Source organism: Actinomadura geliboluensis (assembly GCF_005889745.1).
Lineage (GTDB): Bacteria > Actinomycetota > Actinomycetes > Streptosporangiales > Streptosporangiaceae > Spirillospora > Spirillospora geliboluensis.
Genome location: NZ_VCKZ01000019.1, coordinates 1 through 42,450, shown reverse-complemented (window position 1 = coordinate 42,450; position 42,450 = coordinate 1). Strand labels below are relative to the sequence as shown.

Genomic DNA, 42,450 nt, shown 5'->3' with positions numbered 1-42,450 from the left:
TCTTCGGGCAGGGCGCCAACTGCGCGTTCGAGGACTGCATCGAGCCCGGCTTGACCGGTGCGTCGCCGCCTGCTCCGCCTGCGGCTGCGAACGCCTGGGAGGACTGGCCGAGCGGCGAGGGCGCCCCTCCCACCGCCCCGATCCCGGCGGTCCCGCCGCAGGCCGGCGAGGGGGCGTCCGCGCCGGCCGACCTCGGGGCGGCGCCGGTGTGGCGGGTGCGCGGCGGCAGCCTGGCGGAACCCGACGCCGACGCACCCGAGGCCGCCGAGACGCCGGTCACGGACGCCGCGGACCCCGGAGACAGCGCGGACGCCGAGGAGCGGCCCGCGCCGCCCGAGGGCTGGTACGAGCCGTACGTCCCGGAGGAGGAGGGCCCGGCCGACGGTCCGCAGCCCGTCCCGCGCAGCGACGCCTGGTAGGAGGCACCGTGAGCAGAATCGTGATCTTCGCGGCCGGGTCGCGCGGGGACATCCAGCCGTGCGTCGCGCTCGGCCGGGCGCTGCGGGCGCGCGGCGACGAGGTGCGGCTCGTGGCGAGCGCCCGGTACGCGCCGATGGCCGTCGCGGCGGGCCTGGAACTCGCACCGCTGACCGCCGATCCGACCGAGATCCTGGAATCGGACGCCGGGCAGGAACTGCTCGCGGGCGGCCGGAATCCGGTGAAGTTCCTCGGCGGGTTCCGGCGCATCCTCGGCCCGATGGCGGAACGGCTCCTCGCCGAGTGTTCGGACGCCTGTAAGGGCGCGGACCTCATCCTCGGGCCCACACTCGGATTCCTTCCCCGCCATATCGGCGAGCATCTCGGCGTGCCATGGGCGCTGATTCATTTCCAGCCGAGCGAACCGACCGGCGCGTTCCCGCATCCGTTCGTCCCGCAGGCGCGAATGCTCGGGCCGTGGGGGCGGCGCGCGAGTTTCCGGGCGGTCGACGAGATCGCCTGGCAGCTGTCGCGGCCGTTCATCAACCCGTGGCGGGACGCCTCGCTCGGGCTGCCGAGGCTGCCGCTGCGGGGCCGGCGCCCGGACGGCCCGGTGCTGGCGTGCTTCAGCCCGGTGGTCGTGCCGCGGCCCGCCGACTGGGGCGCCGGCGTGCACCTCACCGGGTACTGGTTCCTCGACGAGCCCGAGTGGGAGCCTCCGGCGGAGCTGTCGGAGTTCCTCGCGGCCGGTCCCGCGCCCGTCTACGTCGGGTTCGGGAGCATGGTGCCGAAGGACTCCGCGATGACCGACCTCACCGTGCGGACGGCTTTGAAGCTCGCCGGGGTGCGCGGCATCGTGCAGGGCGATCCGGCGACGTCGGACGAGCACGTCCTCGCCGTGCGGGACGTCCCGCACGCGTGGCTGTTCCCGCGCATGGCGGCGGTCGTGCACCACGGCGGCGCCGGCACGACCGCGGCGGGGCTGCGGGCCGGCGTGCCGACCGTGGTGTGCCCGTTCTTCGGCGACCAGCCCTACTGGGGCGAGCGCGTCGCCGCGCTCGGCGCCGGGCCGCGGCCGCTGCCGTTCCGGGCGATGACGGTGCCCCGGCTCGCGGCCGAGGTCCGGCGCGCCGTCCAGGACCCCGACGTCGCGGACCGCGCCGACGACCTCGGCCGGCGCATCCGCGCCGAGGACGGCGTCGGCCGCGCCCGCGAGGTCATCGACACGCTGCTGCGCTGAGCCCCAGACGGCGTCGCGGCACGCGCGTCAGCGGTCGTCGGCGGTGTCGCTCCAGCGCCAGCCCGACCCGTCCGGGGCGGGGACGATCGCCCGCCTCGCACGCGGGCGCTGGGGCGCCCTCGGCTGCGGCGGGCCGTCCGCCCAGGGCCGCCACGGCGCCCCGCCGGACGCGGCCTCGGCGGACGCGGCCCCGGCGCCGTTGGCCGACCGGAACACCAGCTGCGGCGGCTCCGGCTCGGCGGGCGGCTGCGGAGCGGGCCGGAAGGCGTCGTGCGCGTCCACCGGCTGCGGTTCAACCGCCGGTGCGGCCTTCACCTCCGCCCAGTTCAGGGCGTAGGGGAAGGGCTGCTCGTCCGGCATGCGCGGCGGCGCGGCGGTCGCGCCCGCCGGAACGGCGGCGGTGTGCTCGCGCAGGTCCATGCGGGCGTGCAGCCCGGCGAGGAAGGGCGGCAGCCACCAGTTCGCCGCGCCCATGAACCGCATCGTCGCCGGGACGAGCAGCGACCGGACGAGCGCCGCGTCCACCACGACCGCGACGAACATGCCGACGCCGATCAGCTTCACGACCGTGATGCCCGCCATGCTGAACGCGGCGACCACCACGAGGAACAGCAGCGCCGCGCTGGTGATGATGCCGCCGGTGTGCTGCATGCCGGACGCGACCGCGACGCGGTTGTCGTGCGTGAGGTCCCATTCCTCGCGGATGCGGCTGAGCAGGAAGACCTCGTAGTCCATCGACAGGCCGAACACGACCGCGAGGATGAGGATCATGCTGGTGGCCTCGACGCCGCCCGTCGGGGTGAAGTCCAGGACGCCGGCGAGATGCCCGTACTGGAAGCCCCACACGATCGCGCCGAACGAGGCCCCGATCGACAGGACGTTCATCACGATCGCCTTCAGCGGCAGCACGATCGACCCGAAGAACATGAAGAGCAGGATGAACGTGGCGACCCCGACGAACAGCGCCATCTTCGGCAGCGTGCGCATCAGGCTCGACATCAGGTCCATCTGCGAGGCCGTGCTGCCGCCGACGTCGACGTGCATCGGATAGCCGTCCTTGGACAGGCTCATCGCGCGGATGTCCTTGACGAGGTCCTGGGCGTGCTGGTCCATCGGCTCGTACTTGTGCGTGACGGAGATGCGCACACCGCCGTACGCGCCCGAGTAGCCGGTGAACTGCGCCTCGGTGACGCCGGGGAGCTTCGCCAGGTTCTGCCGGAACTCCTCCAGGTAGGGCGGAATGGGGTCGCCCTTCTTGGCGGGCTTCCAGTCGCGCGGGATGAGGTCGCCGGAGACGACCACGTCGATCGGCTCGGCGGACCCGTTCGGGAACTCCTTCTTGACCGTCTCGACGACGGCGCGGGTGGGGCTGTCCTTCGGCAGGACGCGCGCGTCCACGCTGCCGAACTGGACGTTCAGGAACGGCACGAACATCACGCCGAGGATGACGAGCACGACCGCGAAGTACGGCAGCGGATGCTTCATCACGCTGTGGCCCAGCCGGTACCAGAAGCCGCTCTCCGGGTCGCGCTGCGCGCGCCTGGCCGTGGGCCGCCGCCACGGCATCCGCCCGAACTCGACGCCCCTGCCGAGGATCGCCAGCAGCGTCGGCAGCAGGACGATGGCGCCGAACACGGCGACCATGACCGTGGCGATGCCGGCGAGCCCGATCGTCCGGAGGAACATCTGCGGGAAGAGCAGCAGGCCCGCGAGAGCCGCCGACACGGTGATGCCGCTGACCATGATGGTGCGGCCCGCGGTCGCCATGGTCGCGGCCAAGGCCGACTCCCGGATCGGCTCCAGGGCCTCCTTGTACGCCTTCTTCGCGGCCTTGCGCGCGGCCTTGTCCCGCTCCCGCTTCCAAGGTTTGCCCGGTGGCAGACCTTGCGCGGACATGCCTCTCTCCAGTTCCTCACGGAACCGGCTGATGATGAACAGCGAGTAGTCGATCGACAGGCCGACGCCCATCATCGTGACGACTTCGAGGGCGAACGACGTCACGTCCGCCGCGTACGTCACCACATGGAGCACGGCCAGGCCGCCGACGGTCGCGAAGATCGCCACGGCCATCGGCAGCTGCGCCGCCGTCCACGCCCCGAACAGGATCATCAGCAGGATGAACAGCGGCAGCGCCGTGATCAGCTCCGCGCGGACGATGTCCTTGACGACCTGTTGGCCGAACTCCTCACCGAGCGGGATGCTGCCGCCGAGCTGCACGCGCAGCCCCGGCGCCGCCGACAGCCGGTCCTCGACCGCGTGGTAGTTCTCGGCCTTCTCGGCACCGGTCTTGCCGCGGATCTTCACCGCGACGAACGTCGAGCGCCGGTCGTGGGACGCGAACGACTTCGCCGCGTCGCCGTCGAACGACCAGTAGGAGATGATCTCCTCGACGTTCGCCGTCGGCAGCCGCGCCACCGTGCCGATGACGCTCGCCTCGTAGCGCGGGTCGTCCACCGTCATCGTGTCGCTCGTGTAGAGGACGAGGACGTCGGGGTTCGTGCTGCCGAAGTAGGTCGCGCCGAGCTTGGCGACGAGCGTCGAGGACGCGTCCGGGTCCTCGAAGCCGCCCTCCTTGAACTTGGCGAACACGCCGAGGCCCCAGCCGCCCGCGACCACGGTCGTCAGCAGGATCAGCACGAGGCTGGTCCAGCGTCGCCGGTGGATGAGACGCCCCAGCCCCGAAAGCATGATCCTCCTGTGTCACCGCGGGCGGCGGGCCGCCCGTGTCGAAGCTACTTGCGGGACGCCAGCCGCGCCGCCGTCGTCGGCAGCGCGCCGTCCAGATACCGCTGCCGCGTCGCCGCACGTGCGATCTTTCCGCTCGACGTGCGCGACACGCCACCCGGTTCGACCAACACGAAGTCGTGCACGCCCATCTCGTGCTCGATGTTGACGGCGCCGCGCACCGCCGCCTCGACCTCGTCCAGGTCGAGCCGGCCGAGCGGGACGCGGCGGTTGCGCTCGGCGACGACGACGAGCCGCTCGGTCTCCTCGCCGGTGAGCGCGAACGCGGCGACGTGGTCGGGGCGGACCGCGGCGTGCGCCTCCTGCGTCGTGACCTCGATGTCCTGCGGGTAGTGGTTGCGGCCGTCCACGATGATGAGGTCCTTGATGCGGCCGGTGACGTACAGCTCGCCCTCGTGGACGACGCCGTAGTCGCCGGTCTTCATCCACGGCCCGGCCGGAAGGTCGCCGGGCTCGCTCAGCTCGCCGCCGAACGTGTCCTGGCTGCGCTCCGAGTTGCGCCAGTAGCCGGGGGCCGTGTTGGGGCCGTGCACCCAGATCTCGCCGACCCGGCCGTCCGGCTGCTCGACCCGCGTCTCCGGGTCGACGATCGCGACGAGCTGCCCGCAGGGGCCGCCGCACGACACCAGCTCGGACCCGCCCTCGCGCAGCCGCAGCTCGCCCTGTGTGAGCGCCTCCCGGTCCACCGAAATGACCTTCGGCGGAACGTCCTCGGCCGCCGCGGTGACGAACACCGTCGCCTCGGCGAGCCCGTAGCCGGGGGCCTGCGCGCCCGGCCGCAGCCCGGCCGGCGCCAGCGCGTCCGCGAACACCGACAGCGTCGACGGGCGGATCGGCTCGGCGCCGTTCAGGCAGGTCGTCAGCCCGGACAGGTCCAGGCCGGCGATCTTCTCCGGCGTCGCCGCCGTCGCGACGTACTCGAACGCGAAGTTCGGCCCCGCCGTGTAGACGTTCCTGCCCGGCCGCGACGCGATCAGCTGCAGCCAGCGCATCGGGTTCATGATGAACGACACCGGGTCGGTGTAGATGGCGTGGTCGCCGTTCACCAGCGGCAGCGCCATCGTCGCGATCATGCCCATGTCGTGGAACAGCGGCAGCCAGCTCACCAGCTCCGGGTTCGGCTTCTCGGGCGCCCACCCGGACCACAGCTGCGCCGCGTTCGCCGTCACGTTCCCGTGCGTGATCTCGACCCCGGCCGGGCGGCGCGTCGACCCCGACGTGTACTGCAGGTACGCGAGGTCGTCGAAGCCGATGGGCTCGTCCTCCCACCGGTCGGCCAGCGCGAGGTCGACCTCCTCGGCGAACACGATCTCCTTGGGCCGGGGGACGTCGTGGTCGGCGAGGAACTTCTCCACGTGCGGCAGCGCGTTCCGCGTCGTGACGATGACCGCGGGCTCCGCGTCGGTGTAGGCGCCGATCAGCCGGTCGGCGTGCCCGGGCAGGTCGGGCGAGAACAGCGGCACCGCGATGACGTGCGCGTGCATCGCGCCGAGCATCGTCATCATGTACTCGAGTGTCTGCGGCAGCAGCAGCGCGGCCCGCTCGCCCGGCCCGGTGACCTGCCGCAGCGTCGCCGCCATCGCGCGCGCCCGGCGGTCCGTCTCGGCCCAGCTCGCCGTGACGTGCGCGCCCGCCGGGTCGGCCGAGTAGTCGACGAAGGTGTAGGCCGGCGCGTCCGGCTTCTCCCTCGCCCACCTCGCGACCCGTTCGATCAGCGGGGTGCGGCCGGAGCCGCCGGGCAGCAGTTCGGGAAGCAGCGAGCCCAGAGCCATTGAACATTCTCCCGAGGGGACGGGCCGGACGGGGCCCTCGTGCGGACGGGCGGGCGCCATCGGCGGAGCCGGGGCGCGCCCCCCGGCGACCGGCGATGATCGTCAAGCTACCGGATGGTAGTCAGCACGCGATATTAGCTCCCGGCCACATTCGCCGAAGCCGGGTTTGTCACCCCCGTGACAAGCGGAAAATCCCTTTCACGCCTGGGCGTTCGCCCGGTCACCGACCGTGCCCGCGCTCACGCCTCGCCGGAAAAGATCCGCTCCACGATGCCCCGGCGGTGCCGCCCCTGGTACGTCGTCTCGGGGTTGACCTCGTCCGGAAGCTCCGCGAGATAACGGCTCTCGGCGTCGATCAACTGCTCCAGTTCGCCGCGGTCGAGGAACACGCCCTTGCATCCCGGGCATTCCTCGATCACCACGCCGTGGCGTTCGTGGGTGTCGAGCTTCGACTCGCACTTCGGACACTGCAGCGTCGTCTCTGACATACCGGATCCCCTGTCCGTAACGACGGCTTTACTGTCAGGCGGACAGCCTACTGACATGGCGGCCGTTTCGGTATGGTCCGCCATTCGATCCGTCTGTCCGAAGGCCGGGCACCCCCGTTCGCGTCGCCTTCCCCCAGTCCGGGCGCGTCACCCGGCGGCGGCGTCATCCGCCTCCAGCGACCGCCGCAGCGCCAGCCGCCGCCTGTAGAGGCCGATGCAGGCGGCCCCCCAGAGCAGCCCGATCTCCGCGATGAGCGCGACACCGATGACGACCGCCCAGTCCAGCTCGTCGCCCTGCTCCAGCCCGACCGGCGCCATCAGCGTCATCCGGTTCGCGCCGGACGCGGCCCGCGGCCCTTGAGCCGCGCTGACGGGCGGCAGCACGACCTCCTTCGGCGGCGCGACGCTGGGCGGCGGCGGTCCGCCGGCCCCCGACCCCGGAAGCACACCCCCGTCCGGACCGTCGCCACTCCCCGGAGGCCCCACCGCGACGCAGGGCTCGTCCTCGCCGCACTGACCGTCATCAGGCGCATCAGTGGCCTGACCGCTGAAACTGGGCAGCTCCGCAGGCTTCTTAGTGGGGTGAGCGCTCGTACTGGGCTCGGGCACAGACGCCTCTGGCTCAGCCACCTCCGGCACAGGCACCTTCGGCACGGACGTCTTCGGCACGGACGTCTTCGGCACGGACGTCTTCGGCACTGACTGCTTCGGCACTGACTGCTTCGGCACTGACTGCTTTGGGCTGGATGCCTTGGGGCTGGACGTCTTCGGGCTGGACGTTTTCGGCGCGTGGCTGCCGCCCGTACTCAGTTTCGGCGTGGACGGGCTAGGAGTCGCCTCAGGGCTTTCCGAGGCGAGACAGGGCTTCGAACCCTTGCGCGGCTTGCCGGTGCCACACGGCGTACTTGTCGGCAAGTGACTGCCACTTGGGCTCGGCCTCGGATGACCGGCCGTGGGTGCGGGTCCGGAGTGCCCGCTTGAGGTCGGCTTCGGGTCGGACGTCTCCGGCGTAGGACATGGGCTCCGTCCCGGACTCGCGTCGCCCATGGTGCAGGGATCGGCCGCAGGCGAGGTGTCTGCCCCTGGCTTATCCGAATCGGCCGGTGAGTGAGCGTTCTGCTCAGGACCGGACGGTTCGGCGGACGCGCAGGCGCTGCCGTCGCTGCTCAACTCGCCGGACGGGCAGGGACTGGGGACGGGCTTCGGACGGGACGGTTCCGTGGGGCACGGTGCGCCGTCACAGGACGGCGCGGACGTAGGCGCAGACGAAGGCGTGGACGTAGGCGTGGGCGAGGTCGAGGTGGTGTCGGAGAAGCCGAACACGGCGTCCAACGAACGGCCGGCGGCGTTCGAGGCGTCCGCCATCGCGCGGATGTTCAGAGGCTTCGCCGACGGTCCCGGCACCCTTGACGCGGGGAGCCGCAGCGTGGCCGTCCGTACGCGTGGCTTCTCGCCGACGTCACCCAGCGCGCAGTCGAGGCGCCCCGGACCGGCCTCGGTGCAGTCTGCTGGGCGACTCGTCCAGGCAAGAGGGCGCTCTGCGGTGAGGCGCAGGGTCGCGCCGCGCGCGATGCCGCCTTCCGCATGGACACGGACCGTGTACACCACGGCGTACTCGGGTCCGGACGTGGTGACGCCGGCGAGCTCCTGGTTCATGAGTAAACGGACATTCGCCGGGCGTCCGTCCGGTACGGCCTCGGCGGCCGGGCTCATCAGCACGAGCGGTACGGCCAGCGTGCCGGTGGCAGTGATCGCACCCCAGCATGTCCTTCGGCGCACCGTTCCCCCTAGCGGTCTCCTTCATGGCTGCCAGGGGGCGGCGCCGCGGCGCCGGGCACAGACAGTTATTGCCAAAACGCCGGTGCTAGTAACGTGCATCACTCCGGTGGCGGACCCTCTTTCACATAGCGAAAACGGTTCTCCGTAGAATCGGGTTTGGCTGCGGCGAGGGAGAGGAGACCGGGGTGGCGGAGGCCGTTCGGTCGCTGGAGCGCGCGTTCGACCTGCTGGAGCATCTGGCGGACGCGGGCGGCGAGATGGCGCTGTCGGAGCTGACGGAGGTCTCCGGGCTGCCGATGCCCACGATCTACCGGCTGATGCGCACGCTCGTGAACAAGGGCTACGTCCGGCAGGAGCCGTCCAAGCGGTACGCCCTCGGGCCGCGGCTCATCAGGCTCGGCGAGGGCGCGAGCCGGCTGCTCGGCACGTGGGCGCGGCCCGTGCTGGCCCGCCTGGTGGACGAGATCGGGGAGACCGCCAACATGGCGGTGCTGGAGGGCGACGAGGCCGTCTACGTCGCGCAGGTGCCGTCCAAGCACTCGATGCGCATGTTCACCGAGGTGGGGCGGCGCGTCCAGCCGCATTGCACCGGCGTGGGCAAGGCGCTGCTGTCGCAGCTGTCCGACCAGCGGGTGCGGGAGATCCTGGCGCGCACGGGCATGGACGCGCACACCCCCAAGACCTTCACCGACCCGGACGCGCTGCTGGCCGAGCTGGACCGGATCCGCGAGCAGGGCTACGCGCTGGACGACGAGGAGCAGGAGATCGGCGTCCGCTGCGTCGCGGTGCCGCTGCCGGGGACGCCGACGCTGACGGCGATCTCGGTGTCCGGCCCGTCCGGGCGCATGACGAGCGAGGCCGTCCCGGGCGTCGTGCCCATCATGCGGGACGCCGCCGAACGCTTCGCGAAGGAACTGAGCCCCACGACGTCCTGACGCGCGCGGGCTGTCAACCTTCCACCGCCCCCGCCGCGTTAGAGCGCCGTGAAAGAGACAACGCACGACGACGCGTACAGCGCCTTCGTCGCGGCGGCATGGACCCGGCACTACGGGCTGGCCGTTCTCCTGACCGGCGACCCCCACCTCGCGGAGGAACTGCTCCAGGACTGCCTGGTGCGGCTCTACGTGCGGTGGCGCCGCGTCTCGGCCGGCGAACCCGACGCCTACCTGCGGCGCATGCTCGTCAACGGCAACGTCAGCCGGTGGCGGCGGCGCCGCAGGGAGACGCTCACGGCCGCCGGGCCCGACCGCGGTGTCGCGGCGCCGGCGGGACCGGACGACGAGCTCCGCCGCGCGCTGCTGGCCCTGCCGCAGCGCCAGCGCGCCATCGTCTTCCTGCGCCACTACGAGGACATGACGGAGAAGTCGGTCGCGGCGGCACTGGGGTGCTCCGTCGGGACCGTCAAGAAGCAGCATTCCCGGGCGATGGCGCGGCTGCGCGGCCTGCTCGGCGCGAAGGAGGAGGTCTCCCTGTGAACGTTCAGGAGCAGCGACTCACGGACGCGCTCGGCTCCCTGTCCGGCGGCACGCCGTCCCCCGCCCCGGTGGACGAGGTGCTGCGGCGCGGCAGGCGAGCGAAGCGGACCCGGCGGGCGGCGGTGCTCGGCGGATCCACCACCGCCGTCGCGGCCGGCGCGCTGGCGGTCGCGCTCGCGGCCGGGACGGCCTCCGGGACGGCTCCCGTGCAACCGCCCGGCAAGGCGGACGGACGGACGACGCTGGTCGCCGCCGTGGAGGCGACCTCCGCGACGAGCTTCACCGTCGAGATGACCAACACGATGCGGCAGGGGGACCGGCGCCCGCACGTCGAGCGGTACCGGGGGGCCTTCGACGCCGCGAAGCACCGCGGCTACCTGCGCGGGCCGCTGTCCGCGCGGACGGCACCGGAACTGCGGTTCGTCGACGACCGGACATACGTCTACCGCGGGACCTGGAAGGAGATCGAGGGCGGCTTCGGCATGCTGTCCCGGGGCACGCTGGCCCCGGCGTCGCTCGCGGCGGACCCGGCGTCCCTGCTGCGGCGCCTGCAGACGCTCGGCAAGGTGACGCCCGCCGGCGAGGGGACGTACACGTTCACGTACGCGCCCCTCAAGACCGGTGGCCCCCCAACGGGCGACCGCGTCGACGGGACGGTCACCGTGGCCGATCGGAAGGTGCGGCGGATCGAGCAGACGACCGTCATCAGGTCCGCGGACCCCGAGATCGCCGACCGCGACCCGGTGCGGTTCACGTCCGTGATCGAGTTCTCCGGCTACGGCACTCCGGTTCAGGTCGACGTGCCCTGACCGCCCCGCGGCGTCCCCGCCCTACGCGGGGGCGCCGCGCGCTCGTCAGTCGACGGGCTCGCCGACGATGACGGTCGGGCGGCCGCTGCGCTCCCAGGTGACGAAGTCGCCGGCGGAGCGGACGAGCACGGCCGCGAGCCACAGGGCCAGGCCGGTGTCGTCGGCGATGCCCACGACCGGGATCACGTCGGGGACGGCGTCGATCGGGGAGACGATGTACACGAGGCCGAGGGCGAGCAGGCCGAGCGTCCCGAAGGACATGCCCTTGTACTGCCCGCGCAGGACCGACTTGAGCATCCGCGGGACGGCCCGCACCCGCTCCCAGAACCCCGGCGCGTCGGGCTTCAGGGTCTCGCTGTAGATCTGCCAGGCCTGGCCGGCGGCGGCCGCGCTGCGCTTGCTGTTCACGAGCACTCCTCGTCCGAACGGGGTCGTGAGGGCGCGCCCCCGCGGCGCCCACGCTTACCTAGGACGCGACGCCCGCCGGAAATGTTCCCCTTGTCGGATCACCTGGCGCCGTTCCGCGCGAACCGAGGTGAGTTCTTCATCACTCCCGCGGCCGAGGTGCGGCGATTCGCGGCGTGTTGCCCGGCGTCCGCTGCCAGCATGTCCCTACGGGCGGCTCCCCCAGCACGACCGGCACGGCCCGTCGAGCATCGCAGGAGTGACGAACCGATATGAGCGGCGACCATACGAACCGTCCCGTCCATGGCACCGCGGCAGGCGACGCCTACGTCGCGCTGCCCCCGACCGCGGTCGACGCCGAAGCCTCCGGCCCGGTCCGGCTGATCGTGGCCTGGCCCGGGTTCGACCCGCCCCGCACGGCCGCGGCGCTCGCGGCGGCGGTCCCGATGACGGGCGTGCCGGTGTGGCGGGTCTTCCTCGACCTGCCGGGCCGCTCACCGGGCGGGCTCGGCTCGGGCGCGATCCTGGAGACCGAGGCCATCGAGGCGTACTGCGCCGCGGTCGAGGACGCCGTGGAGCGGCTGCCCACCGCCCTCGCCGAGATCCGCCGCGACCTCGCGCTCCCGGACGGCCCGGTCGCGCTGGCCGGGTTCAGCACGGGCGCCGCCGCCGCGCTGCTGGCCGTCCTGAGCGACACCGTGCCGGTGCGCACCGCCGCGCTCGTCGCGCCCGTGACCGCCCCGGCGCGGGCCGCGCGGGCGGTGGAGCAGCGGTCCGGCCGCGAGCGGGACTGGACGCCCCACGCCGCCGCCCGCGCCGACCGCCTCGACCTCGGCGCGCTCGCCCCCGGCCTCGCCGGACGCGACGTCCCGACGCTGCTCATCGGCGGCGCCAAGGACCGCGTCGTCCCGCCCCGCGAGATCACCGCCCTGCGCGACCTGCTGCGCCGGCACGGCACCGGGGCGGTCGAGTCGACCACGTTCCGGATGGGGCACGCGCTGGCCGCCGAGCCCGGCACCGAGCCGCGCCCGCCCATCACCGAGGCCGTCCAGGTGGACACCGCCCTCACCGACTGGTTCCGCGACCATCTGGCCGACACCGGGCCGGCCGAGGACGGCAGGCACGGCGCCTGGTCGGCGGACGGCGCGGCCGGCGCCGCCCCGGCCGCGCGGCCGGGAGCGGTCGCCGGCCACCCCTCGTGACCGGCGGGAGATGACGCGGCTCAGCCGCGCGACAGCACCTCGTAGCGGACGGGGATCACACCCGACCCGGTGCCGCCGACCTTCTTCATCGCCGCCCTGGACAGGTCCAGGCAGCGGCCGCCCGCGTACGGGCCGCGGTCGTTGATGCGGACGACGACCGAACGGTCGTTGTTCTTGTTCGTGACCCGGACCTTGGAGCCCATCGGCAGCGTCTTGTGCGCGGCCGTCAGTTCGTCGGGGTCGAAACGCTCACCGCTCGCGGTCATCTGGCCCTCCCAGTAGTAGGAGGCCTCGCACGATCCCGACGCGATGACCTTGTGCTTCTTCGCGGTCTTCTGCTTCGGCTTCGCCAGGTGCGCGGCGGCGGCGTCCGACTTCGGCGCCTTCTCCCGCTCCTTGGGCCGCTGCTGGTTCTCCGGGTCCTTCGACGCCGTCGGCGACGGCTCCGGTGCGCGCGTCCCGCCGCGGCTCACCCGCGGCGCGTCGGCGTCCGGGCGGTCGGCGAGCGGGTCGGCGGGCCGCTTCGCGGTCTGCGCCGCCTGCGCGGATCTCGCCGACCCGTCCCCGTTGACCAGGGCGAACGCCCCGGCGGCGAGGACGGCGACGGCGGCGCCGGAGACGATCAGGACGGTGCGCAGGCGCGCGCGAAGCAGGCGTCTAACAGGGCTGCTCACAGAGGAGTCCTTTGTTAGGGGACAGGGCCCCGGACGCCCGGCTTCATCTCACGGCGCGCTCAGGCGACCTCTCCGTCCCCCGAGTCCTCCGCCGCCGGCGGGCGCGCTCGCCCGTCCCGTCTCCGCGCCGCTCTCAGGCGCGTCCGCGTCATCGCGGTCCGGCGTCCGGCAGGTGCGGCGGGAAATGCTTCTTCACTTTTGATCACTAAAGCGCCGCACAAGTCCTTGACCGTACGTTGTGTCTCGTGTGAATCAAGACGTAGGGCCCTGGTTTGTGGGGTTTGTCACCCGACTCTTTGCGCTGCGGAGTCGATCAACTTCACGCGGTCACGCCCTATGTAGATCGTCTTTACTCTCCCTTGACCGGCGATCTCGGGCAGATAACAACCGTTCGCGGACAACGCGACGGGGCGTTCCCGAGGATGCCGATCGCATCCGCGGAACGCCCCGTCGCGGTGGACTAGAGGGTGCGCGTCACCCGAGTCCGGGCACGCCGAGCCCGGTCGTGCTCAGCATGGACAGCGGCCCCGCCAGCGGACCGTTCTCCAGCGGGCCGCCCTCCAGCGGACCGGCCGCCGGGCGCGGGCCGGGGCCGTCCGCCCGGCGCTCGGTCGCGCCCTTGGCCTTCAGCACGTCCACGACGTTGCCGAGCCCCTCCTGGGTCTGGTCGAGCTTCACGCCGGCGTCGTTCACGGCGCCGTTGGTCTGGCCGAGGACGTCGTCGGCCGGCACCGGCGTGGCGCGGCGCTCGCGCGGCGGGAAGAGCATCGTGCCGACCGGCACCCCGACGGCCTTCGCGGCGGCGAGCGTGGCCGGCACGTTCGCGACGTTCGCGGGCAGCACCTCCTGCAGCCCGTCGGCCGGCATGCTCACCGGCGCGCCGGTGCGGCGCGCGCCCGGCGCGGCGGCCCGCGCGCCCGGCAGGTCGCCGAGGGCGCCCTGGCCGACCGTGTCGCCGAGCTTCTTCAGGAGCTCCCCGCCGTCCGCCACGCCGGAGTCCGGCGGGGCGGGCACCGCGGCCGTCCGCCGGGCGGAGACGGGCGCGATGCCGGTGGCGCCCGGAGCGCCGCGGAGCGCGTCGTCGACGGCGCCCGTCGCGCGCTCGGCGGTCTGGCCGCCGGTCCGCAGGACGGGGTCCGGGACCGCCCCGCTGATCGGGTGGGCGGCGGCGGCCGTGTCGTAGAGCAGTTCGGTGGACGGGCCCGGCACGTCCCCCGCCGGCGTGTGCGCGGCGTTCGCGGGCGCGGACGCGACCGCGAGCACGGCGGCGAACGGAGCGACGACGGCGGCGCCCAGCAGACCTCTGGCAGATCGGTTCATGTTTCCCCCCGGTTTTTCCGGCTTGACCCTGCACGTGTGATGTGCGCCCGCCGGACCGGCGAATTCGGCGCACCGTCGAGCGGGGACGTTAGTACAACCGGAAGGCGCGTACGGCCGATTAGGGAATCAATTGCCGAACCGCGGAAAGATCTCCCTGGAATTGATACTCGGCCGCGCCCGAGTCGCCAAAGGATGACAATTTCCGACATAAGAGAAGGCGGGGGCGCCGCGCCCGGCGCCCCCGCCTCCGTCCGGCCCCGGTTACTCGGCCGCGCCGAGCGAGATGGCCTCGTCGACCTCGTCCTTGCGCGCCGCGACCTCCGCCGCGTAGCGCTCCTCGTCGACCTTCTCGGCGATCTCCTCGTCCTGCTTCATCAGCGCCTCCAGGTCGGCCTTGGCGTTGTCGAGAACGCCCATGTCCTGGTAGGCCGCCTGCACCTTGTCGCCCCAGAGGCCGACGTCCCGGACGCACGGCACGATCCGGCTGAACAGCAGGGACTGATAGAGGGTGTACATATCGGAGTTGTCGACGAACTCCATGCACTTCTCGACGGGCATGTCGAGCGTCTCGAAGATCTCGCGCCCCTTGAAGCGGTCGCGCATCAGGTAGCAGCCCTCGACGACGAACTCCTCGCGCTCGGCCCGCTCCTTCTCGGTGAGCTCGGCGTAGTAGTCCTTGAGCGCGAGCCGCCCGAACGCGACGTGCCGCGCCTCGTCCTGCATGACGTACGCCAGCAGCTGCTTGACCAGCGGGTTCGTCGACATGTCGCGGTACAGCCCGAACGCGGCGAGCGCGAGGCCCTCGATGAGGACCTGCATGCCGAGGTAGGGCAGGTCCCAGCGGCTGTCCTCCAGCGACTCGGCGAGCAGCTTCGCCAGGTCCTGGTTGATCGGGTAGTACATCCCGATCTTCTCGTGCAGGAACTTCGTGTACAGCTCGACGTGCCGCGCCTCGTCCATCGTCTGGGTCGCCGCGTAGAACTTCGAGTCCAGGTCGGGGACGGACTGGACGATCCGCGCCGACACGTTCAGCGCCCCCTGCTCGCCGTGCAGGAACTGGCTGAACAGCCACGATCCCTGGTGCCGGCCGAACTCGTCCCGCTCCTTCTGCGACATCTTCTCCCAGATGTCGGACCCGAAGAGGGGGTTGAAGTTCTCCGGCAGCCCGGCGACGTTGAGGGGGTCCACCTCAAGGTCCCAGTCGATGCGCTTCTGCGCGTCCCACTGCTTGTCCTTGCCCTTCTGGTACAGGTTCAGCAGCCGGTCGCGTCCGTCGTCGTACTCCCAGGTGAAGCGGGTCTCTCCCGCCATGGGGACGTTCCACGTCTCGGTCGGGACCGGGGTGGAGTAGAGGTCAAAGGAACTCACGGGGGGATCCTCCTCCAGGCGTTGCGCCGCGCCCTCGCGACGCCGGTCTGCACCGCCCACGGCTTTACATACCTTCGTAACATGTAAAGCCCGGGGAAACCAGGGCCCTCGCGGGAACGTCCCAAAGCCGTCGCCCGCACCTCCCCGGGGGGAGACGCGGGCGAGGGGACGAGCGGGCCGGTGCGCGGACGGGCGCCGGGTCAGCGGGACTGGAGGGCGTCCAGGCCGACGGCCTGCGCGATGACGAGCCGGCGGTCGAGGCGCGGGTCCTTGATGTCGACGGTGTAGCGGTCGCGGAACCCGAACTTCTTCTCCACCGAGAAGACGACCTGGTCGCCCGCGTAGAAGTCGAAGTGGTACGGCCAGGCGAACGGCAGGCTGTCCACGTACGGGATGATCTGCCAGACGCGCCGCAGCACGGCCACGAACTTGTTGCGCTCGCTGCCCGTGGTCACGCCGAGGCCCGGCTGCTCCATGTGCCAGGTGGAGGCCAGCAGCGACTTCTTGAAGTCCTTGCGGAAGACGCCGATCGGCTGCCCGTGCGCGTCGGTGATGTCGTAGGCGGACGCGAGGTCGATCCGCTTGCGCGCCTTGAAGCCGAGGATCGGACGCGTCTTGGTGTCGTCCGAGTACAGGGTGACCTGCTCCTTGAACGCCAACCGCTTCTGCTGCGCGAAGGCGAGCAGCTCGCCCTCCCCGCCGCCGGGGGCCTCGGCGTGCACCTCGTACTGGTTCACCATCAGGCGCACCCGCTGCCGGATCAGCAGCCTGTTCTGCGCCTGCAGTCTCTCTTCGTCCAGCGGACTCACCCGTTCTGTCGCATTGTGCGGTGGGAGTCTGCCACAGCGCGTCCCCGACATCCCGGTTTTTCCGGGAGTGGGGGACCCCGACGCCTTTGGGCGATGGGGGGAGGGCGCTGATCAGGAGTGCTGGATGTGGGAGGCGAGGTAGGCGTGGATCATGCGCTCGGCCTCGGCGACGATCTCGGGGTCGCCCTCGGGGCTGCGGCGGAAGGCCATCTTCAGCACGGCGTCGCCGGCCTCGACCGCGATGGCGAGGGCGGTGGCGAGGCCGGGGGTGTCCTGGACGTCGAACGTGCCCACGATCATGCGGCGCAGCCGGTCGGCGACGACGGCGTTGTTGTCGGCGTCGGAGTCGAGCAGGTTGACGTCGGCGACGTCGCCGAAGCGCAGCACGCGGAAGCCGGGGACGGTGCGGTGCATCTCGACGAAGATCTCGATGATGGCGCCGACCGTGTCGGACCAGTCGCCGAACCCGCCCGCGGCCAGCCGCGCGGAGATGCGGTCGCCGAACTCCTCCAGGTTGCGCAGGGCGAGGGCCTGCGCGACGGCGCGCTTGTCGGGGAAGAACTGGTACACCGAGCCGATCGCCACTTCGGCGCGCTGGGCGATGCGCGTCGTGGTGAGGCCGTCGTAGCCGTCCTCGTCGAGGATGTCCGCGCAGGCGTCGAGCATCCGCTGGACGCGTTCGGCGCTGCGGCGCTGGGCGGGACGGCGGCGGAGCGGGGTCCGGATCTCGGTCACCAGGTCATTGTCCCCGACCGCGGGGGTGCCCCGCATGGACCGCCTAGCCGTTACCCACCCCGGGGCCACCGGAGTCTTCCGCCCGCACCACCCCGCCACTAATATCCGAAGGCTATTCGCATTTTCGGGAGGGGATCGCGATGGGGCTTCCGGAAGGCTTCCGCTGGGGCGTCGCCACCGCCGCCTACCAGATCGAGGGCGCGGTGGACGAGGACGGGAGGGGCCCGTCCACCTGGGACACCTTCGCGCGCACGCCGGGACGCGTCCGGGACGGCCACACCGGCGACGTCGCCTGCGACCACTACCACCGGTGGCCGGAGGACGTCGCGCTGATGGGGGGCCTCGGCGTCGACGCCTACCGGTTCTCGATCGCGTGGCCGCGCGTCCAGCCGTCGGGGAGCGGGCCCGTCAACGCCAAGGGCCTCGACTTCTACGACCGGCTCGTGGACGGCCTGCTCGCCGCCGGCATCTCCCCCGCCGCCACCCTCTACCACTGGGACCTCCCGCAGCCGCTCGAAGACGCCGGCGGGTGGCTGGAACGTGACACCGCCTACCGGTTCGCCGAATTCTCCTACCTGGCGGCCGAGCGGCTCGCGGACCGCGTGGACATGTGGATAACCCTGAACGAGCCCGTGGTCGTCATGGCCTACGGCTACGCGTTCGGCGTCTACGCGCCCGGCCGGGCGCTGATGCTGGACGCGCTCCCCACCGCGCACCACCAGCTCCTCGCGCACGGCCTCGCCGTCACCGCGCTGCGCAGCCGCAACGCCCGCGCCGTCGGGCTGACGAACCACTACTCGCCGGCGTGGGCCGCGTCCCCCGCCGACCAGCCCGCCGCCGACGCGTTCGACACGTTCATGAACCGGCTGTTCACCGACCCCGTGCTGCTCGGCCGCTACCCCGACCTGATGGGGGACGCGCCCTACATCCGGTCGGCGGACATGTCGGTCATCGCCTCGCCCATCGACTTCCTCGGCGTGAACTACTACCAGCCGACGCGGCTGACGACGCCGGCCGAAGGGCCGCTGCCGTTCGAGATCACGGAGATCACCGAGTACCCCACGACCGGCATGGGCTGGCCGATCGTCCCGGACGCCTTCCTGTCACTGCTCCGCACGCTCGACACCCGCTACGACCTGCCGCCCCTCTATATAACGGAGAACGGGTGCTCGTTCCCCGACGAGATCGGCGCGGACGGCACGGTGGACGACTCGTCCCGCATCGCGTTCATGGACGCCCACATCAAGGCCATGCGCACCGCCGTCGACGAGGGCATCGACGTCCGCGGCTACTTCGCGTGGTCGCTGCTGGACAACTTCGAATGGTCCGAGGGCTACCACCCGCGCTTCGGCCTCGTCCACGTCGACTACACGACGCAGAAGCGCACCCCAAAGAAGTCCTACGGCTGGTACAGGGATCTCATAGCGTCGCCGTAACCGGTTTTACGCTGGGAGTATGCCCGTCGAAGGACAAGTCCTCGGTAGAGCCCTCAGGCAGGCCCAGTACCGGCACCACCGGGCCCTTGACGGCAGGCTCGCCGGCGTCGGCACCACGCTGGCGCAGTGGGACGCGCTCCGGGCGATCAGCCGCTCCCCGGGCGCGTCCGCCCGGGCGCTCGCCGCCGAGACGTTCCAGAGCGAGCAGGCGTTCGGGACGCTCGCCGGGCGCCTCACCGCGCAGGGGCTCATCGACCGGCGCCCGGGCGCGGGCCGGAGCATCGAGCACCACCTCACGCCCGCCGGCGAGAAGACCCTGGCGGCCGGGCACGCCGTCGCCGACGAGGCCCTCGCCGAACTCTTCGCCCCGCTGGCGGAGGACCAGCGGGCCGCCCTCCTCGACCTGCTCCTGCGCATCGGCCGGACGGACTGACCCGCGCGCCGCGGCGGACCTCCCGGATAGTCTGCTCTCTCCGATTTCGCCGGGGAGGTAGTGGATGCCGGAAAGTCGTCCGTTGCGCAGCAACGATCCGCGCGAGGTGGGCGGATTCCGGCTGACGGCCCGGATCGGCGAGGGCGCCCAGGGCACCGTCTACCTGGGCGAGTCGGACGAGACCGGGCAGCGCGTCGCCGTGAAGCTGCTGCACGCCGACTTCGGCCGGGACCCGCGGGCCCGCACCGCGTTCGAGCGGGAGCTCGCCGCGGCCCGGCGCGTCGCCCCGTTCTGCACCGCCCGCGTCCTCGCCGCCACCGCCGACGACGACCTCCCGCACATCATCACCGAGTACGTCGACGGCCCGTCGCTGAAGGACCTGATCGCCGAGCGCGGCACCGCGTCCCCCGACGAGCAGGTCCGGCTGGCGATCGGCACCGCGACCGCGCTGGCCGCGATCCACGAGGCGGGCGTCGTCCACCGCGACTTCAAGCCGGCCAACGTGCTGCTCGGCCCGGACGGCCCGAAGGTCATCGACTTCGGCATCGCGCGGCCGCTCGACGCCACGTCCGCCACCATGACCGGCGCCGTCGGCACGCCCGCCTACATGGCGCCCGAGCAGGTGTCGGGCTCGTCCGGCGGCGCGCCCGTGGACATGTTCGCGTGGGCCTGCACGATGGCGTTCGCCGCCAACGGGGTGCCGCCGTTCGGCGGCGACTCGGTCCCGGCGATCATGCAGCGCATCCTGTACGGGGAGCCGGACCTCGGCGCGCTCACCGACCGGCTCCGCGATCTCGCGGCGTCCTGCCTGGCCAAGGACCCGGCGGACCGGCTCACCGCCACGCAGGTGCTCCAGCGGCTCCTCGGCATCGGGCCGGACGCCAACCTCCTCGCCGAGGGCACCTCCGCCGCCACCCGTCCCGCCGGTACCGCGCATGCCGCGCCGATCGCACCCCCGCCTCCGGCCGGCCCGTGGACGCCGCCGGCCGCCGCCCCCGCTCCGCCCAACGCCGGGCCTTCGTTCGGCGGGGGCACCGCTCCCGGCGCCAGCCCGGTCGGGCTGCCGCCGGGTTTCCCCGCCGCCGCGAGCACGCGCCCGGCGAAGGGGCGGAGCAAGCGTCCGCTGCTCGTCGCCGGTGCGGCGGCGGCCGGTGTGCTGCTGGTGGTGGGCGGGCTCACCACCGCGATCCTGCTGAACGGCGGCGACGAGCCCGGCACGAAGAAGACGGACGATCCGAACAGCGGCAAGCCGGTCGCGCAGACGACGCACGCCGGAGCCAAATGCACCTACCCGCCCTCGTCCAGCAATCAGGTGAAGTTCGTCGGGACGCCGCCGGTCAGCCCGCCCCAACTGCCCACCAAGGCCACCATCAAGACCAACGTCGGCGTCCTGGAACTGAAACTGGACCCGGCGGCGCCATGCACGGTGAACTCGCTCGCATTCCTCGTCAAGAAGAACTTCTATAACGGCACGTCATGCCACCGCCTGACCACGAACCCGAGCCTGAAGGTCCTCCAATGCGGTGACCCGACCGGAACCGGAGCCGGAGGCGCGTCCTACGTGTTCGCCAACGAGAACACGTCCGCGCCCTACAACAGGGGCACCGTGGCCATGGCCAACGCGGGCCCCGGCACCAACAGCAGCCAGTTCTTCATCCTCTACGGGGACGCACCGGCCATCGACCACTCCTATTCGGTCTTCGGGCAGGTCACCTCCGGCCTGAACGTCATCGACCGGGTCGCCGGGAAGGGCACGGAGAGCGGCGACGACGGCCGGCCCAAGCAGAAGGTCACGATCACCGAGTTCACCACCTCGGCGGCATAGCGCCCGATTGCCATCCCTTCCCGTATTCGCCGCTTCTGCGTCTCCTGACCTACACCCCGCCGTACCGGTCCGCTTTAATGGCGGTCGACTCGCCCCGGCGAGCGGAAACCTGAACATCGGAGCACGGGGAGCCGCGGTGGAGGACCTGCGACCTGGAGACCCTCGCGCGGTCGGCCGATATGCGCTCTCGGCCCGGCTGGGCGCGGGCGGAATGGGGCAGGTATTCCTCGGCTCGTCCCCGGGCGGGCGCCCGGTGGCGGTCAAACTCGTCCATCCGGGGCTGGCCTCCGACGCCGAGTTCCGGCGGCGTTTCAAACGCGAGGTCGAAGCGGCGCGCCAGGTCGGCGGCTTCCACACCGCCCCGGTCGTGGACGCGGATCTCGACGCCCCCGTCCCGTGGCTGGTCACGGCCTACGTCCCCGGGCCGTCGCTCGCCGCCGCCGTCGCCGAGCACGGCCCGTTCCCGCTCGAGTCGGCCCTCGTGCTGGGCGCCGGGTTAGCGGAGGCCCTGGAGGCCATCCACCTCGCCGGCGTCGTGCACCGCGACCTCAAGCCCTCGAACGTGCTGCTCGCGGCGGACGGCCCGCGCGTCATCGATTTCGGCATCGCCCGCGCCGTGGACGCGTCCGGTGTCACCGCGCACGCCGGGACGCCCGGATTCATGGCGCCCGAACTGCTGTCCGAGGGGACCGTCACGCCCGCCTGCGACGTCTTCGCCCTCGGCGCCGTCCTCGCGCATGTCATGGGGATGCGGCCCTTCGGCGAAGGGCCGTCGGAGGCCCTGGTCTACCGGGTCGTCCACAAGGAACCCAACCTGGACGCCCTGCCCGTCCCCATCCGTGACATCGTCGCGAGCTGCCTCGCCAAGGACCCGGCGGCGCGACCGAAGCCGCCGGAACTGCTGGACGCGCTGCGCCCGGCCGGCGGCAGCGGGGCGTGGCTTCCGCAGCCCGTCCAGGAAATGCTGACCCGCTATCCCGCCCCCGGCACCGATCCCGCCTTCGGGACCGGCCCCCAGGTTGGAGCCGGGCAAGGAGCCGGAGCCGGGCAAGGAGCCGCGGGCGAGGCCACCGGGTGGACGCTCGTCGCCCCGGAAACCCATGCGGCCACGCAGCTTCCGCCCGTGCTCTTCAAAGGCAACAGACTTCCCGTCGCGCTGGCGCTCGTCGGGCATTCGCTCCGCTTTCTGCTCGGCCTCGTCCTCGGCCTCTTCACCTTGAAGAGCGTGGTCGGCATGGCGGATTCCGGGGGCGAGCCCTTGCTCGTGCTGATCCTCGCGGTGCTCTTCGTGATGGCCATCGCGCTCGTCCGCGTTCCCGTGGCCTGGCTCGTCCCGCTCATCAGGGAACTGCTGAGCCCGTGCGACCTGGAAATCAGCCACAACGGCATCCAGGTCCGGTTCGGCGGCCGGCTCGTCCGCTACCCGTGGCAGGGGATCGGCCGCGTGGTGGTCCGCCGCGCGGACTCACCCGCCGGATGGTCGCTGTGCGTATCCCCTGCCGCCGGCACCGGTCATCCACCGACGAGAGGGCCGCGCACCCCGCTGTGCTACCTGGAGAGGAAGACGGGCTGGATCGTCGTCATGCCCGTCCACCGGATCAAGGGTTCCCGGCAGGAGCTCGAAGGCGTCCTCATGCGCTACAGCGGCCCGCGCTGGGGCGGCAACGGCTGACTCCGGGCGAGCTGGAATGATCGCCCCATGGATTCGCTGGACGAGGTGCGGGCCCGGATCGACGGCATCGACGGCGAGCTCGTCCGCCTGCTGGCGGAGCGGCAGGGCCTGGTGCGCGCCGCCGCCGCCTTCAAGACCGACGAGCAGGCGGTCCGCGCCCCGGACCGGGTGGAGCGGGTCGTCGCGCTGGCGCGGCGGCGGGCGGCGGACGCGGGCCTCGCGCCCGAGGTCGCGGAGGCCGTCTGGCGGGCGATGATCGCCGCGTTCATCGACCTGGAGCTGGCGGAGCACGCCGCTCAGCGCCCGAGCTGACCCGAGAGCCGCCCCGCGGCCGGCACCGTCCGGCGGCGGTAGTAGTGGACGGTCAGCACCGCCAGCAGCGGCCCCCAGGCGAGGAACGGCGCGTAGGCGGCCGTCATCACGGCCCCGGCGAAGCCGTGCGGGCTGTCGCTGTCGGCCATCGCGTCCGTCCAGCCGGAAGCGCCCACCAGGCCCAGGGCCGTGACGGCCGCCGCCCCCAGCGTCGCCGCGCCGACGGCGAACGGCACGGGCACGCGGCGCCCGCCGACGAGCGGGAACCAGCGCGGGAACACCTCGCCCCACGGCCGGACCAGCCCGAACGCGAGCAGCGCGAAGAGCTCGCAGACGACGCTCAGCGCGAAGACGTACGGGGTGCCGATCGGATGCGGGAAGTCGGCCATCTCGCCGCCCTCCGCGAACCCCATCGGCACGCCGAGGCCGAGGGCGATCCGCCACAGGCCGGACGGCAGGACGGTCAGCGGGACGAGGTGGGCGACGCGGTCGGCCCACACGGGCACCGGACGGGCGATGGTGGTCATGGACTTCATGCTCATCGGCGCGGCCCCTCCGCCACGTCACCCGCGAGAGCCGTGACCATCCCCCGCCGGAGGGAAACGGGCCGTCCGGCCCTAGGCGTTCGCGCGCTCGGCGCCGAGGACGCCCAGCGGGTCGGCCAGCAGCGCGGCGAAGCCCAGCTCGGCGGCGCCCGCCAGCGTCGCGTCGTAGCCGAGGGCGGCGGTGCGGAGCGCGACCCGCTCCCGCGACACCGGCAGGCCGCTCGTCCGGACGCGGGCCCGGACCTGCGGCGCCGCGCCCCGGTAGATCTCGCTCAGCATGCCGCCGAAGACGACGACGCCGGGATTGAACAGGTTGATCAGGTTGACGACGCCGATGCCGAGCCAGCCGCCGACCCGGTCCAGGGCGTCCCGGGCCGCCGGGTCGCCCCGCTCGGCCGCCGCGACGACCGCGCGCACACCGTCCCGGCCGACCGGCCCGCCGGCGCGTCCGGCGGCCTCCAGCAGCGCCGGTTCGCCGACCTCCGCCTCCAGGCAGCCGCGCGAACCGCAGTTGCAGGGCCGCCCGTCGTACGGGTTCACGATCATGTGGCCGAGTTCGGCGGCGTAGCCCTCGTCGCCGTCCAGCAGCCGGCCGCCGACGATGATGCCGCCGCCCACCCCGACGTCCCCGTGCAGGTAGACGAGGTTGCGGCTGCCGACGCCCGCGCCGCGCACGTACTCGGCCAGCGCGCCCAGGTGGGCCTCGTTGCCGACCGCCACCGGCAGCCCGAGCCCCAGCCGCCGGCCGAGTTCCGGGCCGACGTCGAGGTCCGTCCAGCCCATGGTGGGCGCCAGCCGCACCTTGCCGTCGACGGCCCTGATCATGCCGCAGTACGACACCCCGACGCCGACGCACTCCGCTCCGTCGGGCGCGGCGGCCACGAGCGCGCCGCCGAACCCGGCGAGGGCGCCGACCACCTCGTCGAGGTCGTCCTCGCCGCGGCGGCGCGGCGCCTCCCGGCGCTCCAGCACCGTCCCGCCGAGGCCGACCCTGGCGGCGACGAGCCGGTCCACGGCGACGTCGAAGGCCAGCACGTACGCCCGCGCGCTCTCCGCGCGGACGACCAGCGACGGCCGGCCCGCGCGGCCCGTCGCGGCGGCCGGCTCCTCCCGCACCAGCCCGGTGGCGGCCAGCTTCGCGATCAGCGTGAGGATCGTGCTCCGGTTGACGCCCATCCGCTCGGCCAGTTCGGTGCGCGACACCGCCCCGTCCCGGTGCACCTCCCGCAGCACGGCACCGGCGTTGCGCCGCCGCGTCGGCTGCGGCACCCGCCGCGCGGGGCCGGTGACACCCGACAGGAGAGAGGAGGACATGCCGTCCAAGCTACCCAAGGAGCGGCCCCCGGCCCCATCGCGGACGGATTAGAACAGGGTTGCCCGAGCGTTGGAAAGAAGAGCGAGCATCGCTCCCTGACCAGGAAGGACATTGACCGATGGCCCTGAAGCGACCGTCCTTCCTGCCGTCGCTGGACGACCTCGAACGGCAGGCCGAGGCGCGTTCGGAGCACCGCGGCCGCCCCGGCTCCCAGTTCGACCACCCGACGGCGAAGAACGTCTTCGTCGCCGTCCTGATCATCACCGTGGTCGCCCACCTCGTCGGCGGCATCGTCTTCCTGCTCCTCGGCCACTGACGCGCCGCGAAAACGGGATGCGGCCGGGCGCGCCGACCCGGCATCGTGAGGGAATGCTGGTCGACCACTTCCCCGTGCTGGGGCTCCGGCTGAGAACACCGCGCCTCGAACTGCGGCTGCCGTCCCCGGAAGAACTCGGCGCGCTGGCGGACGTCGCGGCCGAGGGCGTCCACGCGCCGGACACGATGCCGTTCATGGTCCCGTGGACGGACCGGCCGCCCGCCGAGATCGCCCGGGGCGTCGTCCAGCACCACTGGGAGACGCTCGGACGCTGGACGCCCGAGAACTGGCAGCTCAACCTCAGCGTCTTCCACGCCGGCGAGATCGTCGGCCAGCAGGACCTCAGGGCCCGCGACCTCGCCGTCCTGCGCCAGGTGCACAGCGGCTCGTGGCTCGGCATGCGCCACCACGGGCAGGGGATCGGCACCGAGATGAGAGCCGCCGTCCTGCACCTGGCCTTCGCCGGGCTCGGCGCCGACGAGGCCCTGTCCAGCGCCTTCGCCGACAGCCACGCGTCCCGCGCGGTGTCGCGCAAGCTCGGCTACACCGACAACGGCATCGGACGCCAGGTCATCCGCGGCGCGGCGACCACCGAGCACCACGTGCGCCTCACCCGCGCGGACTGGGAGAAGCACGCCGCCGTTCCCGTCACCGTCGAGGGCCTCGCCCCGTGCCTCCCCATGTTCGGAGTCTCCGACCGATGAACCCGCCGATCGACCGCACCTTCGAGGAACTGCTGGACGAGGCCGAATCGGCGCCCGTCGAAGGCTGGGACTTCTCCTGGTTCGACGGCCGCGCCACCGAGCAGCGCCCCTCCTGGGGCTACCAGCGGCTCATGAGCGACCGCCTGGCCCGCGCCACCGCGGCGCTCGACATCGAGACGGGCGGCGGGGAGGTCCTGGCCGGTGCCGGGACCTTCCCGCCGACCATGGCCGCCACCGAGTCCTGGCCGCCGAACCTCGCCAAGGCCACCCGCCTCCTGCACCCCCGGGGCGTGGTCGTGGTCGCCGACACCGGCGTCCTGCCGTTCGCCGACGAGGCGTTCGACCTCGTCGTGAGCCGCCATCCCGCCACCGTCCGGTGGGCGGAGATCGCCCGCGTCCTCGCCCCCGGCGGGACGTACTTCGCGCAGCACGTGGGCCCCGCGAGCGTCTTCGAGCTCACGGAGTACTTCCTCGGCCCGCAGCCGGAGGCGCGCGGCGCCCGCCATCCCGACGTCGAGAGCGCCGACGCCCGCGCCGCCGGGCTCGACATCGCCGACCTGCGCCACGAGCGCCTCCGCATGGAGTTCTCCGACATCGGCGCGGTCGTCCACTTCCTGCGCAAGGTCATCTGGATCGTCCCCGGCTTCACCGTCGCCGAGCACCGCGACCGCCTCCGCGCCCTGCACGACCGGATCCGCCGCGAGGGGCCCTTCATCGCCCACTCGTCCCGCGTCCTCATCGAGGCGCGCAAGCCCGGCTGACCCGCCCGGCGGTCTGTCGGAGGGCCGTGCGATTCTCTAATCCCGCTGGTCACGCCGAGCATGGGGGCCGCTCATGATGCACTTCCAGGACGCCGCCGCATGGGAGGCGTGGCTGGCCGCGCACCACGACTCCGAGGACGGCGTCTGGCTGAAGATCGCGAAGAAGGGCGCGCCCGTCGACTCGCTCAGGATCGGCGACGCGCTGGACGTCGCGCTGTGCCACGGCTGGATCGACAGCCAGCGCAAGGGCCTCGACGAGCACTTCTACCTGCAGCGCTACTCGCGGCGCCGCAAGGGCAGCCCGTGGTCGCGGGTCAACGTGGAGCGGGCGGAGGCCCTGATCGCGGCCGGGCGGATGCGCCCGGCGGGCCATGCGGAGATCGACGCCGCCCGCGCGGACGGCCGCTGGACGGCGGCCTACGTCCGGCAGCGCGACGCCGCCGTCCCGCCCGACCTGGCCGCCGCGCTCGCCGCCCGTCCGGAGGCCGCCGCCCGCTTCGAGAAGCTGGGCAAGACCGACCGCTACCTGCTCATCCTCCCGCTCCTCAAGGCCCGCACCCCGGCCGGCCGCACGGCCCGCCTGAACAAGGCGATCGAGTCCCTGCCGGCCGGCTGAAACCTGCCGGCCGGCTGAAAGGGTCAGGCCGACAGGCGGTACGTCGTGCCGCTGCTGCTCTGCACCCAGGCGTCGGGCAGCGCGGCGGCCAGGGCGTGCTGGGCGCGCCAGCCCGTGCAGTGCCCCGGGACGAGGAGGCTCGGCGCGAGGTCGGTCAGCGCGGCGACGGTCGGCGGGATGACCGGTTCGAAGGCCGGGCCGCCGAGATGCAGGCCGCCGACGAGCGCGTGCAGCCGGTCCACGCCGGTGAGCCGGCGCGCGTGCCGGACGATGTTGACCGCGCCCGCGTGCCCGCAGCCCGTCAGCACGACCAGGCCCCGGTCGCGGACGTGCACGACGAGCGCCTGGTCGTCGGCCACCAGCGGGTCGTGCACCCAGCCGGAGCCGGTCCACGCCTGGTGCGGCGGCGGCATGCCGCGCTCGAACTCGGTGGTGCGGTCGACCTCGCCGGTGATCAGCACGCTGCCGTCCAGCAGCAGCGACGGCTCGCGGCGCTCGATGACCTCGAAGCCCTCCCCGGCCAGGGCGCGGGGGCTCAGGGTCGGCAGTTCCTCCGGCTCGCGGCCGGGCACCGCGAGGCGCCGCCGCGTCCAGGCGAGCGGGTGCACCACCATCGGCAGCGACCGGACGCCGCGCCTGCCCGCCAGCCCGGCGAGCCCGCCCGCGTGGTCGAAATGGCCGTGGCTGAGCACGACGGCCTGGACGCCGCCGAGGTCGAGGCCGAGCCGGTCGGCGTTGGTGACCATCGCGTCCGGGGACAGGCCGGTGTCGAACAGCAGGGTGGTGGAGCGGTCGCCCCGGCGCACCGTGACCAGCGCGGAGAAGCCGTGCTCGGCGACCATGCCGGCGAAGGTCCGGCCCTCCTCGAACTGCGGCGCCGTCACCGCGCCCTTGCCGGCACCGGCGCGCCGGGTGCGTTCGCCGTCGGTGAGCAGGGCGTCGTAGACGTTGTCCACCAGGGTGACGATCTCGACCTCGTCGACCGGCTCCAGCGCGATCGGATCGACCGCCGCGCCCGTCGCCGGACGCGGCATGGACGCCGGCGCCTCCGCTTGCCCGCCGCCTGTCTCGCACATGATCGCAAGCCTAACCGCGGCACTCCGCCGCGCTCTCCGCGGCCGCGAAGCGCCGCCGGTAGGCGGACGGGCTGAGGCCGGTACGGCGGCGCAGCTGGGCGCGCAGGTTGGCGGGGGTGCCGAGGCCGCTGGCGCGCGCCACCGCGTCCAGCCGGGCCTCGCCGCGCTCGATGATCCGGCAGGCCAGCTCGACGCGCTCGGCGGTGAGCCAGGCGAGCGGGGTGGTGCCGAGTTCGGCCTGGAAGCGGCGGTGCAGCGTGGCCGGGCTGACGGCCGCGCGGGCCGCCAGGGCGGGCACGGTCAGCGGCTCGTCCAGCCGCTCCCGCGCCCAGTCGAGCAGGGCCGCGAGCGAGCCGTCCGGGATGTCCGGCATCGGGCGCTCGATGAACTGCCGCTGGCCGCCGTCGCGGTGCACGGCGAACACCAGCCGGCGGCTCACCGCGTTCGCGATCTCCGCGCCGTGGTCGCGGCGGACGAGGTGCAGCCCGAGGTCGAGTGCGGCGGCGCTCCCGGCGGAGGTCAGGACGTCGCCGTCGTCGACGAACAGCACGTCCGGTTCGAGGTGGACGCGGGGGAAGCGCGCCCGGAACGCCTCCGCCCAGCGCCAGTGCATGGTCGCGCGGCGCCCGTCGAGGACGCCCGCCGCCGCCAGCGTGAACGCGCCGGTGCACAGGCCGACCAGCCGGGCACCGCGCGAGGCGGCGGCCCGAACGGCGGCCAGGACCTCGGGCGCGGGGTCCTCGTCCGGGTCCGGACGGTTCGGCACGATCACCGTGTCCGCGCGTTCGGCGGCGGACAGGTCCGCGATGCCCGACATGGTGAACAGCCCCGCGTGCATGACGGCCTCGCCGCCCGCGGCGCACAGCGCGAAGTCGTACCAGGGGCGGCCCAGCTCGGGGCGGCGCAGGCCGAACAGCTCGGTGGCGACGCCCATCTCGAACGGGTTGGAGCCGGTGTCGACGATCATCACCACGCGGTGCGAGGATCCTTGCGGCATACGCGATTTCTAGCACTCACGGCGGGGTGCGGCGTCCCGGCAGGGTGGTGGGGTGAACAGCGAACCCATCGAACTCGCGGCGGCGCTGGCCTCCTTCAGCGACCTGTGGAGCCCGCGCATCGTCGCCAGCGTGAACGACTACGACGTCCGTGTCGCCAAGGTCGAGGGCGACCATGTCTGGCACGCCCATGACGACACCGACGAGTTCTTCCTCGTCCTCGACGGCGAACTCGCCATCGCCCTGCGCGACGCGCCCGGCGGCGGCGAACGGACGGTCACCCTTCCCAAGGGAGCGGTGTTCGTCGTCCCGCGAGGCGTGGAGCACAAGCCGTCCGCGCCCGGCGGCGCAGAGATCCTGCTGTTCGAGCCGACCGGCACCCTGAGCGTGGGCGACCGCCATGAGGCCGTGCCCTCCTCGGTGGACGCCACCACGGGCCACCCGCTGAATTGATCCGGGGCTAGAGCCTCACCGTGGCCGCGATGCCGAAGTGGTCGGAGAGGGGGGCGGTGGTGCCGTCGGGGAGGCGGATCTCGTCGGTGAACACCAGCCGGGGCTCCGCCTCCAGACCCGGCCTGTAGAGGAACTGGTCGATCGCCCCGATATCGGCGTACTCGGGGCGGAAGGTGGGCTCCGTGCGGCCGGCGAGGGCGTCCCGAAGGCCGGCGGCGGCCGCGAAATCCGCGAAATAGCGCGAGTCGCGGGGCACGTTGAAGTCGCCCATGGCGATCAGCGGTTCCGCCGGGTCGATCCTTTTGATCGCGCTAGCGAGCTGCCCCAGTTCGGACTGCTCCACCTTGGTATAGGCATTGGACGGGGACCAGTCCATGTCCATGTTCGCGGAAAGGTGCGTGTTCACCACCGTCAGGCAGCCGCCCGGCAGCCGTATGCGGGTGAACAGCGCGCCTTTGTTCAGCAGCCATTCCGGCCGGACGGGGCGGGCGAGCGCGTACGGCTGGAAGTGGGTTCTGGCGATCGGCCACCGGGAGAGCGTGACCAGGCCGCCGCGGACGATCGGAAATCCCCCGGCCCGCGCCATGAACGGGAAGGACGCCGTCGCCCGGCGGAACCGTGCGAGGACCGGCGGCGATACCACTTCCTGCAGGCAGACGATGTCGTAGTCCGATTCGTCGACGAGCCGGGCCAGTGCGTCCATGCGGGCCCGGACGCGGCCCCGGAACAGCGTGTTGAAGGTGAGAACGCCGATTCGCCGCGCGTCGTCCCGCATCGCCATGCCGCCACCCTACGTCGCCGGCCCCCCGGCCGCCCGCGCTCTGGCCGTGGGGCGCTTTGTTCGGGGAAATGCGCCTTTTGCGTTATTTGTCGTTAGCCGGATGCCGCGCTGGACTATCCCATTCGCGTTGAAGCCCGGCACCCGGTGGTCCATGATGGAGGCTGCCGAACATCTGCCACCCGACCCCGCGACATCGAAAGTGCCCCTTGATGCACAGCGATCCCCTCCATGGCGAACAATCCTGCTCGATGCCGCGTTGTGGTCGCCCGTCGTGCTTCCATGTGCGGCTGGAGGCGGCCGCCCGGACGGAGACCGGACGCGATTCCTGCGGCGCCCATCTCGCCGAAGTCGTGCAGGAATTGGCGCTGCGCGCCCGCGAGCGGCGCAAACGGCCGGCGCGCGTCGTCGTGTACGCCACGGGAGAGCGCCGGCGGACGAAAGGGCCCGGTCCATTCGACCGGCTCGCGCTCGGCACCATCCCGGTGTGAGCACCCGGCCGCCGCCGGCCGTTGCCGATCGTCCCCCGGCTTCCGATACTGGGCGGGCAATGCCGAACGCCGCCGGACGGAAAGAGGTCGGCATGGGATTCCAGCTTGGCTTGTTCTCCCCCAACACCGAATCGGGACTGGCGATCACGAAGGCCCCGGAAAGGTGGCACGCGACCTGGGAGAACAATCTCCGGCTCGCCAGGATCGCGGACGAGAGCGGCATCGACTTCCTGCTGCCCGTCGCCCGCTGGACCGACTGGGGCCCCGACACCGACTTCCACCGCAGCGCCCTCGACCCGCTCGTCTGGGCGTCCGGGCTCCTCGCCAGCACCAAGCGGCTGCGGGTGTTCAGCACCGTCCACACCGCGTTCCACCACCCCGTCGTCGCCGCCAAGCAGCTCGCGACCGCCGACCACCTCAGCCAGGGGCGGGTCGGGCTGAACATCGTCGCGGGCTGGCACGCGCCCGAGTACGAGATGTTCGGCCTCACGCTGCCCGACGACCACGACACCCGGTACTCGCTCGCGCAGGAGTGGTGGGACGTCGTCAAGCGCATCTGGTCGACCGACGAGCCGTTCGACCACGACGGGCGGTTCTTCAAGCTCCAGCACGTCGTGGGGCGCCCCAAGCCGTTCAACGGGCACAGCCTGCCGGTCATCAACGCGGGGTCGTCCAGGCAGGGGCGCTCGTTCGCCGCGCGCAACGCCGACCGGGCCTTCACCGTCGTCGCCGGTCCCGAGGACGGCGCGGAGATCGTGAAGGCCATCCGCGCGGAGGCCGCGTCCCACGGCCGGACGGTCGGCGTCTTCACGCTCGGGCACGTCGTGTGCCGGCCGACCAGGAGCGAGGCGGAGGACTTCCTGCGCTACTACGCCGACGAGCAGGCCGACTGGCCCGCCGTCGACGAGGTGATGCGGCTGCAGGGGCTGCACGCGCAGTCGTTCACGCCGGAGATGCTCCAGATCTACCGGGACAGGTTCGCCGCCGGCCACGGCAGCTGCCCGCTGGTCGGCGACCCCGACGACGTGGCGGACGGCATCGCGGAGTTCGCGCGTGCGGGCTTTGACGGTATCGCTCTGTCGTTCCTCAATTACGCTGATGAACTGGGCCACTTCGCCGCCGAGGTCATGCCTCGGCTGCGGGCCCGGGGTGTCCTGTCCATCGACCGTCCCGAACCGGCTCCGTCCGCCCGACCATGACTCCCACCCGACCATGATTTTCATCCGGCCATGACTCTCACCGATGCCTCGCCGCCGCTGTCGGCGTACCAGCGGGTCGTCAGCGCGGACATCGACGTCCTGCACGACTCGGTCGAACCCTTCGCCGTGGGCCACGACCTCCAGGCCCGCGACCCCGGCGCCCCTCTCGACGGTGCCGTCAACGCCCTCGCCCTGGGCGCGGTCAACCTGGTCTGGGTGCGGTACGGGGGCGGCGGGGTCGTCGTCGACACGCCTCCGACGGAGGGGCACTTCGCCATGTGCGCGCCCATGGCGCCCATGGGCGTCGAGTACCGGTCCACGCACAACAACGACGTCGCGGGCGGCAGTCTGGTGCTGTCGCACGACGAGGCGATGCGGATGACGCCGCATCCGACGCTGGGCTGCCTGGTCATCGCCACGAGCACCGGGCGGCTCGCCGACCACCTCGCCTGCCACCTCGGGCGCGACTACACCGCGCCGCTGCGCTTCCACCGGGCCGGCAGGCCCGCGATCGCGCCCGCCTCGATCGTGGAGCGCACCTGGCGGCACGTGTGCGACGTCCTCGACCACGCGACGGGCCGGGGCGGGCTGCACCCGCTGGCGGCGCGCACGCTGGAGGAGTCGCTGCTCACCGCCCTCCTGCTCGGCCTGCCGCACACGGCCACCGAATGCCTCGCCGAGCCGCCCGCGCGGTCACCGCACCATCTCGCCGGCACCATCCGCGAGTGGGTGGAGCACCACCACCACCGCCCCATCGGCGTCACCGACATCGCGGCGGCGGTGGGCATCAGCGTCCGCCAACTCCAGGCGATCTGCCAGGACGAGTGGGGCCTCACCCCCACGCAGCTGTTGCGCGGGGTCAGGCTCGACCACGCGCGCGCGGCGCTCAGCGTGGCGCAGCGCGGCCCCGGCACCGTCACGGACGTCGCCAAGGCCGCCGGGTACTTCCACATGAGCCGGTTCGCCGCCCACTACAGGCAGCGCTTCGGCGAGACCCCGACGCACACCCTCAAGCGCATCGGCTGAGCCGCCCTCAGGACGTTCAGGGGCGTTTCAGGACGCCGGACGTCAGGACTCCGGACTGGCCGAGAGCCCCGTGCAGCCGCGCAGCCCGTTCCACCGCTTGAGCTCCGCCTTCGCCGCGGCGCCCTTCATCGGGATGGGGACGCCGCCGCTGATGAGGGCCGGGCTCCACTTGTCCTTGGTGACCTTGCCGTCCTGCACCTTCAGGAACAGCACACCGGACTTCGCCGTCTGGCCGTTGGCGGAGTAGAACACGAAGTTGCCCATGCCGTAGTGGACGTACGCGTTGTCCATGTACCCGCCGCCCAGCGGAATGTGCGCGTGGCCCCCCACGATGATGTCGGCACCGGCCTCGACGAGCTGCTGGGCGAGTTCCTTCTGGCGCGGCAGCGGGCACGGCTGGAGTTCGGCCCCCCAATGCAGGTGGACGATGACGACGTCCGACCCCTTGCGCGCCTCCTTCACCGCCTGCACCATCCTGGGGACGTTCTTGGCCGAGGCAAGACCGCCCTTGGTGTCGGTGGCCGTCCACGCCTGGATCAGGTTGTCGTCCAGCACCTGCGTAGCGCCGACGACGGCGAGCTTGTTGCCCTTCACCGTGACGCGGTACGGCTTGAAGGCGTCGTCCTCGTCCTTGCCGATGCCGACGACCGGGAACCCCGTCCGCTTGATGGCGGCCAGGGAGTCGCGCAGGCCGCCGTCCATGAAGTCCATGCCGTGGTTGTTGGCCATGGAGACGACGTCGACCCCGGCGGCCTTCAGCGCCTTGAACGCGGTCGCCGGGGCCCGGAAGGCGTACTGCTTGCCGGGCGCGGGCGTACCGCCGGTCGTGATGGCCGTCTCCAGGTTCAGCATGGTGAAGTCGGCGGCGCGCAGCTGCCGGGCCACCGGGCCGAGCGCCGTGGACGGGTTGCCGAGCCGGGCGCGGAGCTGCCCCTCGAAGTGGGTGTCGCCGCCGAACGCGATGATGATCGGCTCCTTCGCGGGCGCCGGGGGCTTCGTGGCCCCGCCGCCCCCCGCGGCGCCGGACGTCGCGGACGGCGGTCCCGCGCCCTCCGCCTCGGAGTCGCCCGAGCCGCCGCACGCCGCCGCCGTCATGGCCGTCCCGACCAGGACCGCCGCCACGGCCGCCTTCCCCCGCCTGCTCATCGCTTCGCCTCCGTCCGGCCCAGTGGACCTGCTGGGTCGGCCAAGCATGCCACGAGCGGGCGACCAGGCCCACTAAAGGCAAACCGATCATTATCTTGAACTGGTCGTGTCTATGACGTTAGATTGAGCCGACCGCGACGCGGTCCCGCAGCCCACCTCCAGAGGGACGGCACGGCCTCGAGCCGCCTCTCACCCCCTGAAGCGGCCGGGTGGCCTCCCCCGCCCGGCCGCTTCGCCACGTCTGCCCCGAACGTCAGTCGCGCTCTTCGGGTGCCCCCTTGGCCTCGTCCAGAGCACCGTTGAAGGCCCGGCTGACCGCCTGTAGCGCGGACGTCACCTCGCTGGGGATGACCCAGAAGGTGCTGCCCTGGCCCTCGGCCAGCTTCGGGAGGGTCTGGAGGTACTGGTAGGCGAGGAGCTTCGGGTCAGGGTCGGCGTTGTGGATCGAGTTGAAGACCTGCTCGATCGCCGCCGACTGGCCCTCGGCCTCCAGGATCGCGGCCTGCCGGGCGCCCTCCGCCTTCAGGATCGTCGACTGCCGCTCGCCCTCCGCGGTGAGGATCGCGGACGCGCGGGCGCCCTCGGCGGTGAGGATCGCGGCGCGCTTCTCCCGCTCGGCGCGCATCTGCTTCTCCATCGCGTCCTTGATGGACGGCGGCGGCTCGATCGCCTTGATCTCCACGCGGGTCACCCGGATGCCCCACTTGCCGGACGCGTCGTCCAGCACGCCGCGCAGCGCCGTGTTGATCCGGTCGCGGGACGTCAGCGTGGCCTCCAGGTCGAGGGTGCCGATGACGTTGCGGAGGGTCGTCGCGGTGAGCTGCTCGATCGCCTTGATGTAGTTCACGATCTCGTAGTCGGCGGCGCGCGGGTCGGTGACCTGGAAGAACAGCACCGTGTCGATGTGGACGACGACGTTGTCCTCGGTGATGACGGGCTGCGCCTTGAACGAGACCACCTGCTCGCGCAGGTCGAGGAGGGGCTTCACCCGGTCGACGAACGGGACGACGAAGCTGATGCCGGGTTCGAGGGTGCGGTGGTAGCGGCCGAGGCGCTCGACGTTGCGGGCGCGGGCCTGCGGGATGATCCAGACCGCCCGCATCACGGCGGTGGCCAGGACGAACACCCCGGCGAGCACGACGACGAGCAGGGCGATGGCGACATCGGTCATGGTGGCTCCTCGGCCGAGACCGGATACAGCAGGGCCGTGGCCCCTTCGATGGCGAGGACGTCGGCGGTCGCGCCGGCCGGGATGACGAGGTCGGGGTCGTAGGGGCGGGCCGTCCACTCCTCGCCGCCGATGCGGGCGCGGCCGCCGTGCCGGTTCACCTCGGTGAGCGTGTACGCCTCGCGGCCGACCAGCGCGGCGGTGCCGGAGCGCAGCGGCGGCGGCTGCCTGATGTGCCGGGTCGCGAAGGGCCGGACGAACGCGAGGCCCGCGACCGCCCCCACGCCGAACACGGCGGCCTGCGCGGCGAGCGGCAGGCCCAGCGCCCCGGTCAGCCCGGCGGCGAGCGCGGCGACGGCGAGGATGCCGAGGGCCAGCGTGAGGCTGAGCAGCTCGGCGATTCCGAGCAGCGCGGCGACCAGCAACCAGGCGACCCACGGCTCCATAGCAGCTCCCTAGCGGCTGCCGAAAGTCCTCGTATTAAAAGTAACTCTCAAAACCGCGCTTCGGCCATGCCTCGGGGGCGGCCATGGCGCGGTATGGACGCACCGGTCATCATGGGACAACGGTCCCGTTTGACAAGGAGTGTCCCGATGGGCGACCGCACGGCGTTCCGCACCTGTCCCCTTTGCGAAGCCCTGTGCGGGCTGGAACTGACCCTGGACGACACGGGAGCGGTAACCCGCGTACGCGGCGACGTTAAGGACCCGTTCAGCAAAGGCTTCATCTGCCCCAAGGGCGCGACCCTCGGCAGTCTGGACGGTGACCCCGACCGCCTGGCGGAACCCCTGGTCAACGGCGAAGCGACCGGATGGGACGAGGCGTTCGAAGCCGTCCGGCAAGGTCTGGCCAGCGTCATCGAGCGGCACGGGCGCGACGCCGTCGCCGTCTACATCGGCAACCCGACCGCGCACTCGATCGCCGGGCCGCTGTACGTCGCCGCCATCGTGAAGGCGCTCGGCACCAGGAACCTGTTCACCGCCAGTACCGCCGACCAGATGCCGAAGCACGTCGCGTGCGGGCACATGTTCGGCGACCCCCTGGCGATCCCCGTCCCGGACCTCGACCGCACCGACCACCTGCTCATGCTGGGCGCGAACCCGCTGGAGTCGAACGGGAGCCTGGCCTCGGCCCCCGACTTCCCCGGACGGCTCAAGGCGATCCAGGCGCGCGGGGGCAAGGTCACCGTCGTCGACCCGCGCCGCACGCGGACGGCCGCGCTCGCCGACGAGCACCTGTTCATCCGCCCGGGGACGGACGCGTTCTTCCTCATGGCACTCGTCCACACCCTGTTCGCCGAGGACCTCGTCGCGTCCCCCGAGCACCTGGCCGGACGCGTCAACGGCCTGGACGACCTGCGCGCCATCGCCGTCGACTTCGCGCCCGAGCGCGTCACGCCCGTCACCGGCATCCCGGCGGACGTGATCCGGCGGACCGCCCGCGAGCTGGCCGGAGCCGGCCGCGCCGCCGTCTACGGCCGCATCGGGACCTGCACCCAGGCGTACGGGACGCTCAACAGCTGGCTCGTGGACGCCCTGAACGTCCTCACCGGGAACCTCGACCGGGAGGGCGGCGCGATGTTCCCGCGGCCCGCCCACATGCCCGTGTACCGCCGCAAGAAGCCGTTCACGACCGGGCGGTGGCGCAGCCGCGTCCGCGGCCTGCCCGAGGTCAACGGGGAGCTGCCGGTCGCCACGCTCGCGGACGAGCTGGAGACCCCCGGCGAGGGCCAGGTCAGGGCGCTCGTCACGATCGGCGGCAACCCGGCGCTGTCGTCCCCGAACGCCGCCCGGCTGGACCGGGCGCTCGCCGGGCTGGAGTTCATGGTCAGCGTCGACCCCTACCTGAACGAGACGACCCGGCACGCGCACGTGGTGCTGCCGCCGCCGCGCCCGGCGCAGACGCCGCACTACGACATCGCGCTGACGGGGCTCGCCGTCCGCGACTACGCCCGCTACTCGCCGCCCGTCGTCCCGCTGCCGGACGGGCGTCCCAGCGAGGCCATGCTCCTCGCGCGGCTCGCGATGGCCGCGACCGGCGCGGACGGCGACCCCGCCGCCCTCGACGAGGTGATCATCACCTCGACGCTGGCGAAGGCCACCGCGCTCGCGGGCTCCCCGGTGCACGGCCGGGAGCCGGACGAACTGCGCAAGATGCTCGACAGCGGCACGTCCACCGAGCAGCGGCTCGACATGATGCTGCGCCTCGGCCCCTACGGCGACGGGTTCGGCGCCGACCCGTCCGGCCTCACCCTCACGCGGCTGCGCACCGAGCACCCGCACGGCCTCGACCTTGGCGCCCTCAAGCCGCGCCTGGACGAGGTGCTCTGCACGACGTCCGGACGGGTCGAGTTGTGCCCGTCCACGTTCGCCGCAGACGTCGACCGGCTGCACGCGGCCCTGGGCGCCCCGCAGAACGACGGCACGGTACTGATCGGCCGCCGCCATCTGCGCTCCAACAACAGTTGGCTGCACAACGTCCCCGAACTGGTGCGCGGCTCCAACACGTGCACTCTCCAGCTCAACCCCGCTGATGCCGAACGTATAGGCGTCGCTGCGGGCGACACCGTCCGCGTCACGTCCCGCACGGGCACCGTGGAGGCCGTTGCAGAACCCACCGACACCGTCATGCCAGGCGTCGTCAGCCTGCCGCACGGATGGGGTCACGACCGCCCTGGGACGCGTACCGCCGTCGCGCGCGAGCACGCCGGCGTCAACGTCAACGCCGTCACCGACGAGCAGGAGATCGACCCCCTGTCGGGCAACGCGGTGTTCAACGGCGTCCCCGTCACGCTGGAGGCGGTATCGCCCGCGCCGGTGTCCTGACCCCGTTGTTTAGCCCCTCCCGGCCGCAGGTAGGTATGACTGGCCGCAGGAGAACGCGGAAGACTAATGTCGCATCAGGCGTCTCATAGCCGCGGAGGAGGGACATGCACCGACGGGTGAACATATTCCGGCGCGGGTCCCGGCCGCAGGCGTCCCCGGGGATCGCGGACGCCACCGAGGCACTGGAGCAGGCGAGCGGATTGGACCGTACCATCCGCGTGCTGTCCACGGCCGTGCGGCGGACGCTGCGGCCCGGCCCGGCCAAGGACGCCCTGCACGGCGTCCCGCTCGGCCAGCCCGCCCATCCGCCGCTCACCGACGTGCCCGTCGGCCTGTGGGTCTCCGCCGCCGTCCTCGACCTCATGCCGGGGACGCGCCGCGCCGCGCAGGCCCTCGTCGCCGCCGGCCTCGCCGGAGCCGTCCCGACCGTGCTCACCGGCATCGCCGACTGGGGCTCGCTGCACCGCGAGCAGCAGCGCGTCGGGCTCGTCCACGCCGCCGGGATGGCCACGACGAGCCTGCTGTACTCGGCGTCGCTCATCGCCCGCCACCAGGGCCGCGATGGCGCCGGCCGGGCGCTCGGCTTCGCCGGGCTGTCCACGCTCGTCGCGGGCGCCTACCTCGGCGGGCACCTGGCGTTCCGGCAGGCCGCCGGCGCCAGCCACGCCGACCAGGTCGCCCACCTCGTCCCGCTCGGCTGGCACGACCTGTGCGCCGCCGAGGAGCTCCCGGACGGCTGGCCCGTCACCCGCAGGCTCGGCTACATCCGGCTGTTCGTGCTGCGGACCGGCGACGACGTCCACGTCCTCGCCGACCGCTGCAGCCACCTCGCCGGGCCGCTCCACCAGGGCCGCATCGTCACCGACGACGAGGCCGACATCTGCGTCGTCTGCCCCTGGCACGGCAGCACGTTCCGCGTCGCGGACGGCTCGGTCGTGCACGGCCCCGCCACGGCCCGCCAGCCCGCCTTCGAGACCCGCGTCACCGAAGAGGGCATGCTCCAGGTGCGGCCCGTCTGACGCACGGCCCGCCTAAGCGGGCTCGGCGGGCTCGGTGCCGACGGGATGCTCCACCAGGGCCAGCACCCGGCTGGACATGAAGCGCGCCGTCCGGACGGGGGTGCCCGTCCGGGTGACCTCGGTGACCTCCACGACGCCGCGCCTGGTCGCGATCTCCACGCGGCGGCCGGCGCGGCTGGCCGCGACCTCGTACGTCCGCGTTCCGTCGCCCCCGGCGTCGACCACGATCTCGACCCTGTCGCCCTTCATCCGCGCGAACCTCCGGTAGTCGAACGTATATTCGAGATATACCCGAAATACCGGCCCGCGAATCCCGGCACGGCCCCCGAAAACGCTGGTCAGGCCAGCAGCAGGTTCACGATCGCGGCCACGCCGACGGCGACGATCACGCCGCGCAGCACCAGCGGCGGGATGCGCCGGCCGACCCGCGCGCCGATCAGGCCGCCGCAGGTCGAGCCCGCCGCGATCATCAGCACCGCGAGCCAGCTGACCTTCGTGTCGGCGAACAGCCACATGAGCGTGAACAGCAGCGCGGCGGTGCCGTTCACGACCGCCGACAGGACGTTCTTGCCCGCGTTGATGCGCTGCAGGTCGTCGTCCAGCATGATGCCGAGCAGGGCGATGAGGATGATGCCCTGCGCGGCGCCGAAGTAGCCGCCGTACATGCCCGCGAACAGCACGCCCGCCCACAGCACCGGGCCGCCGTGCGGATGGTGCTCGCCCTCGCGGCGCCGCATCATCCACCGCTGGAGCCGCGGCTGCACGACGACCAGGACCAGGGCGATGATGATCAGCGCGATGACGATGACGTTGAACGCCTCGGCGGGCAGCCCGAGCAGCAGCAGGCCGCCGATCACCGCGCCGAGGAAGGACGCGCTGGCCAGCCGCACCAGCCGGCTCCGCTGGCCCTTCAGCTCCTCGCGGTATCCGTAGGCGCCGGTCACGCCGCCGGGGACCAGCCCGATGTTGTTGGAGATGTTCGCCACGACGGGCGGGTAGCCGAGCGCCAGCATCGTGGGGAAGGTGATGAGGGAGCCGGACCCGACGACCGTGTTGATGCTTCCGGCGGCCACCCCGGCCGCGAAAATGGCGGCCGCGTCCAGCAGGTTCACGTGCGTCCCATCTCAGCGCTGCGAGTTCACGGCGGTGCGCACATCGTAGGGACACCGGTGCCGGGCACCGCCGATCGGGGGGTGGTTCGGACGGGTTCCGCCCGATATCAGCGGAGCGAGCGGGCGTACCAGCGGCCGTTCTGGCGGTCGACCGTCAGCGGCAGCCCGAAGGTGTCCGAGAGGTGCTCGGGGGTGAACACCTCGTCCACCTTGCCCTGCGCGACGATCTGGCCGCCGCGCAGCAGCAGCGCGTGCGTGAAGCCCTCCGGGACCTCCTCCACGTGGTGCGTGACCATCGCCATCGTGGGGGCGGCCGGGTCGCCGGCCAGCGCGGCGAGGCGGGCGACGAGGTCCTCCCGGCCGCCGAGGTCGAGGCCCGCGGCGGGCTCGTCCAGCAGCAGCAGCTCGGGGTCGGGCATGAGGGCGCGGGCGATCTGCACGCGCTTGCGCTCGCCCTCCGACAGCGTGCTGAACGTCCGCCGGACCAGGTCGGCGCAGCCGAGCGCCTCCAGCAGCGCGACGGCGCGGCCGACGTCCGTCGTGTCGTACTCCTCCCGCCACCGGCCGATGATCGCGTACGAGGCGGTCAGCACCAGGTCGATGACCGTCTCACCGGCCGGGACCTTCTCCGCGACGGACGAGCTGGCGATGCCGATGCGGGGCCGCAGCTCGAACACGTCGGTGCGGCCGAGCTCCTCCTCCAGGATCTCGACACCGCCCTCAGTGGGGTGCAGCATCGCGGCGGCGACCTGGAGCAACGTCGTCTTGCCGGCCCCGTTCGGCCCCAGGATCACCCACCGGTCGCCCTCGTCCACCGTCCAGTTGACATCGCGCAGCAGGGACGCCCCGCCGCGCCTGACCCCGACTCCGCGGAGCTGAAGCACCTCGCCGGCCATCGCGCGCCTTCGTCTCCCATCCGGTAGCCCGTGATCTCTCTCTCAGGAAAGAACCTATGCGATCCGGGCTGGCGGTGGGCCGCCGGATCCCCGGCGGAAACGGCGGCCCCACGGTGCTCCTCCGCCGCGATAGGTCCCTTACGTCCGGTGGAACCGGCGATCCGAGCGCTTATCGTGGATCGCATGCCCATTGCGAACTGTCTGGGAATGAGCCCGAACGCATGAGCGGGGCCGTCGCCACCGCGCTGGTCGCCTGGGGCAACGCCTGGCTGACGGGGCACGTCGGGCTGGACGAGGCGGTCGACGCGGTCGAGAAGAACGCCGGCCCGCAGATCCTCGGCGGCGAGCCCGCCGAGGTGACGCTGCGCCGCGGCCTCGGCGACCTGCGCGTCGGCGGGCTGTCGGCGCTGCGGCTCGCGCTGCCCGAGCCCGGCGACCCGCTCGGGCTGACCGGCCCGCCCGCGTTCAACACCGCGGCGATCGAGGCGGGCGCCGCCGTAGTCGCCGTCCTGGACGGCCGGGCGATGGGCCTGGTCCCCACCGAGGACCGGCGCGGCTCGTCCTACGTCGGCGTCCGCTGGACGCCCCACGAGGCGTCGGCGGCGCTGCCGGACGTCCCGTCCCTGGCCGAGGCCGACCGGAGCCTCACGCTCGCGATGCGGGACGCCACGGAGGCGCTGCTGACGGTGGACGACTTCGCCGGCGTCCCGCCGGAGATCGCGGACGCGCTGGTCGACCTGCGCGACCCCGACCGCGGCGACCACCCGCTGGCCCCCGGCTACCCGCAACGCGCACACCGCGTAGCCGCGCTGGCCGGCCGGCTCTCCCTAGTAGTGGACCTGGCCCGCCAGATGGACGACCGCGGCCTCAGCGCCGACCAGATGAGCCGCAGAGGCGAGGCCCTGCGCCTCCTGGACAGCGCCGTCCGCCGCGCCCTAGTGGCGGCCTGCAACAGCGCATTCGACCCGGTCCCCAGAACAGACCGCTAGCAAAAGGGACCGCCCAACCGCCACAAGCCGAGAACACAAAAAGCCCCCACAAGGGGGCCGTAGGCCGAACCCCACGAGGGGTGTAGGGGGAACCCCACAAAGGG

The 42,450-nt window shown here is 72.6% G+C and carries 42 protein-coding genes and 1 pseudogene; 22 read left to right on the top strand and 21 right to left on the bottom strand.

Annotation, left to right across the window (positions count from 1 at the left end; translation table 11 throughout):
- Both ETD96_RS44400 and ETD96_RS05120 read left to right on the top strand, forming a co-directional pair.
- A pseudogene (locus ETD96_RS44400) lies at window positions 1-419 on the top strand (hypothetical protein); the annotation flags it as partial.
- Between the two features lie 8 nt (window positions 420-427).
- Entirely contained in the window at window positions 428-1,657 is a 1,230-nt protein-coding gene (locus ETD96_RS05120; RefSeq protein ID WP_171068863.1) for a glycosyltransferase, read from the top strand.
- Window positions 1,658-1,684: 27 nt separating this feature from the next.
- Here ETD96_RS05120 and ETD96_RS05115 read toward each other — a convergent pair whose 3' ends face one another.
- The 4 genes from ETD96_RS05115 to ETD96_RS05100 all read right to left on the bottom strand — a co-directional run bounded on the left by ETD96_RS05115 (window position 1,685) and on the right by ETD96_RS05100 (window position 7,046).
- On the bottom strand, window positions 1,685-4,345 hold the full coding sequence (locus tag ETD96_RS05115) for an MMPL family transporter (RefSeq protein ID WP_138634815.1): 2,661 nt from the start codon (window positions 4,343-4,345) through the stop codon (window positions 1,685-1,687).
- A 44-nt stretch (window positions 4,346-4,389) separates the two neighbouring features.
- The gene (locus ETD96_RS05110; RefSeq protein ID WP_138634812.1) at window positions 4,390-6,174 is read right to left on the bottom strand and encodes a fatty acyl-AMP ligase; all 1,785 of its coding nucleotides are present in this window, start codon (window positions 6,172-6,174) and stop codon (window positions 4,390-4,392) included.
- A 239-nt stretch (window positions 6,175-6,413) separates the two neighbouring features.
- Entirely contained in the window at window positions 6,414-6,662 is a 249-nt protein-coding gene (locus tag ETD96_RS05105; protein ID WP_171068862.1) for a TFIIB-type zinc ribbon-containing protein, read from the bottom strand.
- 147 nt (window positions 6,663-6,809) lie between these two features.
- Window positions 6,810-7,046 carry a hypothetical protein gene (locus ETD96_RS05100; RefSeq protein ID WP_138634806.1) on the bottom strand — a complete coding sequence of 79 codons (237 nt, stop codon included), beginning with the start codon at window positions 7,044-7,046 and terminating at the stop codon, window positions 6,810-6,812.
- 1,580 nt (window positions 7,047-8,626) lie between these two features.
- Between ETD96_RS05100 and ETD96_RS05095 the strand changes: the two genes are divergently transcribed.
- From ETD96_RS05095 to ETD96_RS05085, 3 genes are read left to right on the top strand one after another with little or no spacing between them, the layout of a single operon-like run.
- Window positions 8,627-9,376 carry an IclR family transcriptional regulator gene (locus ETD96_RS05095; RefSeq protein WP_274704589.1) on the top strand — a complete coding sequence of 250 codons (750 nt, stop codon included), beginning with the start codon at window positions 8,627-8,629 and terminating at the stop codon, window positions 9,374-9,376.
- 48 nt (window positions 9,377-9,424) lie between these two features.
- Window positions 9,425-9,916 carry a SigE family RNA polymerase sigma factor gene (locus ETD96_RS05090; RefSeq protein ID WP_138634803.1) on the top strand — a complete coding sequence of 164 codons (492 nt, stop codon included), beginning with the start codon at window positions 9,425-9,427 and terminating at the stop codon, window positions 9,914-9,916.
- A complete protein-coding gene (locus ETD96_RS05085; protein ID WP_138634800.1) occupies window positions 9,913-10,725 on the top strand; it encodes a hypothetical protein in 813 nt (270 codons plus the stop codon). Before ETD96_RS05090 ends, ETD96_RS05085 begins: the two co-directional genes overlap by 4 nt.
- A gap of 45 nt (window positions 10,726-10,770) precedes the next feature.
- On the opposite strand, the gene ETD96_RS05080 is transcribed toward ETD96_RS05085, so the two are convergent.
- Complete coding sequence (locus ETD96_RS05080; protein WP_138634797.1) at window positions 10,771-11,133, bottom strand: YkvA family protein; 363 nt, start codon at window positions 11,131-11,133, stop codon at window positions 10,771-10,773.
- Between the two features lie 269 nt (window positions 11,134-11,402).
- On the opposite strand from ETD96_RS05080, the gene ETD96_RS05075 reads away from it, so the two are divergent.
- Window positions 11,403-12,332: an alpha/beta hydrolase gene (locus ETD96_RS05075; protein ID WP_205719109.1), complete on the top strand. Its 930-nt coding sequence runs from the start codon at window positions 11,403-11,405 to the stop codon at window positions 12,330-12,332.
- 20 nt (window positions 12,333-12,352) lie between these two features.
- Here ETD96_RS05075 and ETD96_RS05070 read toward each other — a convergent pair whose 3' ends face one another.
- From ETD96_RS05070 to ETD96_RS05050, 5 genes are all read right to left on the bottom strand, one after another.
- On the bottom strand, window positions 12,353-13,006 hold the full coding sequence (locus ETD96_RS05070) for a septal ring lytic transglycosylase RlpA family protein (RefSeq protein ID WP_240807244.1): 654 nt from the start codon (window positions 13,004-13,006) through the stop codon (window positions 12,353-12,355).
- Between the two features lie 474 nt (window positions 13,007-13,480).
- Window positions 13,481-14,326, bottom strand: a complete 846-nt coding sequence (locus tag ETD96_RS05065; RefSeq protein WP_138634794.1) for a hypothetical protein — start codon at window positions 14,324-14,326, stop codon at window positions 13,481-13,483.
- Window positions 14,327-14,587: 261 nt separating this feature from the next.
- Complete coding sequence (locus ETD96_RS05060; protein WP_138634792.1) at window positions 14,588-15,694, bottom strand: ferritin-like domain-containing protein; 1,107 nt, start codon at window positions 15,692-15,694, stop codon at window positions 14,588-14,590.
- A 200-nt stretch (window positions 15,695-15,894) separates the two neighbouring features.
- Entirely contained in the window at window positions 15,895-16,503 is a 609-nt protein-coding gene (locus tag ETD96_RS05055) for an LURP-one-related family protein (RefSeq protein WP_240807242.1), read from the bottom strand.
- A gap of 111 nt (window positions 16,504-16,614) precedes the next feature.
- Window positions 16,615-17,238 (bottom strand): TetR/AcrR family transcriptional regulator, encoded by a 624-nt coding sequence (locus ETD96_RS05050; protein WP_138634789.1) that lies wholly within the window; start codon window positions 17,236-17,238, stop codon window positions 16,615-16,617.
- Between the two features lie 140 nt (window positions 17,239-17,378).
- Here ETD96_RS05050 and ETD96_RS05045 point away from each other — a divergent pair, with 140 nt between their 5' ends.
- The 5 genes from ETD96_RS05045 to ETD96_RS05025 all read left to right on the top strand — a co-directional run bounded on the left by ETD96_RS05045 (window position 17,379) and on the right by ETD96_RS05025 (window position 22,916).
- Window positions 17,379-18,674, top strand: coding sequence for a GH1 family beta-glucosidase (locus ETD96_RS05045; protein WP_138634786.1), 1,296 nt, complete (start codon window positions 17,379-17,381; stop codon window positions 18,672-18,674).
- 19 nt (window positions 18,675-18,693) lie between these two features.
- Window positions 18,694-19,107, top strand: a complete 414-nt coding sequence (locus tag ETD96_RS05040; RefSeq protein ID WP_138634783.1) for a MarR family winged helix-turn-helix transcriptional regulator — start codon at window positions 18,694-18,696, stop codon at window positions 19,105-19,107.
- A gap of 82 nt (window positions 19,108-19,189) precedes the next feature.
- The gene (locus ETD96_RS05035) at window positions 19,190-20,932 is read left to right on the top strand and encodes a protein kinase domain-containing protein (RefSeq protein WP_171068860.1); all 1,743 of its coding nucleotides are present in this window, start codon (window positions 19,190-19,192) and stop codon (window positions 20,930-20,932) included.
- A gap of 136 nt (window positions 20,933-21,068) precedes the next feature.
- Window positions 21,069-22,604: a serine/threonine-protein kinase gene (locus tag ETD96_RS05030; RefSeq protein WP_138634777.1), complete on the top strand. Its 1,536-nt coding sequence runs from the start codon at window positions 21,069-21,071 to the stop codon at window positions 22,602-22,604.
- A 27-nt stretch (window positions 22,605-22,631) separates the two neighbouring features.
- Window positions 22,632-22,916, top strand: a complete 285-nt coding sequence (locus tag ETD96_RS05025; protein ID WP_138634774.1) for a chorismate mutase — start codon at window positions 22,632-22,634, stop codon at window positions 22,914-22,916.
- Here ETD96_RS05025 and ETD96_RS05020 read toward each other — a convergent pair.
- Together ETD96_RS05020 and ETD96_RS05015 are read right to left on the bottom strand one after the other, a co-directional pair.
- Window positions 22,901-23,443, bottom strand: a complete 543-nt coding sequence (locus ETD96_RS05020; protein WP_138634771.1) for a hypothetical protein — start codon at window positions 23,441-23,443, stop codon at window positions 22,901-22,903. The two genes, ETD96_RS05025 and ETD96_RS05020, sit on opposite strands and share 16 nt — an antisense overlap.
- A gap of 90 nt (window positions 23,444-23,533) precedes the next feature.
- Window positions 23,534-24,775, bottom strand: a complete 1,242-nt coding sequence (locus tag ETD96_RS05015; RefSeq protein ID WP_138634768.1) for an ROK family transcriptional regulator — start codon at window positions 24,773-24,775, stop codon at window positions 23,534-23,536.
- Window positions 24,776-24,894: 119 nt separating this feature from the next.
- On the opposite strand from ETD96_RS05015, the gene ETD96_RS05010 reads away from it, so the two are divergent.
- The 4 genes from ETD96_RS05010 to ETD96_RS04995 all read left to right on the top strand — a co-directional run bounded on the left by ETD96_RS05010 (window position 24,895) and on the right by ETD96_RS04995 (window position 27,173).
- A complete protein-coding gene (locus tag ETD96_RS05010; protein WP_138634765.1) occupies window positions 24,895-25,092 on the top strand; it encodes a hypothetical protein in 198 nt (65 codons plus the stop codon).
- Between the two features lie 53 nt (window positions 25,093-25,145).
- Window positions 25,146-25,796, top strand: coding sequence for a GNAT family N-acetyltransferase (locus tag ETD96_RS05005; RefSeq protein WP_138634762.1), 651 nt, complete (start codon window positions 25,146-25,148; stop codon window positions 25,794-25,796).
- On the top strand, window positions 25,793-26,557 hold the full coding sequence (locus ETD96_RS05000; RefSeq protein WP_387069453.1) for a class I SAM-dependent methyltransferase: 765 nt from the start codon (window positions 25,793-25,795) through the stop codon (window positions 26,555-26,557). The genes ETD96_RS05005 and ETD96_RS05000 overlap by 4 nt, the downstream gene beginning before the upstream one ends.
- 73 nt (window positions 26,558-26,630) lie before the next feature.
- A complete protein-coding gene (locus ETD96_RS04995) occupies window positions 26,631-27,173 on the top strand; it encodes a YdeI/OmpD-associated family protein (RefSeq protein ID WP_138634759.1) in 543 nt (180 codons plus the stop codon).
- Between the two features lie 23 nt (window positions 27,174-27,196).
- Here ETD96_RS04995 and ETD96_RS04990 read toward each other — a convergent pair whose 3' ends face one another.
- Complete coding sequence (locus tag ETD96_RS04990) at window positions 27,197-28,249, bottom strand: MBL fold metallo-hydrolase (RefSeq protein WP_138634756.1); 1,053 nt, start codon at window positions 28,247-28,249, stop codon at window positions 27,197-27,199.
- Window positions 28,250-28,259: 10 nt separating this feature from the next.
- Window positions 28,260-29,246 carry a helix-turn-helix domain-containing protein gene (locus tag ETD96_RS04985; RefSeq protein ID WP_138634753.1) on the bottom strand — a complete coding sequence of 329 codons (987 nt, stop codon included), beginning with the start codon at window positions 29,244-29,246 and terminating at the stop codon, window positions 28,260-28,262.
- A 52-nt stretch (window positions 29,247-29,298) separates the two neighbouring features.
- Here ETD96_RS04985 and ETD96_RS04980 point away from each other — a divergent pair, with 52 nt between their 5' ends.
- On the top strand, window positions 29,299-29,697 hold the full coding sequence (locus ETD96_RS04980) for a cupin domain-containing protein (protein WP_138634750.1): 399 nt from the start codon (window positions 29,299-29,301) through the stop codon (window positions 29,695-29,697).
- Between the two features lie 7 nt (window positions 29,698-29,704).
- Here the strand turns inward: ETD96_RS04980 and ETD96_RS04975 are convergent, their stop codons facing one another.
- A complete protein-coding gene (locus ETD96_RS04975) occupies window positions 29,705-30,478 on the bottom strand; it encodes an endonuclease/exonuclease/phosphatase family protein (protein ID WP_138634747.1) in 774 nt (257 codons plus the stop codon).
- Window positions 30,479-30,687: 209 nt separating this feature from the next.
- Here ETD96_RS04975 and ETD96_RS04970 point away from each other — a divergent pair, with 209 nt between their 5' ends.
- The 3 genes from ETD96_RS04970 (at window position 30,688) to ETD96_RS04960 (ending at window position 33,191) form a co-directional block, all read left to right on the top strand.
- On the top strand, window positions 30,688-30,966 hold the full coding sequence (locus ETD96_RS04970; protein ID WP_138634744.1) for a hypothetical protein: 279 nt from the start codon (window positions 30,688-30,690) through the stop codon (window positions 30,964-30,966).
- A gap of 92 nt (window positions 30,967-31,058) precedes the next feature.
- On the top strand, window positions 31,059-32,165 hold the full coding sequence (locus ETD96_RS04965; protein ID WP_138634741.1) for an LLM class flavin-dependent oxidoreductase: 1,107 nt from the start codon (window positions 31,059-31,061) through the stop codon (window positions 32,163-32,165).
- Window positions 32,166-32,195: 30 nt separating this feature from the next.
- On the top strand, window positions 32,196-33,191 hold the full coding sequence (locus tag ETD96_RS04960) for an AraC family transcriptional regulator (protein WP_138634738.1): 996 nt from the start codon (window positions 32,196-32,198) through the stop codon (window positions 33,189-33,191).
- 42 nt (window positions 33,192-33,233) lie between these two features.
- Here ETD96_RS04960 and ETD96_RS04955 read toward each other — a convergent pair whose 3' ends face one another.
- The 3 genes from ETD96_RS04955 to ETD96_RS04945 all read right to left on the bottom strand — a co-directional run bounded on the left by ETD96_RS04955 (window position 33,234) and on the right by ETD96_RS04945 (window position 35,951).
- Entirely contained in the window at window positions 33,234-34,337 is a 1,104-nt protein-coding gene (locus ETD96_RS04955; protein WP_138634735.1) for a CapA family protein, read from the bottom strand.
- A gap of 253 nt (window positions 34,338-34,590) precedes the next feature.
- Window positions 34,591-35,508, bottom strand: a complete 918-nt coding sequence (locus ETD96_RS04950; protein ID WP_138634732.1) for an SPFH domain-containing protein — start codon at window positions 35,506-35,508, stop codon at window positions 34,591-34,593.
- Window positions 35,505-35,951: an NfeD family protein gene (locus ETD96_RS04945; RefSeq protein ID WP_138634729.1), complete on the bottom strand. Its 447-nt coding sequence runs from the start codon at window positions 35,949-35,951 to the stop codon at window positions 35,505-35,507. Before ETD96_RS04945 ends, ETD96_RS04950 begins: the two co-directional genes overlap by 4 nt.
- A gap of 147 nt (window positions 35,952-36,098) precedes the next feature.
- Between ETD96_RS04945 and ETD96_RS04940 the strand changes: the two genes are divergently transcribed.
- Both ETD96_RS04940 and ETD96_RS04935 read left to right on the top strand, forming a co-directional pair.
- Window positions 36,099-38,330 (top strand): molybdopterin oxidoreductase family protein, encoded by a 2,232-nt coding sequence (locus tag ETD96_RS04940; protein WP_138634726.1) that lies wholly within the window; start codon window positions 36,099-36,101, stop codon window positions 38,328-38,330.
- 104 nt (window positions 38,331-38,434) lie between these two features.
- Window positions 38,435-39,349 (top strand): Rieske (2Fe-2S) protein, encoded by a 915-nt coding sequence (locus tag ETD96_RS04935; protein WP_138634723.1) that lies wholly within the window; start codon window positions 38,435-38,437, stop codon window positions 39,347-39,349.
- A gap of 12 nt (window positions 39,350-39,361) precedes the next feature.
- Here ETD96_RS04935 and ETD96_RS04930 read toward each other — a convergent pair whose 3' ends face one another.
- From ETD96_RS04930 to ETD96_RS04920, 3 genes are all read right to left on the bottom strand, one after another.
- The gene (locus ETD96_RS04930; RefSeq protein WP_138634720.1) at window positions 39,362-39,598 is read right to left on the bottom strand and encodes a hypothetical protein; all 237 of its coding nucleotides are present in this window, start codon (window positions 39,596-39,598) and stop codon (window positions 39,362-39,364) included.
- A gap of 89 nt (window positions 39,599-39,687) precedes the next feature.
- The gene (locus tag ETD96_RS04925) at window positions 39,688-40,461 is read right to left on the bottom strand and encodes a sulfite exporter TauE/SafE family protein (protein ID WP_138634717.1); all 774 of its coding nucleotides are present in this window, start codon (window positions 40,459-40,461) and stop codon (window positions 39,688-39,690) included.
- Window positions 40,462-40,568: 107 nt separating this feature from the next.
- Complete coding sequence (locus ETD96_RS04920) at window positions 40,569-41,357, bottom strand: ABC transporter ATP-binding protein (protein WP_138634714.1); 789 nt, start codon at window positions 41,355-41,357, stop codon at window positions 40,569-40,571.
- Window positions 41,358-41,578: 221 nt separating this feature from the next.
- Between ETD96_RS04920 and ETD96_RS04915 the strand changes: the two genes are divergently transcribed.
- Window positions 41,579-42,346: a hypothetical protein gene (locus ETD96_RS04915; protein ID WP_138634711.1), complete on the top strand. Its 768-nt coding sequence runs from the start codon at window positions 41,579-41,581 to the stop codon at window positions 42,344-42,346.
- The last annotated feature ends 104 nt before the right edge of the window (window positions 42,347-42,450 follow it).

Excerpts from the sequence above, each read along its gene's own strand:
- ETD96_RS05115 (WP_138634815.1), bottom strand. The coding sequence starts at position 4,345 with ATGCTTTCGGGGCTGGGGCGTCTCATCCACCGGCGACGCTGGACCAGC.
- ETD96_RS05110 (WP_138634812.1), bottom strand. The coding sequence starts at position 6,174 with ATGGCTCTGGGCTCGCTGCTTCCCGAACTGCTGCCCGGCGGCTCCGGC.
- ETD96_RS05105 (WP_171068862.1), bottom strand. The coding sequence starts at position 6,662 with ATGTCAGAGACGACGCTGCAGTGTCCGAAGTGCGAGTCGAAGCTCGAC.
- ETD96_RS05075 (WP_205719109.1), top strand. The coding sequence starts at position 11,403 with ATGAGCGGCGACCATACGAACCGTCCCGTCCATGGCACCGCGGCAGGC.
- ETD96_RS05065 (WP_138634794.1), bottom strand. The coding sequence starts at position 14,326 with ATGAACCGATCTGCCAGAGGTCTGCTGGGCGCCGCCGTCGTCGCTCCG.
- ETD96_RS05045 (WP_138634786.1), top strand. The coding sequence starts at position 17,379 with ATGGGGCTTCCGGAAGGCTTCCGCTGGGGCGTCGCCACCGCCGCCTAC.
- ETD96_RS05040 (WP_138634783.1), top strand. The coding sequence starts at position 18,694 with ATGCCCGTCGAAGGACAAGTCCTCGGTAGAGCCCTCAGGCAGGCCCAG.
- ETD96_RS05025 (WP_138634774.1), top strand. The coding sequence starts at position 22,632 with ATGGATTCGCTGGACGAGGTGCGGGCCCGGATCGACGGCATCGACGGC.
- ETD96_RS05020 (WP_138634771.1), bottom strand. The coding sequence starts at position 23,443 with ATGACCACCATCGCCCGTCCGGTGCCCGTGTGGGCCGACCGCGTCGCC.
- ETD96_RS05015 (WP_138634768.1), bottom strand. The coding sequence starts at position 24,775 with ATGTCCTCCTCTCTCCTGTCGGGTGTCACCGGCCCCGCGCGGCGGGTG.
- ETD96_RS05010 (WP_138634765.1), top strand. The coding sequence starts at position 24,895 with ATGGCCCTGAAGCGACCGTCCTTCCTGCCGTCGCTGGACGACCTCGAA.
- ETD96_RS05005 (WP_138634762.1), top strand. The coding sequence starts at position 25,146 with ATGCTGGTCGACCACTTCCCCGTGCTGGGGCTCCGGCTGAGAACACCG.
- ETD96_RS05000 (WP_387069453.1), top strand. The coding sequence starts at position 25,793 with ATGAACCCGCCGATCGACCGCACCTTCGAGGAACTGCTGGACGAGGCC.
- ETD96_RS04995 (WP_138634759.1), top strand. The coding sequence starts at position 26,631 with ATGATGCACTTCCAGGACGCCGCCGCATGGGAGGCGTGGCTGGCCGCG.
- ETD96_RS04990 (WP_138634756.1), bottom strand. The coding sequence starts at position 28,249 with ATGTGCGAGACAGGCGGCGGGCAAGCGGAGGCGCCGGCGTCCATGCCG.
- ETD96_RS04985 (WP_138634753.1), bottom strand. The coding sequence starts at position 29,246 with ATGCCGCAAGGATCCTCGCACCGCGTGGTGATGATCGTCGACACCGGC.
- ETD96_RS04975 (WP_138634747.1), bottom strand. The coding sequence starts at position 30,478 with ATGGCGATGCGGGACGACGCGCGGCGAATCGGCGTTCTCACCTTCAAC.
- ETD96_RS04970 (WP_138634744.1), top strand. The coding sequence starts at position 30,688 with ATGCACAGCGATCCCCTCCATGGCGAACAATCCTGCTCGATGCCGCGT.
- ETD96_RS04965 (WP_138634741.1), top strand. The coding sequence starts at position 31,059 with ATGGGATTCCAGCTTGGCTTGTTCTCCCCCAACACCGAATCGGGACTG.
- ETD96_RS04960 (WP_138634738.1), top strand. The coding sequence starts at position 32,196 with ATGACTCTCACCGATGCCTCGCCGCCGCTGTCGGCGTACCAGCGGGTC.
- ETD96_RS04955 (WP_138634735.1), bottom strand. The coding sequence starts at position 34,337 with ATGAGCAGGCGGGGGAAGGCGGCCGTGGCGGCGGTCCTGGTCGGGACG.
- ETD96_RS04950 (WP_138634732.1), bottom strand. The coding sequence starts at position 35,508 with ATGACCGATGTCGCCATCGCCCTGCTCGTCGTCGTGCTCGCCGGGGTG.
- ETD96_RS04945 (WP_138634729.1), bottom strand. The coding sequence starts at position 35,951 with ATGGAGCCGTGGGTCGCCTGGTTGCTGGTCGCCGCGCTGCTCGGAATC.
- ETD96_RS04940 (WP_138634726.1), top strand. The coding sequence starts at position 36,099 with ATGGGCGACCGCACGGCGTTCCGCACCTGTCCCCTTTGCGAAGCCCTG.
- ETD96_RS04935 (WP_138634723.1), top strand. The coding sequence starts at position 38,435 with ATGCACCGACGGGTGAACATATTCCGGCGCGGGTCCCGGCCGCAGGCG.
- ETD96_RS04930 (WP_138634720.1), bottom strand. The coding sequence starts at position 39,598 with ATGAAGGGCGACAGGGTCGAGATCGTGGTCGACGCCGGGGGCGACGGA.
- ETD96_RS04920 (WP_138634714.1), bottom strand. The coding sequence starts at position 41,357 with ATGGCCGGCGAGGTGCTTCAGCTCCGCGGAGTCGGGGTCAGGCGCGGC.
- ETD96_RS04915 (WP_138634711.1), top strand. The coding sequence starts at position 41,579 with ATGAGCGGGGCCGTCGCCACCGCGCTGGTCGCCTGGGGCAACGCCTGG.